Here is a 48,534-nt window from a genome sequence, read left to right as displayed (position 1 = left end):
TTTGTAAAGTTCGGCTAAATCCACTTCAACTTCATTGACTTTTAGTCCATTTGACGTGAGTTCTTTCTTTGTTCTAAGATAGGATTTGTTCCATTCCTTCCAAGTGTCGAACATACTCTCCCTGTCATCAATCATCCTCAAGAATTTTCCCCAGTCCTTTTTTCTATAAAATGCAAGATTTACTTCCATTTCTAATTTTTTCAACATGAAGCACAACGCGTTAGCTATGATTTGTTGGGGAATTTTACGCAGTGAAAATTCCGCCATAGGTTAAAGATAGCTCTTTGCTGTCGATTTTCGATTAGAAAATCGACCCCCAATGAATTATAGGTTTTGTTGTCTGTAGTGATTATTGCCCCGCAGGGCCACCACGGAGTGGAAAGTCATCACGTTCTGCTTGCGTAACCCTCCGTACTGAATGGAAGGCTTTCAACCCGTGTAAGAATTCCGTCTGTAAAGTCTTTGGTAAAGAAAAACTTTGGCTTTAAAAAGTCCGACATAACAACAGCGAGTAAGAAAAACAGCTGAGTGAACTTTAAAAGATTTTTGCTCGAGAAAGCAGCTCTAGCATTACAGACAACGGACTTGTGTATGAGCAGTAGCGGATTAAAATGCACTAAATTTTCGGAATACAAGATACTTAATAAAACGCAAAAACGGTTTGAGTGCTAACTCGAACCGCTATTGCTTATACACCGTGTTGGCGGTAGTACTTTCATTCGTTCTTAGTCTTGTTATTAACCGTTTTCAACTGCTTTCTTTAACAATTCCATTCCTTGCTGATTGGTCTTTTCCATTTCGGATTTTGCACCAAACAGCCACATAAAAAATGCGTCAACTAAACCAGATTCCAATTTAAAATCTTGATTAACTTCAATTCCGTTTGCTGTTTCTTTAAAGTAGTAGTCAAATGTTGGTTTTGCAACAAAAGGTTTTTGAATATCACATTTCATCCCCACAAAATTGAGTTCATCAATTTTTACGATTTCCTGATACCCCAAATCTTTTCCTTTATTTCCGTCCCAATGGTATTGCGCACCAACTGTTCCGTCTTTTCCTTTAACTTCATACTTCTGTGTTGGGTCTTGTGCCAAAAATGGCGACCATTTCGGGAAGTTGTTCAAGTATTTTACCATATCAAAAACTTCTTGTTTAGTTCCTTTAATGGTAACTGTTTTAACGATTTGAATTGACTTTAAATCACTGGCTTTATACAAGCCAAATCCGATGAACGCTAGAAAAGCGATTCCAATTATTGCGAATATCATTTTCTTGCTCATTTTAAAAAGTTTATTGTTAATTCATTGGTATTACATCTCTTACTTCAACTGTGCCGCCAATAAAAAGTATAGGGCATTTTTTTGCAAGTTCTGTTGCAGATTCCATAGATTCTGCTTTCAAAACCATATTACCACCTATGGTTTGTCCTTCGGCAATATGGAATCCATCTTCTGTGTTTTGATTGGCAAAAATCTTTTTTCCTTCAAAACCTAATTGATGCGTACTTACCAATTTTCCTTGCATAGCAATTCCACCAATAAATTCTCCCCATTGTTTGTGCATTTCTTGTAGTTGCTCTTGGGTTGGCTCTTCGTTGCTTGGTTCGTATCTAAATAGCAGCATAAATTCTGTTTTTTGTTTCATTTTGACTGTTTAATTGATTAAATAATGCCAAAATTATAAAGGAATATTAAGGAACGAACTACACAATTGGGTAGTTTTTTAGATAAGATAGTTGTTGTAGGAGTAGAATATAGCATCATTCATAGTAGTAACATTGAGTTTTTCAAAAAGTTGTTTTTTATGAAATTTTACTGTGTTACTAGAAATAAATAAAGCGCTGGCTATTTCATTTACTTTAAATCCTTTTACTGATAAACGAATAATTTCTTTTTCTCTTTCAGAAAGGACAATTGGTTTTACATTAATCCAATAATTTTCATTAAGGTTATATTTAAATGTTAGTTGCCCTTTTTCATTAAAGACTTTAATGTTTCCTGATTGAGTGGATGTTGAAAGTGTTACCAAGCAAATGGCTTTCCAAACTTTACCATCTTTAGTTAGAAACAAAGGAATAAGTTTGTGATTTATTAAGGTTGTTTTGTTTTCGGAATTAATCAGTTTAAAATCGTAGCAAATAGTGTAATTTAACCTGTTTTCAATGGGTATTTGCAGGTATTTATCGAAACCTATTTGGTTTATTTTAAGCAGCAAGTTCAGGTCTTCTTTTGGCACAAACTTAAAATAGAAATCATATCCCATTTCTTGCACTTCATCTTTAGAAAGACCACAAAGGAATAATGGATTCTCAGATACATATTCAAAACCCTGTTTGTGATAATCTATAACATAAAGGCACATATTATTTAGTTTTGCTATAGCCTTGATTGTTGCTAAATAATCTGAAGTTTGTTGTGCATCTACATTGGATAGAGACAATACAGTATTATTAATATTAAAAAAATCAGTTTTATTATTCATTATAAATCTTGCACCTTAAATATTTAGGTTCTTGTTTGTATTACCGCCAACGCGTTAGCTATGATTTGTTGGGGAATTTTACGCAATGAAAATCCCGCCATAGGTTAAAGATAGCTTTTTACTGTCGATTTTCGATTAGAAAATCGACCCCCAATGAATTATAGGTTTTGTTGTCTGTAGTGATTATTGCCCCGCAGGGCCACCACGGAGTGGCAGTCACCACGTTCTGCTTGCGTTACCCTCCGAACTGCTAGGAAAGCTTCCGTACGAGTTAGCAATCGGTCTGTGATGTCTTCGTTAGAGGCAGATTATGGCTTAAAAATTCCAACATAACAACAGCGAGTAAGAAAAACGGCTGAGTAAACTTTAAGATATTTTTGCTCGAGAAAGCAGCTCTAGCATTACAGACAACGGTCTAGTGTATGAGTAGTAGCGGATTTTTACTCACGAACCTTTCGGTTTTTCACTGACCTTTGTTTTTATGTTCATACTTTCGTTTTAACACTTAAACCGCTATTACTTATACACATTGTTGTAGGCCGTTTTTATTTTCTTTTCAAAATCCTTGTTGAATTTCTCGACTGCTTCGGTATTTTCAGTTTTCCAATAGCTAAATAATTTCCTACCGTTAACTCCCCAATATTTTATTTGGCTTTTCCACCAATTTTTCATCACATCTCTATTACCAATTTCCGGTAAATCTCTGAAACAAACTTGTTTCGTGTAACCACCAACACTACCCCAAAATGGATGGTTTGCATCCAAACTTTTTAAAAAGTTAAACATAATTTTTTCAGGACTATCATCACCTGGTAGTGTGATTACATTTCTTGGATTTGGCTTTACAACTGACGGTTGTTTATCACCATCTAAAACAATAACACTGCGTTTGAATGCAGGTATTTTTTTATTGGCTAATGTTAACAATAATTCTGCTCCAAAATTTTCTGGAATTATTTTTATTTTTTTCTTTATCGCTGGTGTTAAAATTGATTTAAGTAGTTGTTCAGCTTCCTTATCCTCTAAATAAACTTCGATTTTTAGGTCTTTTACTTTGTCTATTAAAACTTCAGCTTTCAAGTCGGCAATTATTTCTTTTAAATTGCTTTCTTGTGCTTTTTGAATTGGCCCATTAGCTTTATGTAAATAGCAAACTTTAGATTGATGTTTATATTTCGATGTTAGTAGAATTTCCAAAATTTCAATCGAATGCGTTGTGAAAACACATTGCAAATCTAATTTCGAAGAAGCTTTAAAAAGAAATTCAATAAGTTTTTCTTGTGCCGCTGGAAACATACTCGCATCAAGTTCATCAATTAAGAGTATACCACCGTTGTAGTCATCACCCAAGTGTTCTTTTAATCTTTGGAAAGAAATGATTGCTGTAATTATTTGGCCAATATTGTCTTGTCCTGCGGAATTTCCAATAGCATCATATTTATCAGTTTTGGCGGCTAAGAAATGTTTGCTTGTTGACTTGACTTCATCGCTCGAAATCTCGTCTTGCATTAAGAGAATTTGATTATGAGACTTTTTGTAGTATTCTAATTCTTCGTCAGAAAGACTATGATTATTTACATCTACTTTTCTTTCTTGAGCAAGTGGAATTAGTCTTTTAAGACCCAAAAATAAAACAGGAAAGTTGATTTTACCACCATCTTTCGTGCTCTGGCCAACTCTTAGTCTCAGACTTTCATCCTTTCCTCTTTCCTTACGAGCATAAGACATAACTTGGGTAGATGTATTATCTGAGAAATTTACTTCATAAAGATGCTCTTTTGGTTTGTCAAATTCAGGAAACGAAAATCGAAATATTTCAGAATAATCTGTTTCAAACCGTTTGTTGTCAAAAGTCTTAAATCGAGTTTTTTCTCTACAAACGTGTCCTAATAAACCTAAAACGGTCGATTTACCAGTTCCGTTCTGACCTGCAATTGCTGTTAATCTATTACCAAGTTCAACATTAATATCATTTAGATGTCTAAATTTTGTAATCTGAAGGTTGGTTATATTCATATTTTATCTTTTGGTCAGAATTCGGTTTAAAATGGCCTACAACGTGGTTGTATAAAAATTGAAGCGTGTAAATATGCTCCACGCATGAATAAGGTTAGCATATAATAAACAAACAAAAGCCTTAGAAATAAGCACCTGAATAGCTTTTGTTTTTATACGTTGTTAGGGTGCGTTATTTATTATGGAATGCGGAATATGTAAACAAGAATTTGATGAAAGTAATTTAATGGAGGTTGTAAAACACGAACATAATGGAAATTACACCTTACCAAATAAAGGTAAAAAAGTAATTAAGCACGCAAGAGAAGTTTATCCTTATTGTAGTGGCACTTTTGCTGGAGGTGTTCATTCATATCTTAGTGGTGATGATTACCCAAAATATGATGAACAAAGGGATTTTAAAGAAGGATATTTTTCTGCCCTAAGAGACTTGAAAGATAATTATGTATTGCGATTCTAATGCACCCTAACAATTGGATATCCGTCATATGACGGATATATCTACTTTGTCTCTACTAATCTAAAGGATTTTTTATTGCTGTAAAAGTATGGTTGGCAACATGTGTATAAATTTCTGTTGTTTTGGTGCTGCTATGCCCCAATAAAACCTGTATTTGTCTTATGTCTGTGCCTGCTTCTAGCAAATGTGTAGCAAAACTATGCCGCAGCATATGCGGTGTAACTCTTGTGCGTATCCCCGCGCGTTCTGCAGCAGATTTTACTACTTTTAAAACACTAACGGGGCTGTAGGGTTTCCCGTTCATTCCTTCAAACAAATAAGTGTTAGGTTGCCACTGTTCACAATATAATCGTAAATCTGCTAGTACATTAGTACTCAAAAGGGTATATCTGTCTTTGTTGCCTTTTCCTTGTTTTACATGAATAAGCATACGCTGGCTATCAATATCTTCCAATTTTAATTGTACCAATTCACTACGTCGTAAACCTGCAGAGTATAGTAATTGTATTATGCATTTGTGTTTTAGGTTACGGGCATGTGTAATTATGGCTAAAATTTCGTCTTTAGAGATTACTTTGGGTAAATGGCGCTCTTTTCTGGGCCGCTCCAGGTCATAAAACCTGTTGGGCATGCCCAGCACCCCTTCATAATAAAACTTAATAGCATTAATAGCTTGGTTAATATAAGAGGTAGATAAGTTCTTATGTATCAAGGTTTGTAAATACCTGCGTACATCAGTCTCGTTTAAAGTTTCTAATGCTTGGTCTGGGTACATGTTAATGAACTGCTCAAAAAATTGCACGTATACTTTAACCGTATTGTTAGCATAGCGTTTAAGCTCTAACCGTTGTAGATAGGGTTCAGGACACCGTCTATACCCTGGGGGTAGATTCCGTTCTCGGTAATACGTAACATTAACTTCAGGATTGTTGGTATTTATGGGTCTGTTGGTCAAAAATTTATTGTAATTAATCCAAGCTACCCCTTTAAAAGTGCTGTAAATGGCAGCTAAGTTAGCAGCAGTATTGGGTATATAGGCCATGCTATATTCCGTACTCCATTTACAATTGGGTAAACCCTTTAGTAAATCTTGGATTAGCTTATCTGGACTAAATTGAATGCCAATTTTACGTTCGTTACCAATCATTAAATGGTGCAGCGTAATGGATTTTGTTGTCATCATTTTGCAATCCTAATATAAAAATGGACCATAAATCGTATTTTAAGCGTATAATATGCGTTTATTATGGATAGAATGTGCCCTGTTTGCCATACAACTGTCAAAGGTAGAACCGATAAAATTTATTGCTCTGTAAAATGTAAATCCATACATCAGTACGAAAAAAGACAACAAACAGAAACCTTTTACCTTAGGGTGGAAAAGCAATTAAGAACCAACAGAAAAGTATTACGCAGTTACAACAAAGCAGGTAAAGCTATAGTCCGTGCAGAAGAATTGCATAAACAAGGGTTTAACCCTAAGTTTTTTACGCATTATTGGAAGAATACTAAGGGCGATGTTTATTTGTTTGTGTTTGAATATGGATTTTTAAAAAGGACCGAAAATAACAAAACCAAATACGTTTTAGTTACTTGGCAGCCGTACATGGAGTAGGGGCATTCCAAGAATAAGTAGTTTAAAAATAGTGTTTTAGGTCGATGAAAATTAGTGCCTATAGTTTTTTAGGGCGAAGCGTAAATAAAAAGGGTATCGTCCCTGTACGATGTTTTAATGTACAATTTAATTTTTACCTATTAAGTGTTTAGAATTAGGCGCTAATACACCTTTTAGTAGTTGTTATTAAAAAAGTAACGGGGAATTCTGGCACAAAAAACGCATAAAAATACCCCAAACCGTATACATCTGTTTGGGGTATCTAAATTTCTAGGGTTGTAGTTGGTTTATTTTACCATTTTAGGCGTTACATAAAAGTTTTCGTCTATAGTAGCAGAATCTCCTTTAACTTTAGTGCTTTGCCATGCTGTGCCTACGGTTGCCCATACGGGAGCATCACCCACCCAAAATTTTACAGGGATGGTAAAACCATCAACAACCTTGGTAAACCTATATTCTAGTTTTTTACCGTTAAACTTGTATTCTAGCACGGGGATGTCTGTGGTTCTCAGGTATTGCTCAAAAAACGCGGTTAAATCTAGTCCAGAATGGTCTGCTACATATTTTTCTATTTGTTGTGTAGTCACAGTTTGGTGGTAAAAATCTTTATTGAGCCCGCGTAGTATAGAACGCCACTTGGCATCGTCATTCAGTATTTGTCTAATAGTGTGTAGCATATTGGCCCCTTTATAATACATATCGCCAGAACCTTCTTTATTAAGATTGTATCTACCTATTATTGGAGCATCATTCTTAATATTCTTGCGCGTCCCTATAACATAGGCATTGGCAGCTTCTGTACCAAAATGATAGTCCAAATACAAACTTTCAGAATAGGCCGTAAAACCCTCATGCACCCACATGTCTGCAATATCTTTATAAGTAATATTATTGGCAAACCACTCGTGCCCAGCTTCATGAATAATAATAAAATCGAACTTCATTCCCCAACCAGAACCCGATAAATCTCTACCTAAGTAGCCATTCTCAAAATTATTACCGTAGGTAACAGAGCTTTGGTGTTCCATTCCTAAATAAGGGACTTCTACCAGTTTAAAACCATCTTCATAAAACGGATACGGACCAAACCAATGTTCAAATGCTTTTAACATCATCGGGGTTTGGGTAAACTGTTTTTTTGCCTTTTCCAGGTTTTCTCTTAGCACATAATAATCTAGTTGTAACGGTCCTTTTTCTCCTTGGTACACTTCATCAAAATGCACATAGTCCCCAATATTTACATTAACTCCGTAGTTATTTATTGGGTTGTCTACGTGCCAGTGGTAGGTTTTGGTGGTTCCGTTTTCTTCTACCTTAGTTAGGGTACCGTTAGATACATCCATTAGGTTAGAGGGTACAGTAACACTTATATCCATAGAAGAAACCTCATCATACATATGGTCTTTACATGGCCACCATGCGCTTGCACCAAGGCCTTGGCAAGATGTGGCTATAAACGGCTGGCCTTTGCTATCAGTTTTCCAAGAAAAACCACCGTCCCATGGTGCTCTACGAGCTGCTCGTGGTTTACCCGCATAATACACCTTTATTTCTGCTTCTTCCCCTTTTGGCAAAGGAGCATCAAACAACACATGGAACGCATTGGTACCTTTCTTTTTATAAGCCAATTCTTGGTCTTGGTAGGTAATTTTTTCTATGTATAATGGCGGTTGCAAATCTACCTGCAACATGGAACCTTCCTCTAACGTTTTAAACCTAATAAGGTTGCTGCCCTTAATGGTTTTGGTCTCTGGGTTTACCGTAATATCTAAATGGTAATAGGTAAGGTCCCACCACGCTCGTTCTGGCGTTATACTTCCTCTTAAAAAATCGTCTTCTGTAATAGCAACATCTTGTGCGCTCGCTGTAAGCGTAACTAAGGAAATTGCTAGGGTAAAAAGGTTCTTCATGTTTAATTTCTAATAATTCCCGTAGGGAAAACTACAATACTCTCATGCCCATCTGCACCAACGGCAGCAACCCCAAAGAAGTAATTGTCTAATACAATACCTTCTAAAGTTGTTCCTTTAACGTTCTCTACATACTTAAAATTATCCCAAGTAGGAGAAGTTGTATCTCTGTAGTATACTTTATAGCCTTTTGCGCCCGGAACTTCTTCCCAAACTAGTTTGGCATAAGGCTGTACTATACCACCAATTTTTACCTGCGTTGGCGCCGGTGGAGCCCATGCTATACCTGCTAGATTTATGGCGTTTACAGCCGTTAATTTTTTAGCATAGTTAAAATTTACGTGTTCTAAAACGTCCCCATAGGCAATGCCATTTTCTGTTCGTAAATCTTGGTGCTGTTGGGTATAATTTTCATGCGCCTCCATTATACGTATTCCCGCAAAACCAGCATCGTTAAAAGGTCTGTGGTGGCCGCCTCTACCAAAACGGTCTAAACGGTAAATAAGCATAGGATTCATCTCTGGCATGTAGGTTTTGGTCATTTTATGTACATAACGTGCCAATTGTCTAGAAATACCATCTACCTCACCGCCATAAAATCTTCTGGCTGTTCGTTGGTTTTCGGTTTCTGTGGGCGGTACAGGTTCAGAAAAAATTCTAAAATCAGTATTACTTACTATCCCATCTACCCCAGTAATATTCCCAATCATATCATTATTTAGAATACCTACTATATCCCAATTCTTTTCCTTAGCATAGGCAGCTAAACCTTTACCACCATAAAGGCCTTGTTCTTCTCCAGAGAGCCCAACAAAAATTATACTACTTTCAAAGTCGTATTTAGACAATACACGTGCAGCTTCTAAGGTGCCAGCCATGCCACTGGCATTATCATTTGCTCCGGGAGAGGTGTCTGTATAATTATTTGGGTCACTTATTCTAGAATCTATATCCCCACTCATAATAATATATCTGTTGGGGTACTTTGTTCCTTTTTTTATAGCGACAACGTTTACAACCCAAACATCCTTAACAATACGGGCATTATCGCCTTTGGGCACAAAGTTTTTCTGGTAAAACACCTCTAAACAGTTGTTACAATCACTAGAGATTTGTTCAAATTCTTTAATAATCCATCTTCTGGCAGCACCTATACCTGTAGTAGCACTTGTGGTATCGCTTAAGGTATGTCTGGTGCCAAAATTTACCAAAGTGGTAATATCTTTTTCAATTCGCTCTGCAGAAACAGCCTCTATGATATCATAAATACGGGTGTCTACTTGGGCTAAAGCTACCAATGGTAGCATAAATAGGAGAGTTGCTAGCTTTTTCATTTTTTTTGAGTTCTAATAAGTGGTATTAAAAATAATAATCCACAGCTAATACTAACCGTGGATTATATTTTATTGTGGAAGTTAAAAAAAAATAAATAGACTTACATTTTAGCAAATCGTTTTAAAACCTCTCTCACCTTCTTAGTGCCTTCTACATGGTATTTGGCATGCGTTTTTTTTAGTCCCACCTTCACGGTAACCGCTTGTTCTGGTAACTCTTGGAACATAAACTCGTCTGTCCAATCGTCTCCAATAGCAAAAATGTAATCGTAGTCGCCCTCTGCTACCATGCGTACAGATGCTCTACCTTTATTTACATTGCTGCTTTTTACCTCCATAACCTTATTACCGTTCAATACGCTAATATCATCGTTGCCAATGAGACCTGTAAGTACAGTATTTAACTGGGTAGCTCTTTTTTCTCCAAAGTCTGGGTCCGTGTTACGGTAGTGCCATGCCAAGGAATAGTTTTTCTCTTCTATAAAAGAACCAGGTGTACGGTCTACCCAAGATTCTAATACTGGTCTTATTTTTTCCATCCAATCTCCTTTTACCTGTTCTAAAAGGGTAAAGTCTTCTCCACCTCTAGAAATCCATACCCCATGTTCTACAATCATGTTGTATTTTTTAGGTAAAAACCACTTGGTAAAAGTTTCTTTATCCCTACCACTGATTAAAAATAGGGTAGTGTTTTCTTGATGGTGTAGTGTATCTAATAACTGATATAATTCTTCATCTGGAGATGCTTTTTGCGGGTCTTTATGAAAACCAGATAGGGTGCCATCATAATCTAAAAAGAGTATACGCTTTTTAGCAGCATCATAGTTGGCCACTAAGGTTTCTAAAAGACTTTTATTTATTTTCTGGCTTACATAAACGTTCTCTTCTTGTTGTTGTTCCTGTAATGCAGTCATAAAGTCATTAGCCCAAGTTTCTACGTTATAGCGACTTAAGCGTTTTTGCAGTAAGGAATTACGCTCTTGCTGCTCTTCTAAAGGCATAGTAATAGCTTGCTTTAGTGCTTGCGCTTGCTGTTCAAAATTATTAGGGTTTATAAGGAGTGCTTCGCTCATTTCGTTTGCAGAACCAGCCATTTCACTCAAAATTAAAACCCCACTTTTATCTATCCTACATGCAATATATTCTTTAGCTACCAGATTCATCCCATCTCGTATAGGGGTAAGCCAAGCAATATCACTAGAAGTGTATAAATCTATTAAATTTTCAAAAGGTAAAGAGCGATAAAAATACCATATTGGCGTCCAGTTTACCGTAGACAATTCGCCATTAATTCTACCAATGAGCTCATCTATTTCTTTTTTAAGTAATTGGTATTGCGGAACGTTAGAACGAGACGGTACCGCAAGGATTATTAAACGTACCTTTTCTTTGTATTCTGGATTTTGGGTTAAGAAATACTCAAACGCTTTTATCCGTGAGGCAATCCCTTTACTATAATCTAAACGGTCGATGGAAACGATGAGTTTGGTGCCTGGAGCAGATTTTTTATGCTCGTCCAGTTTCATTTGCAAATCCGTACGGTCCGCTCCGCTGAGTTGTAAACTCTGTTTGGCTGCGTCATGGAATTTAACATAATCAATACCCATGGGGTAAGAGTCTACTTTTATTACTCGGTTATCTAGATACACCTCGTTAAAACTAACCTCTAAACCTAGCAAACGCCTTACAGAACTTAAAAAATGGCGTTCATAATCGTAAGTATGGAATCCAATAAGGTCTGCTCCTAAAAGTCCTTCTAATACCTCTTCTCGCCAAGGTAGGGTTCTAAAAATCTCATAAGAAGGGAAAGGTATGTGCAAAAAGAAACCGATGGTAGCATCGGGTTTTTTCTCTTTTACCATTTGGGGTACTAACATCAATTGGTAATCATGTACCCAGATAATATCATCATCATTGGCAGCTTCTATAATTGCGTCTGCAAACTTTTGATTTACACTTTTGTAAACCTCCCAAAAATTGAGCTCAAATTCAGAATATTCTAAAAAATAATGAAAGAGTGGCCAAATAGTACGGTTGCTAAAGCCATAATAGAAACCTTCTATATCTTCTGCGTTTAAATCTACTCTAGCGCAATTAAGTTCTGCCAAAGCTTGGTCAATTTTAGACTCCATTGCTTTTGGGGTATCTTCTTGGGTTAATCCAGACCAGCCAATCCACAAACCGTTTCCTTCTCTATGTACAGATTTTAGACCGGTAGCCAAACCACCCACACTAGGTTGGGCAGAAAGTTCTCCATTGTCAATTTTTAACTGAACGGGTAATCGATTTGAGATTATGATAGTTCTACTCATTATTTTGATGTTTTTAACCGTTTTTACTTTTATGTTTCTTGAAATTTCGGGAAATTCAACGTCATAAACTATTTGTAAGAATTCTTTTGCGAAAAATTAATTTATGGATAATCTAAATTATGGAATAATAGGCAACTGCAGGAGTGCAGCACTCATATCAGTTAAAGGTTCTATGGATTGGTGCTGTTTACCGGAGTTTGACTCATCTTCTATTTTTGCCAAGCTTTTGGACGAAAATAAAGGGGGGAGTTTTGAAATTTTGGTAGACGATAACTATGCTATTAGCCAGGCTTACGAGAACCGTACCAACATTCTAGTCACCCGGTTTAGCAATGGGGTAGATTGTTTTGAGCTGCGCGATTTTATGCCTAGATACCACAAAAAGGATGGAAATTACCATGCCCAACCAGAGGTTGTTCGTTATGTTAAGTTAATATCTGGAACTCCAGAATTTAAAATAAAATATAATCCAAGATTAGAATATGCTAGAGAGGCTACCAACTCTTTTATAAAAGAACATTTTATTGTAAGCCTTACGGATGAGCAACAATACGACACTGTTTTTCTGTACACCTCTTTCAATAAAGAAAAAGTGGTGGCTGGTGATACGCTACAATTGCAAGAGGATGGTTATTTTTTGATTACCTATAATGAAAAACTCTTGGCACCTAACATAGAAAAGGTGTATTTAGAGATGGAGCGCACTAAAATATATTGGTTAGATTGGTGCGATAGAACACCAACGTATAAAAAGTACAACAAGCAAATATTAAGGAGTGCATTGACGCTTAAAATGCTCACCTATGACAAAACTGGTGCTGTGTTGGCTGCTGCCACTACTTCTTTACCAGAAACTATTGGTGAAGTAAGAAATTGGGATTACCGTTTTTGTTGGATAAGAGATGCCTCTATGGTTATTAAAGTAATGTCAGAACTAGGGCACAAAAACTCGGCACTGCGTTATTTGCAGTTTATTATTGATTTGATGCCAGATAAGGACGAGAAATTCCAGATCATGTATGGTATTAATAAAGAAAAAACGCTGACAGAAGTTACCCTAGACCATTTAGACGGCTACAAAGGCTCTAAACCTGTACGTATTGGTAATGCCGCCTACCAACAAACCCAAAACGATATTTATGGTATACTAATGGATGTCATCCATGAACAGGTCAGCAGGTTTGGAACGGATTTAGAAAATTGCGAAGAATTATGGGGTATTACCAAAGGTATTGTCTGGATTGTAGATAAACATTGGCAAGAACCAGATAAAGGCATTTGGGAATTTAGAGAAGAAGACCGCCATTTTACCTTTTCTAAAGTGTTGTGTTGGGTAGCTTTAGATAGGGCGATAAAGGTAGCAGAGATATTTGGTAAACACCACAAATTAGAAATGTGGAAAGAACTAGAAGAAAAAATAAGAACCGATATTTTAGAGAATGCTTGGAATGATGAGGTTAAGGCATTTGTACAGTCTTACGGTTCTACGTATTTAGATGCTTCGGTTTTACTCATGGAATCCTACGGATTTATAGATGCCAAGGACCCCAAATTTGTAAGTACCGTTATGGCGATAGATAAAGATTTAAATAATGACGGCTTGCTGTATCGTTACAAAAATGAGGACGATTTTGGTCTGCCTTCATCGTCTTTTACCATTTGCACTTTTTGGTTTATAAAGAGCTTGTTTAAGATGGGCGAAGAAGAAAAAGCGGAGCAATTATTTGAGCAAGTACTTGGGTATAGCAATCATTTAGGTTTATTTAGTGAGGATATTGATTTTGAGTCTAAACGATTACTGGGTAATTTTCCACAGGCCTATTCCCATTTGGCATTGATAGAATGCGCTATTCTTTTCTCTAACAAACACCGCGAAGAAAAAATATTAGAACATATTACTTAGCAGTTTTTTAGAGCCAAATCACTTATTTTTTGCAATAGGTCTTTTAAATGCTCTAGTGTAGTAAACGGATTCATTAAAGAGGTACGTAAATAATGCGTGCCTCTTAATTTTGTTTGTACCATATAATATTCGCCTTCTTCTAAGGTTTGTTGCCTTATTGCTGCATTAAGCTGGTTTAACGCTGCAGCAGACATGCCTTCTTTTACATATCTAAAACATACAATATTACTTTGTGGAGCTACCGCTAGTTCAAAATTTGGGGTGTTTTGGATTACTGCTGCAAAGTCTTTTGCCAAATTGTATTGTCTGGTAACAAAAGCATCAAACAATTCCAAGCCATAAAACTTTATCAAAATAAACCAATGTAAACTCATCATGGTTTTGGTACATTCAAACGTTTTTTTTCCACTTTGGTACCATTGGTCTTCTTGACTATCGTCTAATAAATAATCGGCCTGTTGACTAAAAGTCTGTTGGGCATGCCATTTGTTTTTAAATACCAAAGCTGTGGTTATCACGGGCATCATTAACATTTTATGGCCATCTATAATCATAGAATCTGCCTCTGCGGCACCGTCTAGTAAATGCTTGTATTTTTTAGAGAAAATAGCAGCTCCACCATGGGCGCCATCCACATGAAACCACAAATCTTTTTCTTTGGCAAACTGTGCAATTGCAGCCAAATCATCATAAGCACCTGTAGCTGTAGAAGGAGCAGAACCTACAATGGCAAAAACCTGTATACCAGCATCTAAGGCTTCTTGGTATGCTCCTGCTAGTTGGTCGGTGTCCATAGAATAGTTGGCTTTTGCGGCTATTTTTATGATGCCTTTACTGCCTAGCCCCATAATCCTAGCGGCACGGTCTATGCAATAGTGGGCCTCTTCGCACACCAGTATTCCTAAAGGTTTTGTGTATCCGTCATTCCAAATATCTTCTTTAACTTTTGTTCTTCTGGCAGCTAAGAGTGCGGTTAGGTTGGCTAAAGTACCACCAGAAGTTAAAAAACCACCAGCTTCTGTGGTATACCCAATAGTTTCGCAAATGATGTCTGTGACTATACGTTCTATAGCAGAAGGACTCATCCCCATCTCATACACCGCCATTCCGTTATTCATTAATGCGCCAGCCATTGCGGTTAAGCTAGTGATTGGAGTAGGGGAGGCTACTTGGTGCCCTACATATTTGGGATGTTGTATGTGTGTTGTTCTTTTAAATAATTCTGGAAACAATTGGTTAGGATGCCCTTCTTTCAAATAATTTTTCCAGAAATCTAATTCGGTTTCTGGGTTTTTCCAATCAATCACTTTAGAAGTGGCTTCAGGTTTAATTCTTGCCTTAAATTCTGCTAAAAACTGGGGTAGAAATTCTTCAAAATGCGATACCGAATACGCCTGTTCTAAGATGTTGTTTTCCATAGGACAAAGCTAAGGCATCAAACAATAACAAGAAATAAAAAAACCGTCCCAATTGGAACGGTTTTCAAGCTTACTTCATTTAAGAAGTCAACATAACTAGTCAAAGGTATAACCATTGTCAGCAGCCACTTTATCCGCAATTTGCGTTCTAAGGGCAACCACATTTGGCTGATTTGTGTATTTGGTAAAACGCTTAAGACCCATCAACATCATACGTTGCTCATCACCCTCAGCAAAAGAAACAATCGCTTCTTTACCTTTTTGGTTGATGATGTCTACTGCTTTATACAAATAGTACTTACTCATTGCAATTTGCGTAGCTTGAGAATCTTCTCCAAAACGCTTCGCATTTTTCTCAGTTCTTAAGATGGCAGATTCTGCCATGTAAACTTGGATAAGGATATCAGAAGCAGCCATCAATAATTGTTGATGCGATTCTAATTCTGTTCCGTATTTCTGTACAGCACTACCTGCTACCATTAAAAATACTTTCTTAAGACGCTTAATTAAGTCTTTCTCTTCTGCAAACAACTCAGAAAAATCTGGTGCATCAAAAGAAGGTATACCCATTAACTCTTCTCCAACTGCTGTAGCTGGTCCTAATAAATCTACATGACCTTTCATCGCTTTTTTAACCAGCATACCTACAGATAACATTCTGTTAATTTCGTTGGTACCTTCATAGATTCTAGAGATACGAGCATCTCTCCAGGCAGACTCCATAGGTGTGTCTGCGCTAAAGCCCATACCACCAAAAATCTGGATACCTTCATCGGCAGTTTCCTGTACGTGCTCAGAAACCGCAACTTTTAAGATAGAACATTCTATAGCATATTCTTCTACACCTTTAAGTTCTGCATCTTGGTGAGTGTTTCCTTCTTCTTCTCTAATAGCTATTCTGTCTTCAATATTTTTAGCTGCTCTATAGCAAGCAGATTCATCTACATAAGCGTTGGTGGTCATGTCTGCAATTTTAGACTTGATAGCACCAAAGTTCATGATAGGAGTTTTAAACTGAATACGCTCATTGGCGTAGTTTACAGCCTCATTAATTACTCTACGTTGTGCATCCAAACAAGCAGCCGCCAATTTAATACGTCCAACGTTAAGAGCGTTCATAGCAATTTTAAAACCATTACCTCTTTCTGATAACATGTTTTCTACAGGCACCTTTGTTTCATTAAAGAAAACTTGGCGCGTAGAAGAGGAGTGGATACCCAATTTCTTTTCTTCATCCCCTAAAGTGATACCGTTGCTTGGGTCGTTTTCTACGATGAAACCTGTGATGTTTTTATCGTCCTCAATACGAGCAAATACTATAAATAGATTACAGAAACCAGCGTTAGAAATCCACATTTTTTGTCCGGTGATGCTGTAATGTTTACCATCTTCTGACAAAACAGCTTTAGTTTTACCAGAGTTGGCATCAGAACCAGCACCTGGTTCAGTTAAACAGTAAGCTCCAAACCACTCCCCAGAAGCCAATTTAGGTACATATTTAGTACGCTGCTCCTCTGTACCGTATAAAGTGATTGGCATAGTACCAATCCCAGTATGTGCACCAAATGCTGTACTAAAAGAACCTGTAGCTCCAGAAATATAATCACAAACTAACATGGTAGAAACAAAGCCCATGCCCATACCACCAAACTTTTCTGGTACAGCAACACTTAACAATCCAAGTTCACCTGCTTTACGCATGGTTTCTTCTGTGTAAGCGTAGTCTTTCTTTTCAAAACGTTCCCAATGTGCCCAAAGTTCTCTATCTACGAATTCCTTGGTGCTATCACGCATCATCTTCTGCTCTTCATTCAAGTCTTCGATGGTAAAAACATCTTCGCATTTGGTTTCTTTAACCAAAAACTGTCCACCTCTTAGGATGTCTTTCTTTTCTGTTGCCATATTTTTTTAGGTTTTAAAAGAATAAAAAAATAGAGGAGCGAAAAAAATCACACTATCACCACATCGTCATTCTTACGGAGACTCCTCTATTTTATTCTTTTATACGTTTATTGATTTAATTACTAATTCAGTTTTAAGGATTATTTCAAGAACTCAAAAATTCCTGCCGCGCCTTGTCCAGTACCCACACACATGGTTACCAAACCGTACTTTCCTTGCATATTACGCTTACGCATTTCATCAAACAACTGTACAGATAGTTTACCTCCAGTACAACCTAGTGGGTGCCCTAGCGCAATGGCACCACCGTTTACGTTGATAATATCTGGGTTTAAATCTAACTCACGAATTACTGCTATGGATTGAGAAGCAAAAGCTTCATTCAACTCAATTAATTCAATATCAGCTTGTTTTAATCCAGCTTGTTTCAATGCTTTTGGCACTGCTTTTACAGGTCCAATACCCATAATCCTTGGCTCAACGCCTGCTGCCGCATAATTAACAAGACGTGCTACTGGCTCCAAATTTAATTCCTTCACCATGTCTTCGCTCATTACCATTACAAAGGCTGCACCATCACTCGTTTGCGAAGAGTTCCCTGCAGTAACACTACCGTTAGCGGCAAACACAGGACGTAATTTACCAAGTACCTCTAAAGAAGTATCCTTTCTTGGACCTTCATCTTTAGTAACCGTATATTTCTTAGTTGCTTTTTTACCGTTAGCGTCTACATAGGTTTGTTCTACTTCAATAGGAACAATTTGTGACTGAAAACGGTCCTCCGCTTGTGCTTTTAATGCTTTTTGGTGTGAATTGTAAGCAAATTGGTCTTGTTCTTCACGAGATACCTTAAACTGCTCAGCAACTGCTTCTGCAGTGTTACCCATACCCCAGTAATAATCTTCATGACCAGATTTTACCACATCATAATTTAATTCTGTTTTAAAACCCGTCATAGGAACAGAACTCATACTTTCTACACCACCCGCAATAATACAATCTGCCATTCCGGCTTGTATTTTAGCGGTTGCAATACCAATAGTTTCTAATCCAGAAGAACAGAAACGGTTAACGGTAACTCCTGGTACATCAACAATATCTAATCCCATTAAAGAGATTAAACGTCCCATGTTAAGCCCTTGAGAACCCTCTGGCATAGCGTTACCAACAATTACATCGTCAATACGTTTTTTGTCTAGTTGTGGCAACTCCTTCATCATATGTTCAATGGTCTCTGCCGCCAACTCATCTGCGCGCTTAAAACGGAAGAGCCCTTTAGGAGCTTTCCCAACCGCAGTTCTATATCCTTTAACTATATATGCTGTTTTCATTATTCTAGCTTTAGGCTTTAAGCATTACGCTAAAAGCGAAATTTAATTTCTTAATGGTTTACCTGTTTTCAACATGTGTTGGATACGTTCTAAGGTCTTTCTTTCGGTACATAGTGATAAAAAGGCCTCTCTTTCTATATCCAATAAGTATTGCTCACTTACTAAAGTAGGCTCAGATAAATCACCACCTGCCATTACGTACGCTAGCTTGTTAGCAATTTTTTTGTCGTGCTCACTAATGTAACGGCTAGCTTCCATAGAATCTGTACCCACTAAGAACATCCCTAGGGCTTGTTTACCAAGAACTTTAATGTCTTTTCTTGTAGGTGGCTTAGTGTAACCTTGCTCTGCCATTAATTTAGCATGTGCTTTAGCAGTAGCTATTTGTCTATCCTTATTAACTACAACAATGTCTTTACCTTTCTGTAAAATACCCAAATCATACGCTTCATAAGCAGAGGTAGAAACCTTGGCCATACCTATAGTTAAGAAGTGGTCTTGTAACACATTAAGTTCTACATCGCCTTTGCGGAAAGAATCTGATGCTCGCATGGCCATCTCTTTGGAACCACCACCGCCAGGGATTACCCCAACACCAAATTCTACTAGTCCAATGTAAGTTTCTGCTGCTGCAACTACCATATCGGCATGCATAGAAAGTTCACATCCACCACCCAAAGTCATGCCATGTGGTGCAGAAACCGTTGGGATAGAAGAGTAGCGCATACGCATCATGGTATCTTGGAACATTTTTATAGCCATGTTCAACTCATCATATTCTTGTTCTACCGCTAACATAAATATCATACCAATGTTAGCGCCCACAGAGAAATTAGCCGCTTGGTTACCCACTACCAACCCTTGAAAGTCTTTTTCAGCCAAGTCAATAGCCTTGTTTAAACCAGCTAAAACATCACCACCAATGGTATTCATTTTGGATTGGAATTCGCAATTAAGGATTCCATCACCCAAATCTTCTAAAACAACACCAGAGTTTTTAAATACCTCTTTAGATTTTCTGATATTATCTAAAATGATAAAGGCATCCTGTCCAGGAATTTTTACCATTTCTTTTTTAGGAATATCATAGAAATAGGTAGCGCCATCTTTTACGGAGTAGAATGAAGTTACCCCAGCAGCTTTCATTTCTTTTACCCAATTGGCAGCGGTTTGCCCTTCTGCTGCTATAAATTCTAAACCTTTATCCAAGCCTACAGCATCCCAGATTTGAAAAGGACCATGTTCCCATCCAAAACCAGCTTTCATGGCATCATCTATTTTATAAAGCTCATCTGTGATTTCTGGAATTCTATGCGATACGTAGGCGAATAATTGACCAAAACTTTTACGGTAAAACTCGCCCGCCTTGTCTTTGCCACCACATAAAACAGCAAACCTATCTACAACTTTATCTATGGTTTTGGTAAGTTCTAGCGTTGCAAACTTTGCACTCTTCTTAGAACGATAGTCCATGGTATCTAAATCCAACGTTTGGATTTCACTCTTACCGCCCTCGCCCTTTACTTTTTTATAAAAACCTTGTCCTGTTTTACTACCTAACCATTTGTTTTCCATCATGGTATTGATGAAATCTGGTAGCTTAAACAAGTCGTGACGTTCATCATCTGGGCAGTTGTCATAAATACCATTGGCTACATGTACCAAGGTGTCCAAACCAACTACGTCTACTGTACGGAAGGTAGCAGATTTTGGTCTGCCAATAACAGGCCCGGTTAATTTGTCTACTTCTTCTACCGTCATCCCTAAATCTTTTACCGCGTGGAAAAGACTTTGGATACTAAAAATACCGATTCTGTTACCAATAAACGCTGGAGTATCTTTGGCAACTACAGAAGTTTTACCTAAAAACTGCTCACCATACCCATTTAAAAATTCTAGTACAGATGGGTCCGTTTTTGGGCCAGGAATAATCTCGAACAATTTTAGGTAACGTGCAGGGTTAAAGAAGTGTGTTCCACAGAAATGCTTCTGGAAATCATCGCTTCTACCTTCGCTCATAAATTTAATAGGAATACCAGAGGTGTTAGACGTAATTAAAGTACCCGGTTTTCTATATTTCTCAAGATTTTCAAACACTGTCTTTTTAATATCCAAGCGCTCTACTACTACTTCTATAATCCAGTCTACATCTTTAACTTTAGCAATATCATCCTCTAGGTTACCCGTTGTAATTCGGTTAGCGAATTTTTGGTGGTAAATAGGGGATGGCTTTGATTTTAAAGCCTTTGTCAAAGCATCGTTAACCATACGGTTACGTACTACTTTGTCTTCTAAAGTTAATCCTTTAGCCTTCTCTTTGTCATTCAGTTCTCTTGGTACAATATCCAATAATAGGACCTCCACACCAATATTCGCAAAATGACAGGCAATTCCGCTACCCATGATACCGGATCCAATTACAGCAATCTTGTTAATATGCCTCTTCATGTACTTTTAGAATATTAAGTTGTTGAATTAGTGTATATTTTTTTTTCTTGTATTAGTTGATTGATGGCTTCTACTGTTTTAAAGAAACCTTCTAAATCTTCTTTCTCGACCATGCGTGATACCACTTCGTTAAAACGAAGTACAACGTCTTTAGATTTAGTGCGCATCTCTGTCCCAAATGGCGTTAGATGTATAAGAACCCCTCTACCATCATTAGGATTAGGTTTCTTTTCTATAAGTCCGCGACTTTCCATACTTTTAATAATTCTGGAAAGACTGGTAGCCTCCATCCCCATTTTTGGCCCTAGGGCTGTGGATGGTGTTCCCGCTTTTGGGTCAATGCTCAACAATGTAAATCCGATAGCCATAGAAGAATCATATTCTTTGGCTTGCTCATTGTACATTCTAGTAACCGCTTGCCAAGTGGCTCTTAAAGCCCAGTCAATGGTTATGTCTTTCATAGAACTCATTATGGCTCCAAATATAAGAAAAATTTATTATGCATGCATAATAAATTTGATTATCTGACAAATAAAAAAGGTTCTCCGTGGAGAACCCTTAATTTTTCTGATATTAATTATGCTTATTCTTAAAGAATGTACAAATAGCACAAATCCTTTTATAATAGGTATTACAGGCTAATGCCCGTAAATTTCTTGGTATAAATCTGCGTATTTCTGCTTTATAATTTTTCTTCTCAACTTCATAGTAGGGGTAAGGTGACCTTCCGCTTCACTCCAGACATCTGCAGTTAATTTAAATTTTTTAACCTTTTCCCATTTTGCAAATTCAGCATTCGCTAACGTCACTTCTTCTTCATAACGCTCTAAAACTTCTGGTTTACTAATAAGGTCTGCGTTAGAGGTGTAACTAATATTATGCCTTTTGGCCCACTCTTGTAAAAATTCGTAGTTAGGTTGTATAAAAGCAGCTGGCATTTTTTCGCCTTCGCCTATAACCATAATTTGTTCTATAAAACGCGATTGTTTAAATCTGTTTTCTAAAATCTGTGGCGCCACATATTTACCACCAGAGGTTTTAAACATCTCCTTCTTACGGTCGGTTATACGTAAAAATCCTTCCGCATCTACTTCTCCAATATCTCCGGTATGGAAATAGCCGTCTTTAATAACTTCTGCTGTTTTGTCTGAATCTTTGTAGTAGCCCATCATCACATTAGGACCTTTGCATAAAATTTCGCCGTCCTCAGCAATTTTAACTTCTACTTTATTTATGATTTTACCAACGCTACCAATTTTCCAGCCTTTACCTTTTACTTGGTTTACAGATATTACAGGAGAAGTTTCCGTTAAACCATACCCTTCCATTACTGGCATTTCTGCAGCCCCAAATACTCTAGCTAATCGTTGTTGTAAAGCAGCACTGCCAGAAACCATGGTACTTAAATTGCCTCCTAAACCTTCTTTCCATTTAGAAAAAATGAGTTTACGTGCAATTTTAAGTTTTTGCTCGTACCACCATCCATTGGCACCATAGGGTTCAAACTGTAAACCAACATCTACTGCCCAAAAGAATAGTTTCTTTTTAATACCAGTTAGTGCAGCACCTTTGGCAATTATAGCATCATACACTTTTTCTAATAACCGTGGTACTACCGTCATTACTTCTGGTTTTACCTCTTTTACGTTATCACTAATTTTATCTAAACCTTCTGCAAAAAAGATTTCAATACTAGAATACTGATACAAATAAAGTATCATTCGCTCAAAAATGTGGCAAACGGGTAAAAAGCTCAAAGCTGTTGCCCCTTGTTCAAATGGTACACGTTCGCTACTGCCAATAACGTTAGAAACTATGTTGTCATGAGACAACATTACCCCTTTAGGTCTACCTGTAGTACCAGAGGTATAGATAAGGGTTGCTAAATCTTCTGGTTTTACAGCGGCTGCTCTAGCTTCTACCTCTTCTTGGTTACTATCGTCTTTACCCTTTGCAACAACTTCTTCCCAATTGTTACAATTTGCCAAATCATCAAAAGAATAAATATCTACTAAATTTTTAACCTTGCCGCTTATAGCCAGTACTTTGGTCAATACTTCGCCACAAGACACAAAGCAATATTTAGCTTCTGAATGGTTTAGAACATATTCATAATCCTCTTCTGATATGGTAGGGTAAATAGGTACATTCTGGGCACCTATTTGTAGTATGGCCATATCCATGATGTTCCACTCCGTTCTATTGGTCATGGAAATCACTGCAATCTTATCATTGGGTTGCACACCCATTCTAAGCAGTCCGCGACTTACCGCGTTTGCTTTATTAATGTATTCTTGTGTGGAGGTGGCTACCCATTGTCCTCCTTTTTTGGTTACCAATGCCTTTTCTAGTGGGAAATTTTGCAGCTGGTAATGGGGGAAATCAAACAGTCTCGTTACTTCTTGCATATTCAGTTTCTAATGAGGGTTGCAAAATAGGGAAAGCTTATGTGATTTTAAAAACAATTTCGTAACAAAATCATTCCTTAAATAAAAATAATTCATTTTAACACTTGTTAATCAATTAGAAGTAAATTTTATAACTCCTTTTTATCGATAGATTTGAACCGTTTACCTACAAAATATCGTCTTACACAACAAAGTAAGAAAATACTTTCAAATTAATTTTAGTTTTGAGGTTCCAAATCTATAATTATGAAACACCATTACACTACTTTTTCTTTAAATTACTTGCTGGTCTTGGCTATTACAGTACTTACTGGAACAGCAAACGCACAATCCGAACCTTTTGATTGTGACTACAATGCATATCTATTTCAATACAATGATGTTTATGCCATTGATTTAGCATCTGGTAGTTCCTATTTAGTAAAACAAGACGTAACCCCAAATTCAATTAATGGTGCGGCTTATAATTCTGCAGATGGATATTTGTGGGGCTACTATGGTGGCAGACAAATTGTAAGAATGGGTAAAAACTTTGATACTGATATCTATACCATTCCAGAAATACCACCAACTGGCATGAACTACGTAGGAGATATTGATTTATTTGGACAATACTATTTTAGAGCAGGGGGATCTACTTATTACCATGTAGATTTAAATCCTGAATCGCCTACTTATTTAACCTACATGGGTAGTAATACTTTGAGTCAGAGCATCAATGTGCATGATTGGGCTTTTAATGCAGCAGATAATATGTTGTATACCGTAGAGAAGAAAACCAACCGTTTATACCGTATAGAAGTAGAGACAGGAAATGTAGAAAATGTTGGAGAAGTACCCATTTTAAGCGGGAACAATTATACCTATGGAGCTGTTTATTTTGATGTTGACGGAAATTTTTATGTTTCTGCCAACCAAACAGGCACTGTATACATTATCCGCAATGTACAGAATATTGTAGGTGGTATTATGGATTCTAACGTTTTTGCTTTTGGTCCAGCATCTGCATCTAACGATGGTGCACGCTGCCCATCTGCCCCAGTACCTCAAGAAGATTGTTTAAATGGAATTGATGATGATGGTGATGGCTTAATAGATTGTGATGACCCATCTTGTTCTGGTGTAGCGGCTTGTCCAGTAATACAACTAGCCTCTAGTGGTAATAATGGAGGATTAGAAAGTAATGATAGATTAGCCAACCTAATTAGCAAGCGTAATTATTACAGAGCAAAATCTAATTACAAGTTTAACCCACTTACCGCTAAGAAGGTAAAAAGAAATAAGAATTATCTTAGAAAAGGAGTGTATAATCCTTCTGCGATTGAACTAAATGCCTTGGTGCCGCTAAATGTAATTGGTGAATCTAGTACGGTAGAATCTGCTCCAGAAGATTTGTTGGCGTTAACCAATGCCAGTGATATTTATGCGGTAGATTACTTAAAAGGTACAGAAACTTCTAGTGCGTTAATGGTCATAAAGACTGAAGATAAGGTATATGAACATAGTAAATTTATTTGTGACCGTTTTCTAGGTGCACAGTTATTATCTGTATCTACCATACAATTAAGGGAGAAAGATTTTATACGATCTATTATTAAGCAAGCAGATGGCGCAACAGAATTTGCCTTGAGCTTTTCAGCTAGGTTAAATGAAAATAATCAGTTTGTAATAGAATCGCACTGGAATATTGATGCTTACCAAGAAGATACAGCATACTATAATTTCCAAATTTGGTCTAATTCGGTAGACGATTTATTGAAATTGGCAGATGAAATTTTGAATCTATTAGAATCCAACGCTTCTATTGCAGCGTTTGCAAGTTCTACACCACCACCAGTATTTGTGAAGTCTGCACGTTATGAGCGTGGTGCTGTACATATGAATGTGGTAAACAATAATCGTTCAGAAGAAATTTCTTTAGAAGGAGGTATAAAACGAACTGAAACGAGTGAAACAGAGCAGGTTGGTTTACAAACTGCACTTGCAGGGTACATAGATACAGTAGCCGTAGAAACTGGAAATATTTTTGATTTTGGTTTTAGAATTTCAAATACCAATGGCGATACACCAGACGATTTATTTGTTGCTGATGCACCTTGGGGAGTAGATGATAGCCAGGTGGGCACTACTATTCATAATTATGAAGTAATGCAAACTGAAGATGCTTATATGGGAGAAGGATACCCGGTAGAGCGTAATGTAAATTTAAGTGCCACAACAGATACCTACGTAGGGGTGTATAGAGCAATGAGTCCAAGATTTAAAGCGGTGGATTTGTCTAATTATGACAACTTAGCCTTCAAAGCGAGTGGTTCTGGGGCCTTGGAAGTACAATTAATACAAGGCGATGGTAGCTTCCTTACCACAACTATAGATTTAACTGCAGAAGAGCAAGCTTTTTATTTGCCAGCAAATGAATTTAAAACTAGGAATGGTGGTAATGGTGATTTCTCATCGGTAAAAGTGGTACAGTTTAACATGAAGTCTAACTCAGGCGCTGCAGAAAACAAACAATTAGCTTTAAAAGCGATAGAATTTACTTCTGCTAGTATGCCTGCGCCATTTGTAGATAAGAATTTAAATAAAAGTATAGTGAGTCCAAACCCAATGGAAACAGAAGCTACCTTATATTTCTATGACGAAGTTGCAGGGGAGTATACTTTGGAATTGTTTGACAGAAATGGAAGAAATATAAGCTCGCATACTCAAGAGGGAAGTAGCGTAGCGGGTCAAAATACAATTTCTATAGCGCGTAAAGGCTTACAAGCAGGCTTGTACTTTTACCGTGTAGAAAGCTCTAGCAAACGTGTTTGGAGCGGAAGAATATTGGTTAAATAGTTGGTTATATTGATGTTAGTTGTAACCGCCCCACGCTATTGCGTTGGGGCGGTTCTCTTTTAGTTACTTTTTAGCAAGTATCCAATCCCTTGCGTTCTCAAAAGCGATAACCCAAGGAGATACGGCATCCGTTCTATCTTTAGGGTAATGTGCCCAATTCCATGGAAAAATGCTTCGTTCTATGTGTGGCATGGTAACTAAATGTCTACCAGTTGCATCACAAAGCATGGCGGTATTATAGTCACTACCATTAGGATTGGCAGGGTACCCTTCGTAACCGTATTTTGCTACTATTTGGTATTGGTCTTCTGTTAAGGGCAAATTGAATTTACCTTCCCCATGGGAAATCCACACCCCTAATTTTGCACCTTCCAAAGTAGAAAGCATCACAGAATTATTCTTAGCGATAGTTACAGAGGTAAAGTTGCTCTCATGCTTGTGGCTATCATTATGGACCATTTTACCATGCTGTTGCCCATGTTCTGGATTAATTAAATCTAACTCCATAAACAATTGGCAACCATTGCAAATACCTACAGATAAGGTGTCTGGTCTAGCAAAAAAATCTTTAATGGCCTTGTTGGCTCGCTCGTTATATTTGATTGCACCTGCCCAACCTTTGGCACTCCCTAATACATCAGAATTAGAGAAGCCACCTACGGCGCCTAAAAATTGAATGTCTTCTAATGTTTCACGACCAGAAATTAAATCGGTCATATGTACATCTTTAACATCAAAACCAGCTAAGAACATGGCATTTGCCATCTCTCTTTCAGAATTACTCCCTTTTTCTCTTAAAATTGCAGCCTTAGGTTTTATTGCTGTACTTACTGGACTAGTAGTTCCTTGGAAGTGAGCTGGGAATTGATAGTGTAAGGGTTGATTTTTGTAATTATCGAATCGTTCTTTAGCAAGGTCGCCTGCAGTTTGTTTTTGATCTAATAAATACGAAGTTTTAAACCAAGTGTCTCGTAATGAAGCAACAGGTAATCCTATTTCTACACTGTTATTTTTGATGAATAGGGTAGGTTCTTTACTCACAGTGCCAATGGATTGGCAGTCTATGCCGGCAGCTATTAATTTTTCTGCGGCTGTGGCAGATGCTTGTATAACCACTGCAATATTTTCTGCAAATAACGTCTTGATAGTATCTTCTTCTCCTAATGCTGTAATATCTATGTTTGCCCCAAGTTGGATATCTGCAAAGCAAAGCTCTAACAAGGTGGTGATTAAACCGCCAGAGCCAATATCGTGCCCTGCGGTAATTTCTCCTGCCGCAATTAATTCTTGCAGCGTATTAAACCCTTTAGCAAAGTATGCAGCATCAGTTACCGATGGCGCTTCTGTACCAATTGAATTTAGTATCTGATTAAAAGATGAACCTCCTAATTTAAACTTGTCTTTAGATAGATTTACGTAGTAAATATCTCCTTTGCCAACTTGTAAAACAGGTTCAACTATTTTAGTAATGTCGTTACAATTGGCCGCCGCAGAAATGATTACTGTGCCAGGAGAAATCACTTCTTGATTCTTGTACTTTTGTTTCATACTCAAAGAATCCTTGCCTGTAGGAATGTTGATTCCCAAAGCAATAGCAAACTCACTAACCGCTTCTACAGCTTGGTACAAGCGAGCATCTTCTCCAGGATTTCGGCAAGGCCACATCCAGTTGGCAGATAAAGAGACGGACTTTAATTTGTCTTTTAAAGGCGCCCAAACAATATTGGTTAAAGACTCTGCAATGCTGTTACGGCTCCCAGCAACAGGGTCTATAAGTCCAGAAATAGGGGAGTGACCAATACTTGTGGCCACACCTTCTTTGCCTTTAAAATCTAAAGCCATAACACCGCAATTGTTTAATGGCAATTGCAAGGGGCCAGCACATTGTTGTTTAGCCACCCGGCCACCCACACAACGGTCAACTTTGTTGGTTAGCCAGTCCTTGCAGGCAACAGCTTCTAATTGTAGTACCTGCTCTAGGTAATCCATAAAGTGTTCTAGACTGTAGCCTTCCTGCAGATAATTGGTAGCTATACTCTGGTCTTCCATTATGGTTTTAGGGCTACTCCCAAACATATCAGAAAGAGCTAAATCCAAGGGAGTATCACCCTTAGAGCTTGACTTAAACGTAAATTTTTGGTCGCCGGTTACCGCTCCAACTTCATACATTGGTGCACGTTCCCTTTCAGAAATTCGCGCTAGCAAATCCATATCTTTCTCACCCATAACCAAGCCCATACGTTCTTGGCTTTCGTTGCCAATTATTTCTTTAGCAGATAGGGTAGGGTCACCCACGGGTAATTTGTCTAAATCTATAAGCCCGCCAGTTTCTTCTACCAATTCTGATAAGCAGTTTAAATGTCCGCCTGCGCCATGGTCGTGAATAGAGACAATAGGGTTTTCATCGGCCTCTACCAATCCACGTATGGCATTAGCGGCTCTTTTTTGCATTTCTGGATTAGAACGTTGAACCGCGTTTAATTCTATGGCAGACTCAAACTCTCCCGTATCAGCACTAGATACAGCAGCCCCACCCATACCAATTTTATAGTTATCTCCTCCAAGAATAACAACTTTGTCGCCTTTTTTTGGAGTGTCTTTTAAAGCTTGTTCTTCTTTACCATAGCCAATACCGCCTGCCAGCATAATAACCTTATCGAAACCTAGTTGCTGTGCTTCATCTTTATGTTCAAAAGTTAGGACAGAACCTGCAATTAATGGCTGGCCAAATTTGTTACCAAAATCTGATGCGCCATTAGAGGCTTTTATAAGAATATCCATCGGAGTTTGGTACAACCAATCGCGCTCAGGGAATGCCTTTTCCCAAGGTCTATTTTCTTCTAAGCGGGAATAAGACGTCATATACACGGCGGTACCTGCCAATGGCAAAGAACCTTTACCACCCGCAAGACGGTCACGAATTTCTCCGCCAGAACCCGTAGCAGCACCATTAAAAGGTTCTACCGTGGTTGGGAAGTTGTGGGTTTCTGCCTTTAGCGATAAGACCGAATTGAACTCTTTTTCTTGATAAAAATCTGGTTTGTCTGCAGTTTTAGGTGCAAACTGCATCACTTTAGGACCTTTTATAAAAGCCACATTGTCTTTATAGGCAGAAACAATATCGTTAGGATGCGTTTCTGATGTTTTCTTTATCAACTTAAATAAAGAAGAAGGCATTTCTTGGCCATCAATAATAAAAGTTCCATTGAAGATTTTATGTCTACAATGTTCCGAATTTACTTGGCTAAAACCAAAAACTTCTGAATCCGTTAGTTTTCTTCCTAATTTTTCTGATAATTCATTTAAATAGGTTACTTCTTCCTCGTTCAAAGCCAAACCTTCTTGTAGATTAAAGGCTGCAATATCTTCTATTTCTAGGATTGCTTCTGGAACTACATTGATAGTGTAAATATCCTGTGTTAACCCCTTGTATTTTTGAGAAAGCATGGGGTCAAAATCTGAGAATGATTCGGGTACCACCATAAACTCTTCTATTCTTAGAATACCAGAAATACCCATGTTCTGCGTAATTTCTGTAGCATTGGTGCTCCAAGGCGTTATCATTGCAGCCCGTGGGCCAACAAAAAAGGCGTCTAAAGACGCCGCATTTATTTTAGGTTGGTTGCCAAACAACCATTCTAATTTCTGTTGATTTTCCGAGTTAATCTCTTGATTGGCTTGTACTGCGAAAACCTTGGTGGTTATATCGCCAAAGAAATGAATCATATCAGCTGTTTTCATAGTTTTACCTCAGTATTTCTACTGAAATTGTTCTCCGTTTTCACCTGTTTTATCAAACGTAATTCAGGTTAAAAAAGAAAACGCAAAAATACGATTTTGCCTCACATACGCACAAGGCTAGAACTTTAGTTTTTAACTGCCATTGTTGATAGTACAATCTGCCATTAATTATGCTAATCCAAAGTGCTTTTTTTAACCGTTGCAGTATATAGAATTCCTAGGCCTAAACTGGCTGCAATTACAGAGGCTAGAAGAATACTAATTTTACTAGCGGTTAGAGCTTGTCCCGTGAATGCACTAGAGGCTACAACAATAGACATGGTAAAACCAATACCTGCCAAGCAGGCGGCACCTATTAAGCTTTTCCAGCTTATTTCTGGCGCCAGTTTACCCCATTGTAGTTTTGTAGCTAACCAACTAAATCCAACAATACCTAATGGTTTTCCTAGGCATAGCCCAAGGATGATGCCAATATTTGCAGGGGCTAAAAGGTAATAGTCCCCAGCAGTTAAAACAATACCCGTATTAAAGAAAGCAAAAAGTGGCAGTACAATAAAATTGACAAATTTTTCTAGATTATGTAAGAGAAATTCACTTGGTTCTCTTAAACGTTCAATAGCCTTTTTTAATACTAAGAGGGATTCTGGAGCTATTTTCTTTTTATCAAAATTGCTGTTGTTTATTTCCCCTATTTCTTTTTGAAAAATGATGGAGGTTTGTTTTGCGATAAGTTGCAGGTTTGCCTTGCCTTGAGCCGGAATCAATAAAGCGGTCAGTACCCCCGCCAAAGTTGCATGAAGGCCACTTTTAAAGACCAAAAACCACAGGACGAGCCCTAAAATCAAATAAACGGAAACATTATACACCCGTTTTCTGTTAAAGTAAAACATTAAAAGAAGTACACCCAATGCAGCTAAAAAATAGCCAATTTGAAACCCGTGGCCATAAAATAAGGCAATGATAAGAATAGCTCCCAAATCATCTGCAATTGCCAAAGCAGAAACAAATACTTTTAAGGATACAGGAATACGGGAACCTAAGATTGCCATTAATCCAAGTGTAAATGCAATATCAGTGGCCATAGGAACGCCCCAACCATGAAGCTGTTCTCCGTTACTGTTTAAGAAAAAATAAATCACAGCTGGGACTAGCATTCCACCGATAGCAGCAACAACGGGTAAGGTGGCTTTTTTTCTAGTGGATAGTTCTCCATCTATAAGTTCTTCTTTAATTTCTAGACCTATAAGTAGAAAAAAGATGGCCATAAAAAAATCATTAATCCATTCTTCTACAGTTAGCGTAAAATCTAGCGTGCCAAAAGTAAAGCCAATAGGGTAGTGACGCCATTGCTCATACAAGGCTGCGTCTCCTAAATTTACTAAGACTAATGCCGCTATAGTAGCAATGATAAGAGCTAATGCTGCTGATGCACCCCATTTAAAAAGTCCTTGCATGGCAGCTCTAATTAAAGTAGCTCCGTTTTTTTGTAGCGCACCTATGATGGATTCTTTATCCCAAGGACCTTTATACGGAATTCCGTTGATGGTAATTCCAGGAAAAATAGGTACACCTGCTGTTTCTGCTTCTTTACTTTCTGCATACACTTGTTTTTCAAGCGTGTTACTTTGTATTTCTTTTTGGTAAGCAGAAAAATTTATATCTAATTCCCTAACGAAACCATCTATTTTGACTTCGTTAAGGTCTGTTTCTGTTGCAATTGCTTGATATAGGGCTTCTTCTTTATTTTGTTCTCTTACAGCCAATATTGCTTTTACAGCATAAATTTCTATTGGGTTGCTAACATCTATAGCGTATTTGTAGTGTAAGGTAACCTCTTGGCCAAAATTGACTAGTGAATCTTTAAGTGATTTCGCAGCTTTTGCAGAAATTTTGTTTTTTAAATTTCTATATACAACAACATCAATTGGTTTTTTATGAAACATTCTGGCTATCAGCTTTTTATTCTTTGTAAAAATAGTAGAACAGCCGGAGTTGTTTTAGCTCTAAACCATATAATACCTAACCCATATGTTACCAAACTTGGTATATTGACTTAGGTAAGTTTTCTATGTTTAGTGGAAATCCGCTTACGTTTTTTTTCTTGAAAAATAGTAGCTGTTGCAATCATAGTCCAGATAATATTGGTAAAAAATGATGGCATAGCGTTATGATAATAGCAATTAATAGCTATAAACAATCCTCCAAACAGGTTAAGATACTTACCGTACCTAAGGTATTTTTGTCCTTGCATTAAAGTTAGCGCATAGGCAATGATTACCAGTCCGGAACCGGACCAACCTAGAATAGAAATAAGCAATTTCATCTTTACATACTATGGTTTTAAGTTATTTAAGGTTCGTTCTTTAAAGTCGGCTTTACTCATTTGTTTTTCTACACTTTCTAATTGATGTAATAAAGAAGGGCTATGAGCTAAAAGTTCTTGTAAAGCTTTTTCGCCAGCCGCCCAGTATTTATGAATTTTTGGCAGCATAGATGTAGCTTTATCAGTTAGTTCTATATTGTGTTTACGGAGATCTGCCTTGTCTTTAAAAGCCTGTACGTATCCATTCTTCTTCATTTTTTTAACCAGTTTTATCATCCCTGGGTGCGATAAGCGTGTGGCTTCTGCTAATTCTGTAATTGTTAAAGCCCCATGTTTCTCTAATAATAGAAACACCATGTGCCAATTGGGTTCTATGTCCACATTAAGGGTGTCATACAAATCTTTTGTTTGGTACATAAAGGCATCATTAAGCCGTTTAAGCCTTGCTGTAATACCATTTATACCCATCTCTATTAAAAAATCTTCCATAAACAATGTAACTGGTTACTAAAATTACAAATAAATGTAACTAGTTACATAAAAAGTTGTTTTATTTTAAGAAATTATAATTATGAATTGAAGTATAATAGGAACCCTGTCTTTTGTTCCGAGCGTTCGCCATTTTTGCTTAGTTCCTTTTATGGGCAAGTATGATGTAGAATTTAATTGAAGTATCTATTAATGATGGTCATTAATTTTTCTTGTTCTATGGGCTTACTAATATGTTCATTGCAACCCGCTTCTATCGCTTTTTCTTTATCACCTATTAAACTAAATGCGGTTTGTGCTACAATAATAATCTCCTTATTAAATTCTCTTATCTGTTTTGTAGCTTCTAAGCCATCTATATAGGGCATTTTTACATCCATTAAAATCAAGTCAATATTTGGATTCTGTTGGCAAAGTGCTACTACTTCACTTCCATTTTTGGCATGAGTAATTGTACAGTTGAATTGCTTTAATATCTTTTCTATTAAGTAACTGGAAATACTATCATCTTCTGCTACCAACACTTGTAATTTTCTATGCAATACGTTCTCCATTTTTAAGCTGTTTTTTGTTGTTGGGGTATGTACGGTATGGATAGATAGAATGAAGAACCTTTATCAAATTCACTTTCTAACCAAACATCGCCACCCATAAGGTTGGCGTAAGCTTTAGATATGGATAGTCCAAGGCCCGCACCTTGTCTTGCCATTTTATCTTCTATATCTGCTTGCACAAAACGCTCAAATACTGCTTTGTGTTTGCTTTCTTCTATACCGATGCCTGTATCCTTGACATAAAAAATTAAATCTTGATTTTCTATATAATATCCAAAACGGATACCACCTTCATCTGTATATTTTATGGCATTCTTTATTAAGTTGGTTAATATAGAACAAACTTTATCCTTATCACCTTTTACAAATAGTTGGCCAGCGGAAAGGTCTGTATCACAACCTAAAAGAAGATTTTTAGCTGCTGCTTCTGGACTAAAAAAATCAAATTTATATTTTAATAAGCCATGTACATCAAAATACGCATTGTGGATTTCCATAGTGCCCGCTTCTAACCGAGATATGTTGATAATATCATTAATAATATTTAACATACGATGGCCGCTTTTTTTAATGATATCCACAAACTCTTGTTGTTCTTCGCCTGAGAGGTTTGGCGATTTTAATAAATCTGCAAAACCAAGAATACCATTCATAGGGGTTCTAATTTCATGACTCATATTTGCCAAGAATGCCGATTTTAGTCGGTTACTTTCTTCCGCCTTATTTTTAAGTTTCGTCAGTTGTTCTTCATATAGCTTTTGGTTGGTAATATCTGTCACGGTGCCTACAAAACCCAACACATTGCCCTTTGTATCTGTTTCTGGAGTTGCGCTACCTAACACCCACCTAACACTACCGTCTTTATGGATAAATCTATATTCTGCCTCTGTAACATCTTTACTTTCCATTGCCTTTACCCAGCAATGTTGTATGCGCTCAATATCATTTGGGTGTACAGCTTCTTGCCATTTCTGGGCTTCAATTTCTTGAGTGGTAAGGCCAGATATCTCTAAATATTTTCTGTTTACATAGGTCATTTCTCCTTTTGGGGTGGCATGCCAAATACCTACAGGGGTAACTGCAGTTAAGGTTCTAAAGCGTAGTTCTTTTTCTTGTATTTCCAGATTTGCCTTTTTAGCCTCCTTAGCAATAAGCTTATACTTTTCCTTATAACTAAGCGTCTTAAATATGTCTTTAACACTAGACAGGGTATCTTCTTTGGATTTAGGCTCTAATCGTTTTAAATAAAAGGTAAATAGAATACTGTAAAAAAAGGCGGTTACCGATTTAGCAATAATACTAGAGGTTATAATGCCCATTAAGTTTTCTCTATTCCAAAAAGACAAGGCGTTAAATAGGATACTATCTATACATACCACAATTAACATGGTAGTGAGTATTCTTAAAAAAAGGGATTTGGTGATTTTAGAAATAAACTCATAGAGCAAGATGATAAGTAATACATCTAAAAACAATACAAACGTGCCAAAGACTAGAACTTTAGCCTTTACGTTCATTAATCCAGTGGTGATGTAATAGGGATTATACGTGTTAGCAACCTCTAAGTTTAAATTAAGACTATAGAGAATTAGAGCGATGACTATATTAGATGCGATGAGGGCATAAATAACTTTTTTAGTTTCGTTAGCATCTTCTTTTATATAAATGAGAAGTAGTGCAAAAAGGGAAGCTGTAAAAAGTACGGAAGCAAAAGAAACAAGAATGCCATTTGTTATTTTAACATAAACACCAATAGCTAAAAATACTTGCATGAATTGAAAAAGTCCCAAACAGGCAAAGAGCATACCCAAACCCATAGATTTCCTAATCCTAAACAAGAATTGGATAAGAGCGGCAACCAAAGTACCTTGTAGTAGAAATATGCCTAATTGATAAAAATCCATACAAATAGATAGTTATTTATCTTTTTGTAAATCATTACTCAATTGTATATCTGGTAATTACCATAGATGCCAAATGTAAGAGCTGATTACATTGGGATTTTAGGCATTAGCTATTTTGGGAGCTGTAAATATACAAAATTTTAAATTAGTGTAATAATATACTTCATATAGATACGAAAAAACTTACAATATTATTGTGTTTAGGAATAAAAAAAGACAGGATACGCTCCTGTCTTTTGAAAAATGTAATTATAGCTTTGTTACGAAACTCTAATTTGTCCATTACCAAATACGTAGTATTTATTGGTGACCAATTGTTTTAATCCTAAGGGACCTCTGTGGTGCAATTTATCAGTGCTAATGGCAAGTTCTGCTCCAACACCCATTTGTCCACCATCTGTGAATCTTGTGGAAGCATTTTGGTAGACTGCCGCGCAATCCACACCATCCATAAATTGTTGAGCTGCCTGGCTATCCGCAGTCATAATGGCTGCTGAATGGCCTCCGGAGTGTAAATTTATTTTTTCCATGGCTTCTTCTTGATTAGACACAGCACCAAGTACACACTTCATCGCTAAAAACTCTTCTTTCCAAATATCTTCATTATCTATTATCAATTCGTTAGGTAATATAGAATGGATATGCTTGTCTACTATAAGGTTGACCTTGTACTCCATTAATAATTGCGCCAATTCTTTTACTTTGGCTTCAAAATTAGGAATAGTAACGTCTAACAAAATTTTATCTAGCGCATTGCAGGCCGAAATTTTATGCGTTTTAGCATTTAGCAACACTTTTTTTGTCATCTCCCAATCTGCCTCAGGATGTACGTACATAAAATTGTTACCCCTGCCACTTACCAATACAGCACATTTTGCATGCTCTTTAACAAAAGCAATTAAGCGTTCCCCTCCTCTAGGTACAATTAAATCTAGCGGTTGGTCTGGATTTCTTAAGAATGCCTGGGTTTGCGTTCTGTTCATTTCTAGAAACTGTATGTAATCCTTTGGCAGTCCATTATCTTCTAGAGCTTGGTGCCAAAGTTTTACCAAAGCTTTATTACTATGATAGGCTTCTTTACCACCTTTAAGCAATATTTTATTGTTTGCCTTGAAGGCTAATACTGCAGCTTCAACGGTCACATCTGGGCGCGACTCATAAATAATCATGATAGTACCAAAAGGCGCAGTTTTATTCATAATTTGTAAGCCATTGTCCAAGTTTTGCATGCTTAGCTCCTTATTAACGGGGTCTTCTTGCAGTCTAACCTCTTTAACAGCTTGTGCCATTTGCTCTACTTTTTTGTCATTCATCACAAGGCGGTCATACAAGGCTTGGTCTTCTTTAATAAAAGCATCCAAATCTTTTTTATTGGCTTCTAGTAAATCTGATTTATGCGTTTGCAACAGTTTCTCCATACTGTTTAAAACGGCATTTTTTATATCTGTTGTAAGTAATTTCATTTATCTTATTTATTGAGAAACTTTTGTCCCAACTGGGCGTTCCTCTACAATATCTATTATTATGTTTTCTTTTTTTCCGTTTACAATATAGCAAGGAATATCCTTACTTGCAGCCAATTGTGCATAGCCAAGTTTAGAACCCATGCCGCCCCGTCCTTCACCTTCTTCTTTGTCTGGATTCTCTATGTATTTCTCTAAATCTTCTTCTGGCTCAACATTGCGGATAACCTTAGAGGTTTCGTCATCTGGGTGACCATCGTATAAACCGTCAATATCTGTCAATAAAATAAGTTTGTCTGCATTCATTAGCTCGGCAATTAAGGTAGCTAACTCATCATTATCAGAGAACATAGACATGGTTACAGAGACGGCGTCATCTTCATTGGCAATTGGGATAACCCCTTCTGACAGTAAACCTTCAATACAATTAATCATATTGTCTCTATGAATTCCAGGATTAAAATCGCGCTTGGTAGGCAACACTTGAGCACATTTCATACCGTAATCTCTAAATATGTTGTAATACAATCGCATCATCCTTGGTTGCCCTATAGCAGAATAAACTTGTCTGCGTTGTGTAGTATCTTCAATTTTTGCCTTACCCAATACTTCTTTCCCTGCAATTACAGAACCAGAAGAAACTAGTATGGTCATAATACCCCTATCATACAATTCAGCTATTTGTCTTACCAAATTTTTAAGTATGGGTCTAACTATCCTATTATCCTTATTGGTCATTACATTGGTCCCAACCTTAATAACCACTAATTTTTTATACATGATTTAATATTCTTCGCCTAATTCTACAGCTCTATTAAAAGCAGCAAATGCGGCATCTTTAATTAATTCGTTTACATTATTGTCTTGCATAGACTCTAGTGCAGCCTGCGTTGTACCACCTTTAGATGCAACACGTTGCATCCAAGAATCTGGAGTTAATGTAGATTGATTGAACAACTCTACCGCTCCTGTAAAGGTTTGGCTTACCAGTACCTTAGATACATTCTCTGAAAAACCCATTTGGCGTGCAGCTTCCATCATACTCTCCATAAAATAGAATACGTAGGCAGGTCCACTACCAGAAATACCAGTAGAAGCATCTATAAATTTTTCATTGTCTACGCGTAATGCTTTACCTGTAGTACTTAATAAATCTTCCACCATAAAAAGTTCTAGTCTGGATACTTTTTCTGATGAAACGTAGCTAGTTAATCCTTTACCCACCTTAGCGGGTAAATTGGGCATGGCCCTAACTATTTTATCAATACCTAGTGCTTCTTGCATGTAGTTTATGGTAACACCAGCCATTATGGAGATGACCATTTGTTCATTATTTAAAAGCGGTTTTATACGTTGGAACAGTTCTTCTGCATGATAGGGTTTTACAGCTACCATGATAATTTCTGCAATGGGAACACAATCTTCTAAACGGTCAAATGTGTCAAAATTTGGCATTTTGTCCACTCGGTCTAAAGCATCTTTGCTTTTATCTAATACCATTATGTTCTTTTTCTTTAACAGCTTGGATTTTACCATCCCTTCTGCATAGGTGAGTCCCATGTTTCCTGCACCAATAAGTAATACTCTCATGTTGTTGTGAATGCCTATGTGCACCCGTGTTTTTAAAAAATTATAGAATTAATCGTTTTCTAATTCGGTTATATACTTTTCTTTGTAAGCCGCCTTTTCTAGCTGTTTTCTACGAACCACAGAAGGTTTGGTAAAATATCTGTTATCCCTTACCTGGTCATGTAGTTTTACATTACGTACTTTGCGCTTGTAGCGCTTTAATGCACGTTCTATTTTTTCTCCTTCTTTTATTTCAATCTTTAACATAGTTTATTGTTTTAATCTCATTTCTAAATAATTGGGCTCAAAACCGTGAGCCTTTAGTGTCTTTTCTTTTGCATTACTTTTATTGATGAACACTCCAATCTCTCCACGACAATAGTTAATGGCATAATCCAATAGTTTTTCTTCTAAACCTGTATCTTTAATTTGACTATGGACAACTATTGTTACCAGTAAATTTTCTGGAACATAATCATACATCCCTGTTTTATTTATGACCAGAGCACCAAGTAGCTTTTCTTCTTCTTCTAGACAAAAAATATAGCCTCCAAATCCTGGACGCTCCTTTGCAGCATATTGTATAGCACTACGGATGCTGTTTCTAGAAAGTTTTCCTTGGTCTTGGTGGTCGTGTAAAAAATTAACCAACCTATTTATCTGTATAGAGGATAGCCTTGAATAGGCATCAAAGGTGTTTATTGTCATTAAATAATAGAAATAGAAGTGTACGGCAGTAGAAGCCAAAAAAATAACGTAAACCATTGGCCCGTTTTGCTAGATAGCAAACAGGAATAGTTTTGAGATGTGGGTGGAGTGTTCCCTTAGACTGTTGGCGGGATAAATTTTTCGGATTGGTTTCTAAAAACCGTGTATCCAAAACTTAAGATTCTAGAATTACGTTGTTCGTGTAATTTAGGCGTCATATAAGGCAAAGGTAATAAAGATAAAAGGCTTATCCCAGTACTTTTGCCTTTCCTTAAGACTTTTGTAAATAAGTAACTCATTGAAAATGAGTTGTAATTTTACTTTTTATCTAACAAAGCCATATAAAAACCATCATAGCCACTTTCCGAAGCAAATACCTTTTTATCCTTTACGAAGGTAAATGCCGCTCCTTCTTCTGAGCTTAAAAATGCAGCAACTTGGTCATAGTTTTCCTCGGGTAAAATAGAGCAAGTAGCGTATACCATTTTGCCTCCAGGTTTTACCATTTTAGAGTAATTACGGAGAATATCTTGTTGCACGCCTTTAATACGTTCTAAGAATTCGGGTTCTAATTTCCATTTGCTATCAGGATTTCTGCGTATTACTCCCAAGCCAGAGCATGGCGCATCTAGCAATAACCGGTCTGCTTTAGCATGTAATTTTTTAATAGACTTGGTGTTTTCTATGACTCTAGGTTCCATATTATGAACACCGTTTCTACGAGCGCGAACCTTTAATTTTTTTAGCTTACTTTCATAAATGTCCATAGCAATGAGCTGTCCTTTATTTTCCATTAAAGATGCCAAATGCAAGGTTTTGCCACCAGCACCCGCACAAGCATCTACCACCCGATGACCCGGTTCTACCTGTAAATAGGGAGCAACTAATTGAGAAGATGCGTCTTGAACTTCAAATAAGCCCTCTTTAAATGCTTGAGTAGTAAAAACGTTTTTACGTTCAACAAGTTCTAAGGCAAAAGGGTGGTTCTCTAAAAGTGTAGTTTCTATTTCTTCTTCTGCTAAACGCTGCTGTAGTGTTTCCCGAGTTACTTTAAGCGTATTTGTACGTAAAATTACGTTCGCCTGCTGATTTAAAGCTCTACTTTCTTTCTCCCAAAGTTTAGCCCCCAAGGCCGCTAATGCACGTTCTTCTATCCAATCAGGATAGGATTCTCTTATTTTTCTAGTCTTCGATAATTCATCAAAACGACCTTTAATACGGCGTACTGGAGTGCCATCTAATTGTTTCCAATCAGGAATGGGAATACCCCTAAGAACGGCCCAAACAGCAAATAGCCTAAATAAATCTTCTCTGCCAAAAGGCTCGTTCACCTCTGCAATAGCGGTATACAGGCGTTTATATCGTACAATCTCATATGTAGTCTCTGCAATAAAACCGCGGTCTCTTGCGCCCCATCGCTTATCATATCGCAATACTTTTTCAATGACTTTATCAGCATATTCTTCGTCATTAAAAATCATTCCTAGGGCATCTACCACCGCAAAAACCAAGTTTCTATGTAATCGCATCAATCTTAAAATAAGGATGCAAAGGTATCATTTAAGTTTTGTTGTTAGCAAGCTTTATTAAGCTAAGGCACAATATTTAATCGCCAACCCTTATTTTTGAGTAAAACCAACTTTTTATGAAAAATAGTATAGCGCTTTTTTTGATTATACTGCTACTTGCTTCTTGCAAAAAACAACAAGCAGTAAGGTCGCCGTTTAAGAGTGTTAAAGTAGAAGTTGTTTATAAGGATAGCTCAAGTATCCGTGCCATTACGTTTTTAGATAAAAATACCTTGGCTTTTGCTGGTAGTAATGGTCTTTACGGAACTTACACTTTACCTACAGCCGTTTTACGTAGTAATCGTATGCAGTTTGATAGTATTGCGCCAGAATTTAGAGCGATAGCCCATAATACTAAAGATTTTTTTATGATGAGTGTGGGCTCCCCAGCTTTGTTGTACAAAACGGGAACCAACGGAGAAATGGATTTGGTTTATAGTGAAGAGGGTGAGAATGTTTTTTATGATGCCATGGCATTTTGGAATTCAGAAGAAGGTATAGCAGTTGGTGATACTAGTAATGGATGTTTGGCCATACTTATTACAAGAAATGGAGGTGCTAGTTGGAGTAGGGTAGCCTGCACTAATTTACCCAAAGCAATAGAAGAGGAGGGAGCTTACGCTGCTAGTAATTCTAATATTGTTCTGCTTGGGGATACCACACTGGTTGCTACAACAAAACGTTTTTTAAAATCTGTAGATAAAGGAAAAACATGGACAGCCATAGAGACTCCAATCAAAGGTACAACAGATTACCATGGAATGTATAGTATGGATTTTTATAATGCTAGTACGGGTTTTGTAATTGGGGGCGATTTTGCGCAACCAGAAGGTAACGCTGCCAATAAGGCGTTAACCAAAGATGGCGGAAATACGTGGCAACTGGTAGCAGATGGTAAAAATCCTGGATATAAAAGTTGTGTGCAATTTGTACCCCATAGCGATGGGAAAGAATTAGTTAGCGTTGGTTTTAATGGAATAAATTACAGTGCAGACCAAGGTCATACATGGAAAACATTATCAGAAGAAGGTTTTTATACGCTAAGATTTTTAAATGATTCTATTGCTTATGCTGCAGGTAAAGGACGCATAGCAAAATTGAGTTTTAAACAGTGATAACTAGAAGGTTTAAAACTAAACCGATTTTTTTAACGTTTTAGAATAAAATTTTAGGATGACTCATGATGAAATTTTAAAAAAAGTTGCTTGGAAGGATTTGAGGAAATTGACGTTAAAGGAGATGTTAATTGAAAACAATTTGACCGTTCCTTGGGCTTTAATATCTTGGACTTTGGCCTGGTATGGCTATTACTGGATTGCCTTACCATTCTCTGGCTTTTTCTTTTTAACAGCCTTAAGGCAAGTGCATAATGGATTTCATAATTCTTTAGGGACCAACAAATTTTTAACGTGGTTAAGTTTATACTTAAATAGTATACTTATGGTGGTTTCTATCCATGCGGTAAAGTTTAATCACTTAAGACACCATAAATATTGCTTAACAGAGAAAGACCAAGAAGGCAAGTCTGCACATATGACGTGGTATGGTGCTATATTATATGGTCCTATTCATATTTTTAAAATTCACCAGATTACTTGGAAGATAGGAAACAAAAAATACAGAAGAAATATGCTTTTGGAGCTAGTTTCTATATGTATTGCTGTAACCTTGGTTTTTTATTTAGAAATACATTGGTTAATGTATCACATGATAGTCATGTTAATAGGTGAATTCTTAATGTCCTTTTTTGCTGTATGGACTGTACACCACGATACCCATGATAACCCGGAGTTTGCAAGAACGCAAAGAGGTGGGTGGAAAAACAAGCTTACTTTTAGTATGTTTTACCATTTAGAACATCATTTATTCCCTGCGGTACCCACTATTAAATTGCCAGAATTAGCAAAACGAATAGATGATGCACTACCAGAACTAGAGAAAAAACAAACGTTTTAGCTGTAATTTTCTATGAAGGCCACCGCTTTTAAAAATCCTTATATAAAGGACGAAATCACGATTTTAGAGGATACCTCCTCAGTGCTACGCTTTAGAACTATTGTAGAGCCTAAAGGAGGACAAAGAGAATTTCATTTTCATTCTAAAATTATAGAACACTTTTTAGTAGAAAAAGGCGAATTAACCCTTGAAACTAAGGAAGCAACTATACTATTAAAGCCTTATGAAAAATTTGCAATACAACCTCTTATTGCGCATCGGTTTTATAATGAAGGTAAGAATGCTACGCAATTTGTGGTTACAGTAAAAAATCCTGATAGCTTGAGTGATGGATTGCGAATTATGTACGGGTTAGTAAGGGATACAAAGATTGGTAATAACGGGCTCCCCAAGAATATATTAAAAAGTGTGGTTGCCTTGTACATGATGGATGCTTATAGTGCCAAACTACCTTACACTTTACAACGATTGGGATTTTCTATGTTAAATGGTGTCGCTATGGTTTTGGGGTATAAAAAACAGTTATTACTAGCGTATGGCAAATAAAAATAGGAGCAGTTTATACCGCTCCCATTCCCATCAATCAAACATCAAAAATAAACAGTTAGTATTGGGTGTTACACATTAACTACCACAAAATTTCTACCTGTTTTCTTGTAAAATACTCCTCTATATTTATAAAGTCTTTTTCCGTTTACAACCACTACTTTTCTGGCTCTTGGTAAGCGATTTATGGTTAAACCTGTTGGTGCAGATACCACTACATACTTTTTGTTATTTGTATTGTACCAAACTCCATCTGCAAAATAAAAACGGGTATTTTTGTGTACTACAATTTTAGGTTTACGTATTGTGGTTACTACAGTTCCTGTTCTAGGGTAGGTTCTAATTACCGTAGTTTGGGCAGTTGTCATCAGCATACCACCTAATAAAAAAAGCACTATAAAAACATTCTTTACATTTTTCATGACTACAATTTTTATGGTTTGTATATGTAAGACTGTAAAAATGAAAAAAGGTTTAAATAAAAAGAGAGACGTTAAGTCTCTCTTTTACTGCAATCCATATATGGTTTAATTGCCGCGCCTTAGTCTAAATTGCTGAATAAGTTTTCTTTTAAAGTTTTCTTCTGTTTTTAAAAGAAGTATAATTTTTTTCTCAGGAATAGCAGTCTTCAATTTTTGCACATATACTTTACCAGATTTATATCTTTCTTCGTGCATGGCTTCTAATTCTTTCAATAATTGGCTAGCTTGTGCGTCTGACAGCGTTGCCGCATCTGCACTATTTTTTCCGAAGTATTTACGCTCTTTTTGCCTTAGCAAATCGGCAGTATCCTCGTGTTCATTATATATAGGCCAAAACTTTTCGGCCTCTTTTGGCGTTAACGCGAGCTTTTCTGATATAAAAGCAATTTTCAAAGATTTTATACGGTCTCTGCCTTCTTCTTGTGCTTGTAATTTTGGGCTAACTAACACTACGCCAAGAACTAAGGTGAGTAATAGTTTATTTAAATAATTCATAATCCAGATTTAAGTCTTCTAATTCGTCTACATTTTCATCTAAGTACTCCAAGATGGCATCACTTTCTAAGGATTCATCTACAAAAAGCGTATTGCCAAGTGCTTCTGTAGGCAAAAGCGAAGCAAGTTCATAAGAGGTTAATTCATCGGTGTTTGCTTGTAAATACTCTTGTATTTCTGTCGCAGCCAAGCCATCAAAATTAACTAGTTCTTTATTTGTTTTGGGCTGTGTACTAAAATACAGTGTTATCAGCAAAGCAAGAGAGGCTGCTACAGCAAGCCATTTTTTGTAGCTGTTGATGGCTATTATTTTTGGGGCTGTATTGAGCTCTACTGCTTTTGCTGTATTAACATACACGGTATCCCAATAGCCTTTTGGTACACTAAAACCATCCGTTTTTGGAATTAGGGTTTCATGGGTAATGGCATCCTCTGCAGCAATTCTATCCATTAATCGTTGGTTGAACTGCTCAAAGTAGCCCTCTGGTAATTGATGCGATTTATCTTTATCCTTTTTCATTTTTCTATTAGACCCTTTTTCATTTTTCTATTAGACCCTTTTTCATTCTATTGGTTTAATGCGCTTTAAGGTACGCTTCAATTTTTTTGGTAGCCAAATGGTATGATGTTTTTAAGGCTCCTACCGATGTTTCTAAAATTTCTGAAATTTCTTCGTATTTCATTTCTTGAAAATATTTCATATTAAAAACCATTTTTTGTTTATCGGGTAGCGTGGCCAAGGCTTTCTGTAATTTAAGCTGAATTGCATCACCCTCAAAATAGACATCTGCCTCTAGATTCTCAACCAAATACGCTTGCATTTCTGTTGTACTTTTTCCTAGTTTTTTAGATTTTTTTTCTAGAAAAGTAAGCGACTCATTTGTTGCGATGCGATACATCCAAGAATACAATTTGCTGTTGGCTTTAAAACCCTCAATGTTACGGTATACCTTAATAAATGTATTCTGTAGCACATCATCTGCATCATCATGATTTAACACAATTCTGCGAATGTGCCAATACAGCCGTTCTTTGTAATGGTTTACCAACACCTCAAAGGCTTTACCTTGGGTTTCTTTGTTTTTTAGCTCTGCAACTAATGTTTCTTCTACAACCAAAAAAATGATGTTTTACCCTTAGACCTTAAATTTAGGAAAAGGTTTAAAACGAAGTCTAAAATTTCTTATTGAACGTTTATACTAGCTAGGCCAGATTTTGCATCTCTACCAACCTTTTATAACCCTTATTGGATTTGAGAAGTTCTTCATGTGTGCCTTGTTCTAAGATTTTACCTTTTTGCATAACCACGATGAGGTCTGCATTTTGGATGGTAGAAAGCCTGTGTGCAATAACCAAAGAAGTTCTATTTTGCATCATTTTCTCCAAGGCATCTTGCACCAAACGTTCACTTTCGGTGTCTAGGGCAGAAGTAGCCTCATCTAACACCATGATTGGTGGATTTTTAAGTACAGCACGAGCAATGGATAAACGTTGTTTTTGACCGCCACTTAGTTTGTTGCCACTATCTCCAATATTGGTATTGTAGCCATTTGGCAAATCCATAATAAAATCATGTGCATTGGCAATTTTTGCGGCAGCGATAATTTCTTCATCAGTAGCATTTTCTTTACCTAGGGCAATATTGTTTTTAACCGTATCATTAAAGAGGATAGAGTCTTGTGTAACCAGACCCAATAGACCTCGTAGCGATTTTTTACTTAGTTTTTTTATGTTGTTTCCGTCAATGCTGATTTCACCTTCATTGACATCGTAAAATCTAGTGACAAGATTTGCGATAGTACTTTTTCCACTACCGGATTGTCCCACAAGAGCTACTGTTTTTCCTTTTTCAATGGTTAGGTTGAAATTTTTTAGCACATATTCATCTTCATATTTAAAGGAAATATTATCAATCTTCAAAGCTTTGGTGAAAGTGTCCTGTTGAATAGGGTTATCTATTTCGGAAATAGGGTTTTCCGTTTCTAAGACTTCCAAAACACGTTCTGCAGCAGCATTTCCTTTTTTAACTCCGTAAGATGCTTTACTTATTGCTTTCGCTGGCGTTAAAATTTGGTAAGACAAAGCCATGTAGGTAATAAAAAGTTCTGCTTCAAGTGTTTTTTCAACAAGAACCATTTGTCCACCGTACCATAGAATTACACCAATGGCTGCAATTCCGAAAAATTCACTGGTTGGGGAAGCCAAGTTTTGTCTGTTTAGCAAACTGTTCGAAAAACTAAAAAATCTTTTCGTAGAAGACTGAAATTTTCTGGCGAATACAGATTCTGCATTAAACGCTTTTATAACTCTAAGTCCGCCCAAAGTTTCCTCTAAAATGGATAAGAAGTAGCCTTGCTCTTGCTGAACTTTGTCCGATTTACGTTTTAACGATTTACCAATCAAGGAGATTAAGAATCCAGATAAAGGAAGAAACAGAAAAACGAACAATGTAAGTTTCGGGCTAATGGTGAGCATTGCTATAATTGTAAAAATTATAGTTAAGGGCTCTCTAACGATTAGCTCCAATATAGATAGAAACGAATGTTGAATTTCTAATACATCTGAAGTTATACGCGCAATAGTATCGCCCTTACGTTTTTCAGAATAATAGGATATAGGTAATTCTACAGTCTTATTATATAGTTCATTACGTAAATCTTTAAGGACACCGTTACGTAGAAACGTAATAAAATACATGGCTAAATAATTGAAAAGATTCTTTAATAGAAACATGGTAATAATTAGCCCAACCATGTACATAAGAACTTCGCCTGAATCTGTTTGCTGGCTTTGTTCTGTGATGTAAAAGTTTAGAGAATCTGTTACGTAATCTTTTAGATTGGTTATACCGCTCCATTTTGGTTTGGCATATATTTTTTCCGTTTGGTTAAAAAGCACGTTCAACATTGGAAATAATGATATCATTGCCAATGTTGAAAACAGTGCGTAAAAGATGTTAGATATAATGTTTAAAATTGCATATATCCGGTAAGGCTTCGCAAAGCGAAGAATCTTTTTGAAATAGTTCATTAAGCTAAATTAAGCTCAGCAAGAATACTCTTGACTTTATTGTCAAGTTCTGCTGCCACTTTTTTATAATCTTCGGTTTTTTCCAATTTTGTATTGGTGCTAATGTAGAATTTTACTTTTGGTTCCGTTCCACTAGGTCTAGCGGCAATTCTAGTGCCATCTTCCGTTTCGTAAATTAAAACGTTAGATTTTGGAATATCTATGGCCTTTTCCTCACCAGTTTGTACATTTTTAGCAATAGAGGTATTGTAGTCTTCTATCCACTTTACTTTAGATCCGGCAACTGATTCTACTGGGTTCTCTTTAAAATCTTTAAGCATTTGCTTAATTTCCTCGGCACCACTCATCCCTTTTTTTGTAATGGAAATTAGTTTTTCTTTATAGAAACCAAATTGTACGTAGGCATCAATTAAATCTTCATAAAAAGAGCTACCGTTCGCTTTTGCTTGGGCGGCAATCTCACAAGCCAAGAGGGTAGAGGTTACCGCATCTTTATCGCGTACAAAATCACCCACCATGTAGCCAAAACTTTCTTCACCACCACCTATAAAGTGTTGTTCGGGAAAGTCTTTTATCATCTTACCAATCCATTTAAAGCCTGTCAAAGAAATTTTACATTCTACTCCATATTCCTTGGCCATTCTTTCCATCATTGGAGTTGAAACAATAGTAGTAGCTACAAATTCGTTCCCTTTAAAACCTTTGGCTTTGTACTGGTCTAATAAGAATTTAGTCATCAAAACCATAGTTTGGTTTCCGTTGAGCAGTTCCAATTTACCATCTAGATTACGTACGGCAATACCTAAACGGTCACTGTCTGGATCTGTACCTACAACCATATCTGCTCCAATCTCCTCTGCTTTTGCAATAGCCATTGCCAATGCTTCTGGTTCTTCTGGATTAGGAGACTTTACTGTTGGAAAATTACCATCTGGTGTAGCTTGCTCTTCTATCACAGTAACATTGTTATAGCCTGCACGCTTCAATACTTCAGGAATAGCAGTGATGGATGTTCCGTGTATACTTGTAAATACAATTTTAAAATCATCCTTAGCAGCAGCATTAAAATTGCCGTTAGCAACAGAAGCTTCAAAAAAAGCTTCATCTACATCGGTGTCTATAGCTTCAATTAATGCTGTATTGGGTTCAAACTTTATATCCTCAAAACTAAGTTTATTAATTTCTGCAATAATCTCTTTATCCTGTGGTGGTACTATTTGACCACCGTCTGTCCAATATACTTTGTAACCGTTATATTCTGGTGGGTTATGAGATGCTGTTAAAACAATACCTGCGTGACAATTAAGATGTTTAACGGCAAAAGAGAGTT

40 protein-coding genes (1 of these 40 cut by a window edge) are annotated in these 48,534 nt (G+C 36.8%); 7 read left to right on the top strand and 33 right to left on the bottom strand.

Annotated features, from left to right (window positions below; genetic code table 11):
- From HCO57_RS15395 to HCO57_RS15375, 5 genes are all read right to left on the bottom strand, one after another.
- The coding region (locus HCO57_RS15395; RefSeq protein ID WP_167989764.1) for a hypothetical protein at positions 1-267 on the bottom strand (267 nt) is incomplete at its 3' end.
- 470 nt (positions 268-737) lie between these two features.
- A complete protein-coding gene (locus HCO57_RS15390; RefSeq protein ID WP_245167614.1) occupies positions 738-1,280 on the bottom strand; it encodes an SRPBCC family protein in 543 nt (180 codons plus the stop codon).
- 16 nt (positions 1,281-1,296) lie between these two features.
- On the bottom strand, positions 1,297-1,644 hold the full coding sequence (locus HCO57_RS15385; protein WP_209066181.1) for a YciI family protein: 348 nt from the start codon (positions 1,642-1,644) through the stop codon (positions 1,297-1,299).
- Between the two features lie 78 nt (positions 1,645-1,722).
- On the bottom strand, positions 1,723-2,481 hold the full coding sequence (locus HCO57_RS15380) for a helix-turn-helix transcriptional regulator (RefSeq protein ID WP_167989763.1): 759 nt from the start codon (positions 2,479-2,481) through the stop codon (positions 1,723-1,725).
- Positions 2,482-2,997: 516 nt separating this feature from the next.
- Positions 2,998-4,497 carry an AAA family ATPase gene (locus HCO57_RS15375; protein WP_167989762.1) on the bottom strand — a complete coding sequence of 500 codons (1,500 nt, stop codon included), beginning with the start codon at positions 4,495-4,497 and terminating at the stop codon, positions 2,998-3,000.
- Positions 4,498-4,678: 181 nt separating this feature from the next.
- Between HCO57_RS15375 and HCO57_RS15370 the strand changes: the two genes are divergently transcribed.
- A complete protein-coding gene (locus HCO57_RS15370; RefSeq protein ID WP_167989761.1) occupies positions 4,679-4,957 on the top strand; it encodes a hypothetical protein in 279 nt (92 codons plus the stop codon).
- Between the two features lie 55 nt (positions 4,958-5,012).
- Here HCO57_RS15370 and xerA read toward each other — a convergent pair whose 3' ends face one another.
- On the bottom strand, positions 5,013-6,140 hold the full coding sequence (xerA, locus tag HCO57_RS15365; protein ID WP_245167613.1) for a site-specific tyrosine recombinase/integron integrase: 1,128 nt from the start codon (positions 6,138-6,140) through the stop codon (positions 5,013-5,015).
- Between the two features lie 63 nt (positions 6,141-6,203).
- Here xerA and HCO57_RS15360 point away from each other — a divergent pair, with 63 nt between their 5' ends.
- Positions 6,204-6,572, top strand: coding sequence for a hypothetical protein (locus HCO57_RS15360; RefSeq protein ID WP_136951477.1), 369 nt, complete (start codon positions 6,204-6,206; stop codon positions 6,570-6,572).
- 287 nt (positions 6,573-6,859) lie between these two features.
- On the opposite strand, the gene HCO57_RS15355 is transcribed toward HCO57_RS15360, so the two are convergent.
- From HCO57_RS15355 to HCO57_RS15345, 3 genes are all read right to left on the bottom strand, one after another.
- Positions 6,860-8,482, bottom strand: a complete 1,623-nt coding sequence (locus HCO57_RS15355; protein WP_167989760.1) for a M1 family metallopeptidase — start codon at positions 8,480-8,482, stop codon at positions 6,860-6,862.
- Positions 8,483-8,484: 2 nt separating this feature from the next.
- Positions 8,485-9,816 (bottom strand): M28 family peptidase, encoded by a 1,332-nt coding sequence (locus tag HCO57_RS15350; RefSeq protein ID WP_167989759.1) that lies wholly within the window; start codon positions 9,814-9,816, stop codon positions 8,485-8,487.
- A gap of 101 nt (positions 9,817-9,917) precedes the next feature.
- The gene (locus tag HCO57_RS15345; RefSeq protein WP_167989758.1) at positions 9,918-12,128 is read right to left on the bottom strand and encodes a bifunctional alpha,alpha-trehalose-phosphate synthase (UDP-forming)/trehalose-phosphatase; all 2,211 of its coding nucleotides are present in this window, start codon (positions 12,126-12,128) and stop codon (positions 9,918-9,920) included.
- Between the two features lie 103 nt (positions 12,129-12,231).
- Between HCO57_RS15345 and HCO57_RS15340 the strand changes: the two genes are divergently transcribed.
- Complete coding sequence (locus HCO57_RS15340; RefSeq protein ID WP_136951481.1) at positions 12,232-14,031, top strand: glycoside hydrolase family 15 protein; 1,800 nt, start codon at positions 12,232-12,234, stop codon at positions 14,029-14,031.
- Here the strand turns inward: HCO57_RS15340 and HCO57_RS15335 are convergent.
- The 6 genes from HCO57_RS15335 to HCO57_RS15310 all read right to left on the bottom strand — a co-directional run bounded on the left by HCO57_RS15335 (position 14,028) and on the right by HCO57_RS15310 (position 23,538).
- A complete protein-coding gene (locus HCO57_RS15335; protein ID WP_167989757.1) occupies positions 14,028-15,449 on the bottom strand; it encodes a pyridoxal phosphate-dependent decarboxylase family protein in 1,422 nt (473 codons plus the stop codon). The genes HCO57_RS15340 and HCO57_RS15335 overlap by 4 nt on opposite strands.
- 96 nt (positions 15,450-15,545) lie before the next feature.
- The gene (locus tag HCO57_RS15330; protein ID WP_136951483.1) at positions 15,546-17,351 is read right to left on the bottom strand and encodes an acyl-CoA dehydrogenase family protein; all 1,806 of its coding nucleotides are present in this window, start codon (positions 17,349-17,351) and stop codon (positions 15,546-15,548) included.
- 140 nt (positions 17,352-17,491) lie between these two features.
- Positions 17,492-18,682 carry an acetyl-CoA C-acyltransferase gene (locus tag HCO57_RS15325; protein ID WP_167989756.1) on the bottom strand — a complete coding sequence of 397 codons (1,191 nt, stop codon included), beginning with the start codon at positions 18,680-18,682 and terminating at the stop codon, positions 17,492-17,494.
- A 42-nt stretch (positions 18,683-18,724) separates the two neighbouring features.
- Complete coding sequence (locus HCO57_RS15320; protein WP_167989755.1) at positions 18,725-21,130, bottom strand: 3-hydroxyacyl-CoA dehydrogenase/enoyl-CoA hydratase family protein; 2,406 nt, start codon at positions 21,128-21,130, stop codon at positions 18,725-18,727.
- 14 nt (positions 21,131-21,144) lie between these two features.
- Positions 21,145-21,591, bottom strand: coding sequence for a MarR family winged helix-turn-helix transcriptional regulator (locus HCO57_RS15315; protein WP_136951486.1), 447 nt, complete (start codon positions 21,589-21,591; stop codon positions 21,145-21,147).
- A 177-nt stretch (positions 21,592-21,768) separates the two neighbouring features.
- Entirely contained in the window at positions 21,769-23,538 is a 1,770-nt protein-coding gene (locus HCO57_RS15310) for an AMP-dependent synthetase/ligase (protein ID WP_167989754.1), read from the bottom strand.
- A 246-nt stretch (positions 23,539-23,784) separates the two neighbouring features.
- On the opposite strand from HCO57_RS15310, the gene HCO57_RS15305 reads away from it, so the two are divergent.
- Positions 23,785-26,376: a DUF6923 family protein gene (locus HCO57_RS15305; RefSeq protein ID WP_167989753.1), complete on the top strand. Its 2,592-nt coding sequence runs from the start codon at positions 23,785-23,787 to the stop codon at positions 26,374-26,376.
- A 63-nt stretch (positions 26,377-26,439) separates the two neighbouring features.
- Here the strand turns inward: HCO57_RS15305 and purL are convergent, their stop codons facing one another.
- The 12 genes from purL to HCO57_RS15245 all read right to left on the bottom strand — a co-directional run bounded on the left by purL (position 26,440) and on the right by HCO57_RS15245 (position 40,656).
- Positions 26,440-30,102, bottom strand: coding sequence for a phosphoribosylformylglycinamidine synthase (gene purL / locus HCO57_RS15300; RefSeq protein ID WP_167989766.1), 3,663 nt, complete (start codon positions 30,100-30,102; stop codon positions 26,440-26,442).
- 188 nt (positions 30,103-30,290) lie between these two features.
- Positions 30,291-32,060 (bottom strand): Na+/H+ antiporter NhaA, encoded by a 1,770-nt coding sequence (gene nhaA / locus HCO57_RS15295; protein WP_167989752.1) that lies wholly within the window; start codon positions 32,058-32,060, stop codon positions 30,291-30,293.
- A 110-nt stretch (positions 32,061-32,170) separates the two neighbouring features.
- A complete protein-coding gene (locus tag HCO57_RS15290; protein WP_167989751.1) occupies positions 32,171-32,440 on the bottom strand; it encodes a CBU_0592 family membrane protein in 270 nt (89 codons plus the stop codon).
- Positions 32,441-32,449: 9 nt separating this feature from the next.
- A complete protein-coding gene (locus HCO57_RS15285; RefSeq protein ID WP_167989750.1) occupies positions 32,450-32,929 on the bottom strand; it encodes a MarR family winged helix-turn-helix transcriptional regulator in 480 nt (159 codons plus the stop codon).
- A 173-nt stretch (positions 32,930-33,102) separates the two neighbouring features.
- Positions 33,103-33,483: a response regulator gene (locus HCO57_RS15280; RefSeq protein WP_136951492.1), complete on the bottom strand. Its 381-nt coding sequence runs from the start codon at positions 33,481-33,483 to the stop codon at positions 33,103-33,105.
- Positions 33,484-33,485: 2 nt separating this feature from the next.
- On the bottom strand, positions 33,486-35,387 hold the full coding sequence (locus tag HCO57_RS15275) for a PAS domain S-box protein (protein ID WP_167989749.1): 1,902 nt from the start codon (positions 35,385-35,387) through the stop codon (positions 33,486-33,488).
- Positions 35,388-35,647: 260 nt separating this feature from the next.
- Positions 35,648-36,850, bottom strand: coding sequence for a glutamate-5-semialdehyde dehydrogenase (locus HCO57_RS15270; RefSeq protein WP_167989748.1), 1,203 nt, complete (start codon positions 36,848-36,850; stop codon positions 35,648-35,650).
- Between the two features lie 9 nt (positions 36,851-36,859).
- On the bottom strand, positions 36,860-37,630 hold the full coding sequence (gene proB, locus HCO57_RS15265) for a glutamate 5-kinase (RefSeq protein WP_167989747.1): 771 nt from the start codon (positions 37,628-37,630) through the stop codon (positions 36,860-36,862).
- 3 nt (positions 37,631-37,633) lie between these two features.
- On the bottom strand, positions 37,634-38,440 hold the full coding sequence (proC, locus tag HCO57_RS15260) for a pyrroline-5-carboxylate reductase (protein WP_167989746.1): 807 nt from the start codon (positions 38,438-38,440) through the stop codon (positions 37,634-37,636).
- A 48-nt stretch (positions 38,441-38,488) separates the two neighbouring features.
- Positions 38,489-38,686: a 30S ribosomal protein S21 gene (gene rpsU, locus HCO57_RS15255; protein ID WP_136951497.1), complete on the bottom strand. Its 198-nt coding sequence runs from the start codon at positions 38,684-38,686 to the stop codon at positions 38,489-38,491.
- Positions 38,687-38,689: 3 nt separating this feature from the next.
- Complete coding sequence (locus HCO57_RS15250) at positions 38,690-39,184, bottom strand: hypothetical protein (protein WP_167989745.1); 495 nt, start codon at positions 39,182-39,184, stop codon at positions 38,690-38,692.
- Between the two features lie 260 nt (positions 39,185-39,444).
- Positions 39,445-40,656, bottom strand: a complete 1,212-nt coding sequence (locus HCO57_RS15245) for an RsmB/NOP family class I SAM-dependent RNA methyltransferase (protein ID WP_167989744.1) — start codon at positions 40,654-40,656, stop codon at positions 39,445-39,447.
- Between the two features lie 116 nt (positions 40,657-40,772).
- On the opposite strand from HCO57_RS15245, the gene HCO57_RS15240 reads away from it, so the two are divergent.
- The 3 genes from HCO57_RS15240 to HCO57_RS15230 are packed head-to-tail and all read left to right on the top strand — an operon-like array spanning position 40,773 to position 43,197.
- Entirely contained in the window at positions 40,773-41,810 is a 1,038-nt protein-coding gene (locus HCO57_RS15240) for a WD40/YVTN/BNR-like repeat-containing protein (RefSeq protein WP_167989743.1), read from the top strand.
- A gap of 58 nt (positions 41,811-41,868) precedes the next feature.
- Positions 41,869-42,651, top strand: a complete 783-nt coding sequence (locus HCO57_RS15235) for a fatty acid desaturase family protein (RefSeq protein WP_167989742.1) — start codon at positions 41,869-41,871, stop codon at positions 42,649-42,651.
- A gap of 12 nt (positions 42,652-42,663) precedes the next feature.
- Positions 42,664-43,197: a cupin domain-containing protein gene (locus HCO57_RS15230; protein WP_167989741.1), complete on the top strand. Its 534-nt coding sequence runs from the start codon at positions 42,664-42,666 to the stop codon at positions 43,195-43,197.
- Positions 43,198-43,268: 71 nt separating this feature from the next.
- Here the strand turns inward: HCO57_RS15230 and HCO57_RS15225 are convergent, their stop codons facing one another.
- The 6 genes from HCO57_RS15225 to HCO57_RS15200 all read right to left on the bottom strand — a co-directional run.
- Entirely contained in the window at positions 43,269-43,619 is a 351-nt protein-coding gene (locus tag HCO57_RS15225; protein ID WP_167989740.1) for a DUF6515 family protein, read from the bottom strand.
- Between the two features lie 105 nt (positions 43,620-43,724).
- Complete coding sequence (locus tag HCO57_RS15220) at positions 43,725-44,174, bottom strand: sensor of ECF-type sigma factor (RefSeq protein WP_167989739.1); 450 nt, start codon at positions 44,172-44,174, stop codon at positions 43,725-43,727.
- On the bottom strand, positions 44,158-44,694 hold the full coding sequence (locus HCO57_RS15215) for a hypothetical protein (protein ID WP_167989738.1): 537 nt from the start codon (positions 44,692-44,694) through the stop codon (positions 44,158-44,160). The genes HCO57_RS15220 and HCO57_RS15215 overlap by 17 nt, the downstream gene beginning before the upstream one ends.
- Before the next feature lie 55 nt (positions 44,695-44,749).
- Positions 44,750-45,292: an RNA polymerase sigma factor gene (locus HCO57_RS15210; protein WP_136951506.1), complete on the bottom strand. Its 543-nt coding sequence runs from the start codon at positions 45,290-45,292 to the stop codon at positions 44,750-44,752.
- 85 nt (positions 45,293-45,377) lie between these two features.
- A complete protein-coding gene (locus tag HCO57_RS15205; RefSeq protein WP_167989737.1) occupies positions 45,378-47,204 on the bottom strand; it encodes an ABC transporter ATP-binding protein in 1,827 nt (608 codons plus the stop codon).
- A protein-coding gene (locus HCO57_RS15200; RefSeq protein ID WP_167989736.1) for a phospho-sugar mutase crosses the window boundary here: on the bottom strand, positions 47,204-48,534 show its 3' portion. Its footprint extends 379 nt past the window's final position; only the last 1,331 of its 1,710 coding nucleotides appear in the window; its start codon lies off the right edge, out of view; the stop codon is at positions 47,204-47,206. The genes HCO57_RS15205 and HCO57_RS15200 overlap by 1 nt, the downstream gene beginning before the upstream one ends.

The sequence above is a fragment of the Croceivirga sp. JEA036 genome (assembly GCF_011882165.1).
In the GTDB taxonomy this organism is placed as follows: domain Bacteria; phylum Bacteroidota; class Bacteroidia; order Flavobacteriales; family Flavobacteriaceae; genus Croceivirga.
The sequence above is the reverse complement of the archived record's forward strand: the minus strand, read 5'-3'. Positions and strand labels throughout refer to the sequence as shown.

Coding starts and splice junctions, on each gene's coding strand:
- HCO57_RS15340 (WP_136951481.1), top strand. CDS start 12,232: ATGGATAATCTAAATTATGGAATAATAGGCAACTGCAGGAGTGCAGCA.
- HCO57_RS15225 (WP_167989740.1), bottom strand. CDS start 43,619: ATGAAAAATGTAAAGAATGTTTTTATAGTGCTTTTTTTATTAGGTGGT.
- HCO57_RS15385 (WP_209066181.1), bottom strand. CDS start 1,644: ATGAAACAAAAAACAGAATTTATGCTGCTATTTAGATACGAACCAAGC.
- HCO57_RS15245 (WP_167989744.1), bottom strand. CDS start 40,656: ATGCGATTACATAGAAACTTGGTTTTTGCGGTGGTAGATGCCCTAGGA.
- HCO57_RS15350 (WP_167989759.1), bottom strand. CDS start 9,816: ATGAAAAAGCTAGCAACTCTCCTATTTATGCTACCATTGGTAGCTTTA.
- purL (WP_167989766.1), bottom strand. CDS start 30,102: ATGATTCATTTCTTTGGCGATATAACCACCAAGGTTTTCGCAGTACAA.
- HCO57_RS15330 (WP_136951483.1), bottom strand. CDS start 17,351: ATGGCAACAGAAAAGAAAGACATCCTAAGAGGTGGACAGTTTTTGGTT.
- HCO57_RS15240 (WP_167989743.1), top strand. CDS start 40,773: ATGAAAAATAGTATAGCGCTTTTTTTGATTATACTGCTACTTGCTTCT.
- HCO57_RS15370 (WP_167989761.1), top strand. CDS start 4,679: ATGGAATGCGGAATATGTAAACAAGAATTTGATGAAAGTAATTTAATG.
- HCO57_RS15375 (WP_167989762.1), bottom strand. CDS start 4,497: ATGAATATAACCAACCTTCAGATTACAAAATTTAGACATCTAAATGAT.
- HCO57_RS15270 (WP_167989748.1), bottom strand. CDS start 36,850: ATGAAATTACTTACAACAGATATAAAAAATGCCGTTTTAAACAGTATG.
- HCO57_RS15390 (WP_245167614.1), bottom strand. CDS start 1,280: ATGAGCAAGAAAATGATATTCGCAATAATTGGAATCGCTTTTCTAGCG.
- HCO57_RS15310 (WP_167989754.1), bottom strand. CDS start 23,538: ATGCAAGAAGTAACGAGACTGTTTGATTTCCCCCATTACCAGCTGCAA.
- HCO57_RS15280 (WP_136951492.1), bottom strand. CDS start 33,483: ATGGAGAACGTATTGCATAGAAAATTACAAGTGTTGGTAGCAGAAGAT.
- HCO57_RS15345 (WP_167989758.1), bottom strand. CDS start 12,128: ATGAGTAGAACTATCATAATCTCAAATCGATTACCCGTTCAGTTAAAA.
- HCO57_RS15360 (WP_136951477.1), top strand. CDS start 6,204: ATGGATAGAATGTGCCCTGTTTGCCATACAACTGTCAAAGGTAGAACC.
- HCO57_RS15220 (WP_167989739.1), bottom strand. CDS start 44,174: ATGAATTATTTAAATAAACTATTACTCACCTTAGTTCTTGGCGTAGTG.
- HCO57_RS15325 (WP_167989756.1), bottom strand. CDS start 18,682: ATGAAAACAGCATATATAGTTAAAGGATATAGAACTGCGGTTGGGAAA.
- HCO57_RS15380 (WP_167989763.1), bottom strand. CDS start 2,481: ATGAATAATAAAACTGATTTTTTTAATATTAATAATACTGTATTGTCT.
- HCO57_RS15230 (WP_167989741.1), top strand. CDS start 42,664: ATGAAGGCCACCGCTTTTAAAAATCCTTATATAAAGGACGAAATCACG.
- nhaA (WP_167989752.1), bottom strand. CDS start 32,060: ATGTTTCATAAAAAACCAATTGATGTTGTTGTATATAGAAATTTAAAA.
- HCO57_RS15275 (WP_167989749.1), bottom strand. CDS start 35,387: ATGGATTTTTATCAATTAGGCATATTTCTACTACAAGGTACTTTGGTT.
- HCO57_RS15315 (WP_136951486.1), bottom strand. CDS start 21,591: ATGAAAGACATAACCATTGACTGGGCTTTAAGAGCCACTTGGCAAGCG.
- HCO57_RS15355 (WP_167989760.1), bottom strand. CDS start 8,482: ATGAAGAACCTTTTTACCCTAGCAATTTCCTTAGTTACGCTTACAGCG.
- HCO57_RS15285 (WP_167989750.1), bottom strand. CDS start 32,929: ATGGAAGATTTTTTAATAGAGATGGGTATAAATGGTATTACAGCAAGG.
- proB (WP_167989747.1), bottom strand. CDS start 37,630: ATGTATAAAAAATTAGTGGTTATTAAGGTTGGGACCAATGTAATGACC.
- xerA (WP_245167613.1), bottom strand. CDS start 6,140: ATGATGACAACAAAATCCATTACGCTGCACCATTTAATGATTGGTAAC.
- HCO57_RS15215 (WP_167989738.1), bottom strand. CDS start 44,694: ATGAAAAAGGATAAAGATAAATCGCATCAATTACCAGAGGGCTACTTT.
- HCO57_RS15305 (WP_167989753.1), top strand. CDS start 23,785: ATGAAACACCATTACACTACTTTTTCTTTAAATTACTTGCTGGTCTTG.
- HCO57_RS15250 (WP_167989745.1), bottom strand. CDS start 39,184: ATGGTTTACGTTATTTTTTTGGCTTCTACTGCCGTACACTTCTATTTC.
- HCO57_RS15205 (WP_167989737.1), bottom strand. CDS start 47,204: ATGAACTATTTCAAAAAGATTCTTCGCTTTGCGAAGCCTTACCGGATA.
- HCO57_RS15235 (WP_167989742.1), top strand. CDS start 41,869: ATGACTCATGATGAAATTTTAAAAAAAGTTGCTTGGAAGGATTTGAGG.
- HCO57_RS15290 (WP_167989751.1), bottom strand. CDS start 32,440: ATGAAATTGCTTATTTCTATTCTAGGTTGGTCCGGTTCCGGACTGGTA.
- rpsU (WP_136951497.1), bottom strand. CDS start 38,686: ATGTTAAAGATTGAAATAAAAGAAGGAGAAAAAATAGAACGTGCATTA.
- HCO57_RS15335 (WP_167989757.1), bottom strand. CDS start 15,449: ATGGAAAACAACATCTTAGAACAGGCGTATTCGGTATCGCATTTTGAA.
- HCO57_RS15320 (WP_167989755.1), bottom strand. CDS start 21,130: ATGAAGAGGCATATTAACAAGATTGCTGTAATTGGATCCGGTATCATG.
- proC (WP_167989746.1), bottom strand. CDS start 38,440: ATGAGAGTATTACTTATTGGTGCAGGAAACATGGGACTCACCTATGCA.